Here is a 44,444-nt window from a genome sequence, read left to right as displayed (position 1 = left end):
TCAGGTGCCCTATGACCTGCCCGCCAGTAAGACCCGCAGCGTTTTCAAGACCCTGAGCACACCGGGCGGCGGTGGCTATAACGAGCTGCGCATTGAGGATAAGAAAGGCCAGGAGCAGATCTATGTTCATGCCCAGCGGGATTGGGACGAGAACATCGAACACGACCAGAAGATCCGCGTAGGGCATGAGCGACACGACATTGTCGAGGCCAACAGCTACACGGAATACAAGGCTGAGGAACACCGCACCACGGATGCGGACCGCAAGGTTGAGGTCAAGACCAACGACCACCTCACCGTAGGGCAGAATCAGCATATCAAGATCGGTACGGGTCAGTTCGTCAGTGCGGGGCAGGAAATCCATTTATCCAGTGGTTTGAAAGTTGTCCTGGAAGCTGGCAGTGAACTTACCTTCAAGGCCGGCGGCAGCTTTATCAAGTTGGATGCTAGCGGCATCACTATCGTCGGCCCAACGGTCCGCATCAACTCTGGAGGCAACGCAGGCAACGGAACCGGCGCATCCCCTCTGCTGCCGGGGCCTGTAAGGCCAGCCGACGTAGATAAGGCAGGTGCTCTGCTAACACCCGCACAGATCAATACCTTCAAGCGCAATTCGCCATTCTGCGAAGAATGCGAAAAGTGCAAGGAGGGGCTCTGTGCGCTCTGATAATTTGCTTACCCTTCAGGAGTGGTTGGCTCAACAGTCAACTGATAACTCATCCCTTTATGTCGTGATGAGTAACGCCAGCGATGCCAATCCACTGAAGGCCTATTACGAAGCTCGTGAAGCTTTTGTCCCTTTGCCCATTTGGGAAGGTACCCCCTACGCTAACTGGCAGCCGGTGATGCCCTACTTAGGTAGGCTCAGCCCAAACAGCACATTTTTAAATTGGGCCGCTCAAGAAAAACATAAAGACTGGGGATGGCTAGCCCTATCCACGCATGAGCCAGCGGCTATCGTCGAGCACCTCAAGAGTCTGACCAAAGTCTTTATGCCAGACGGTAGCGAAGTGTTTTTCCGCTTTTGGGATGGCCGGCATCTGATCCCTGTGATTCAGACCCTGAATCAGCAGTTCTCTACCGTATTACCTTGCTTCGATCAGTACTGGGTTAATCAATTCAACGCCAGCATAACCCCAAGTACTTACCAAATCGCTCGAACATACCCTTGGTGGAACGTGCCCCAGACGGTACTTGATGCATTGCATGAAAACGATGCCTCAACGCTGATCGATAACCTGATGCAGCACATTCAAGAAAATCACCCAGACATTTACTTCAAATTCCCAGAAATCAATCTTTTACAAAAGATCAAACGCTTTGTTCAGCGCCAGGAAACAGACATGGACGATACGGCGCAACTTATCGCTCAACTTGAAAAGGATGCTTCGCTATGATTCCTCGGCTCGGCTCGCTCTCGTTTATTGGTTTGGGTGCCGAGTCACCTGATGCAAGCAAAGTAATCTCTGAATTCAAAAGCTGTTTAGGCACCTATAAAGAGCTGGCTGAAAGTTTTTGGACTGGCTGGGCATTGGATGCCGATCAGACATTCAAGATTGGCGATGAGTTAAGCGTTAGCAAGGGCAAGGATTACACCTCCCCTGTTACGAACTACGCAACGTGCCCGCTGAATGGAGAGTTCACGTTAGTTCATGCTTTTGAAGCCGCCCGCTTTGTTCCCATCGGCAATACACCCGTACGACTGGAACCTGTCACGAGAGCCTGGAACGGAGATGAAGTTACAGGACCCGTCATTAATGATGAAATCGGCCCAAGCGGCATAAAAGTCATTTCTGGCTGCAAGCGTGGACAGCTCTATCGCATTACGTTTTTCCCGAATGTAACGAAGGCTCAGGTAGAAGCCCTATATAGCTCTTATCAAGGCGTTATTCAAAAGCTTGCTGCATGGCTTCAAAGCGAATGGACCAATCAATTCCAACCTTTATGGAGCACCTATCAAAACGCTAACTCGGGACAACGTTTAAAACTCCAACTGGAGGCTGCCCTAGAGGGCTTTGAGCATGCACTGCTCTCGCTCTGGGACGACATAAAGTCACTTTTTCAATTGATTGCTCATCCTTATGAGAATGCTAAAAAGCTCGCTAAATACTTGAGTCCAGACGAGCTGAAAAAGCTCTATACCGCCTCCAAGGAATCGCTAAGTACAGCCTTACTGATCGCTAGTGATGAGCCACTGATGTTTATTTACGTGGCGGCAATTGTTAGCTGGGTCAAGCTGTTACCGCCTCAGACATGTGTTGAAGTATTGGCTCAATTTACCGGCGAGCTTTTAATCAATATTGTCGTCGGGATTATTTTGAGCGGCGGTGCGGGGCTCGCAATCCGCGTTGGCACCAAAGCTTTGGAAACACTCAAGTCTGGTCAGGCGACGGCTTTAATCAGCAAGCTTGCCGATACGTTAATCAACGCAAGTCAATCCCATGCACTGTCTGTACATGCAGACACCTTAAAGCCTTTAGCGGCCCATGGTGAAATCAGCGAGACGAATACAGCCCGTAAAATCAACGCCAAGGTAGCGCCTGCAAGCGAAAGACCTATCCCAGCCGATACGCCGAGCCAAACGATAGAAAATGCCTCAACGGCAAGCCGAAATAAGACGCGGCGTCAAACGCGTCTATCTCGCGAAGAAAAGGTTGATGACGTCTCCAAGCCGGCTAAGGATCCTAACGACAAACCTTCGCAGGAATGCGCCAAAACCTGCACTAACGGCTGTCCGGTTTCCATGGTTACAGGTGAGGAATTGCTTACCCTGACCGATGGAGAGCTGGATAGGGTGCTCGCCTTTCCCTGGTCTCGCCTCTATCGCACCAGTGCTGTCGAGCACAATGTTGGCTTGGGCTATGGATGGAGCCATAGTCTGGCCCATAGGTTGGAAATTCTGGGCGACACGGTTATCTGGACAGACCATGAGAATCGCCGCACCGAGTTTCCGCTACCAAGCCAGCAACGTCCTGCCATTACGAACCGGCTTTCCGCTGCAGCGATTTATCTTGGTGAGGACCCAAGCGAGCTGGTTCTTGCGCAAGCGGGTACAACGCCTCGTTTTTATCACTTCCGCCGGATAGGTCAAAGCGCCCGCCTGATCGCCATCAGCGACGCCTATAGCAATACCTTAAGCATTTCTCGGGATGCCCGAGACCGTATTGTCCGCCTGAGAAATAACACCGGTCGTGCGCTGCGTTTCACATATGAGCACGCTCATATCGTAGCGGTTGATTATCAGGTCTACCGCCCTGCTGATAATGAAGAAGCGAGTTGGCATACCGTCCAGACCCTGGCCACCTATAGATATAACGCCCAAGGCCAACTTCTGTCTGCTACCAATGCGGCAGGTGAAAGCGAGCATTATCGCTACAACGATCAACACGTTATCCAGGAGCGCCAACTGGCGGGCGGAGCGACGTTCTTCTGGGAATGGGAAGGCGAAGGAAAACAGTCCCGTTGCGTCCATCACTGGGCCAATTTTGCCCAAATGGATACGCGTTACGTCTGGGAAGACAACGGTACCGTTACCGTTTATAACTCAGACGGCAGCCAGCAGGTCTACCAACATGATGAAAATGCTCGCCTCGTCCAACAGATAGACCCGGACGGCGCCAAGCATCACAAGGTATACGATGAAAAAGGCCAGCTGATTGCCGAGAAAGATCCGCTAGGCGCTATCATTGAATACCAGCATGACGAGGCGGGTCATCTCATTGCTGTCATTCCGCCTGAAGATGAGCCTACCTATTACGAATACCATAAAGGCTTCGTACGCACGGTTAGCCGGGGCAAGGCTGTTTGGAAATATCGGCGTAATGCCCAAGGTGACATTACCGCTCAGACGGATCCGGACGGCAACACAACTCACTACCACTACAGCAGCCGGGGCAACCTTCTCAGTATTCAACATCCTGATGGTAGCCGTCATGAACTCACCTGGAGTTCCCAAGGCCAGCTGATAGAAGAGTTGCTGCCTGACGGTGGCCAGCGCCGTTATCGGTATGATGCTCTTGGCCGCCAAATCACTCGACAGGACGAATCAGGCGCTGTTACTCAGTATCAATGGGACGCCGTTGGCCGACTCAGTCAGGTTACGCTGCCGGGCGGTGGGACGCGCGCGTTTACCTACAATGCATACGGCAAAATAACAGCCGAGCGGGATGAGTTGGGACGCGTTACCCGCTACGAATACGCGGACAACCTGCACCTCGTTAGTCGCCGGATCAACCCTGATGGTAGCCAGCTGCGCTATCGCTACGACAATGCTCGCCTGTTATTGACAGAGATCGAGAACGAGCGCGGTGAGCACTACCAACTTGATTACTATCCCAACGGCCTGATACGAGAAGAAACAGGCTTTGATGGCCGTACAACAGCCTATGCCTACGACCTTAACGGCCATCTGATAGAAAAAACGGAATTTGGCGAAGACGGTAGCCAGCTGGTTACCTGCTACCAGCGTGACTCGGCTGGACGGTTACTCGTTAAAACCCTCCCTGACCACCAGAAAATCCATTACGCCTACGATGCCCTTGGCCGGCTGGTCAGTGTAGATGACGGCCAATGGCCGCTCGCCTATGAGTACGATCTTCAGGATCGCCTTATTACCGAGCATCAAGGTTGGACAACGTTCCGTTATCAATATGATGCTCTTGGGCAGCTCAGCCATTGCCGCCTGCCGGATGGCAGCCTGCTTGATTACCGCTATCGTAATGGCGGCCTGCTAAGCGCTATTGACCTGAATGGTCAGCCACTAACGGCCCACCAATACCTACCGGGCGGACGTGAACAATACCGCCAGCAAGGCGCACTGCTCAGTCATTATCACTATGACGAGCAAGGCCGCCTCCAAGCCCACCGCATTAGCCAACAAGAGCGCAGCGTTTATCAACGTCGCTATGCCTACGATGCCAACGGCAATCTCGCTGCGATCGAAGACTCCCGCAAGGGCAACAAGCACTTCCATTACGACCCGCTGGATCGACTGATAGCTGTTCGGGGCGATTTGCCCGAGAGCTTTGCCCACGATCCCGCCGGTAACCTGCTTAGCCAGACGGGGCAGGAAGGTGCACGCCTCGCTAACGTCAAAGGCAACCGTCTGTTGATGCAAGGCGATAGCCACTACGATTACGACGCCTATGGCAATCTGACTCGTGAACGACGCGGCGCAGGTCAACGACTGGTCACTGAATACCGCTATGACAGCCAGCACCGCCTGATTGCAGCGACACTCCCTGACGGGCGAATCGCCGAGTACCGTTACGACGCCTTCGGCCGACGCATCGCCAAAACTGTTGATGGCCAAACTACCGAGTTTCTCTGGCAAGGCGAACGGCTAATCGCCGAAAGCGGGAAAAACCATTACCGTAGCTATATCTACGAGCCCGGCACGTTCCGCCCCTTGGCAATGCTGCACGGTGAAGGGCAAGCAGCCGAACCTTATTACTACCAGCTCGACCACCTCGGCACACCACAGGAGATAACCAGTACGGCAGGCTCTATCGTCTGGTCTGCCAAGTATCGCGCCTACGGTAATGTGGCAAAACTGGAAGTCGCCGAACTGGAAAACCCTCTGCGCTTCCAGGGGCAGTATTTTGACCAGGAAACCGGCCTGCACTACAACCGGCACCGCTACTACAATCCTAATACGGGCTGCTTTCTGACGCCTGACCCGATCAAGCTAGCGGGTGGTTTGAATAATTATCAGTACGTGCCCAATCCGACGGGATGGGTGGATCCTCTCGGTTTAACTAACTGCCCAAACACAAACAGCTGTACGCCGGGCATAGTAGAGAGCCCAGAAAACATAGGAGTCGATGAAAAATCTCCTTCTGCTCCAAAAAGCTATGATTCTTACACAGGTCCATTACCAAAGGGGATGCAAGAAAAGATCTTATATGGGACAAGAAATTCTAATACCAATAAACCTATTGGTGGGCATTCTCCAAAAGTATTAAGCTCACCAAACTATAGTATGGACGTAATACAAATAAACCCTGATGGTACATTTAAAGCAATAAATTTCAAGATGATATTAGTACGTAAAGATGGCACCACTGGCTGGTCATCACAAAAGTCCCCAAATAAACATACTATTGCTCCTAAAAATTGGACAGATGATAAAATTTTATGGGTTACGGACGAAGTAGCGGCATCTCCAGGTACCGTCCTACGAGAAGTGGATGGCGTTACAACCACTCTACATACAAAGAATATTGATGGAGTAACATGGCAGGTCATAAAGGATAATAATGTTGTTACATCTTCATTTCCTGCTGGCGATTCGCCCATGATCCCTCAATAGGAATATATAAATGAATAATATATCTCTTATAGAATTAGAACATTGGATCGGAGCATCTGAGGAGGCCAACTGGAATGAATATATAACTGAGCATGTAGCCAAAGGCGTAATACCGAAACTAAGCATTGAAGATTGGAAATTTCTTAAGTCTATAACTTTATCTAAGCCTAACTATTGGCAGCAGCGTCTTGCAGTATCCTTAGGTGAGAATGGGTCGAAAAATGCTATAGACTTATTAAAAAGACTGCTTTATTCAAATTTTGTAGAAGTGCAAATTATGGCAGCCTGCGAATTGGCTTGGGCCGAAACACCGATAGAGAAAGATTTAAAGCCTAGAATAATAGAAATAATAAATGAAGTTAAAAAAATAGAGGGAGACAACTTTTACGAGAATTATTCAGAAATTCTTGAGCTTCTGGAGAAATAAAATATTAATTTTATAGATCAGCTCAGTTCCAGATGAAACTACAGAAGATTTTATGGAAATCATGGAATCACCTTTGAGCTTATCAACCAAGCTCTTACCGTAAGTAAAGGATTGACTGCAAGGTTAAACAGAGTACTTTAAGGAAAAAATTAAAACTGAGAAAAATATAATCCAAGGTTATTGTAAATTTAAAATTACTTATCCAATCCATGCTATTATTGAAGTTTTAATATACGATTATCAAATCGAACAATATGCCTAATGCTTAAACATCCTTTTTTAGAAAAACCCTATGTACCAGACCTAAACTATTTTTTAGGAGGCATCGAAATATATGACAGAGAGGAAACCTTAGGAGAAGAATTATGGAAATATGATCCAAACAAAATTACCGATAGAGAAGAAATAATAAAATTATATATTATCCCTAGTTTAAATAATCATTCCTACAGACATAAATTTTTGCTTTTCAAGGAACTAGAAAAGCTATTATCTACTAAAGATCACGATTTCAGTGCTTATTTTGAATATTTGGAGGAAGAATATATAGCACTTCCCTGGTATGCAGATGAAATCGTCGATGCGAGAGGTTTCTTCTCAAAGATCTATGAAATTGCTAAAATAGAGTGGAAGGAAGATCTTATAAAGGCTGAGTCCGAAGATCGCTCCGCATGGTAGTTAATGTGTCACAACCCAATCAAGGAAGATAAAAGATGCTTTTAATATGGCAAGGTTTTGGTTTTTTAGTCGTTATTATTCCCCTGTTTGTGGCCTTGATTGGCTCCTTACTAGGTGGCCTTTTAGGTGCAACTAACCTCATCATTTTCCCGCTAACGCTACTTGCATCCGCGATGGCCGTTTTCTATTTCGGTAAGCGGCTGAATAGCCGTCCGGGAAAGATCCTGATTGACCCAGAAACCCAGCAAACCGTTAAGCTGCGTAAGCGCCACACCCTGTTCTGGATTCCAATGCAATATTGGGCGTTTCCGTTGGGGGTACTGGGATTTGCAATGCTGCTGGGCAATTTAGTCGCCTAATCGCATTCAAGTAAGGGTTCGCCAAGCGTTAGCGAATCCTTGCTACGAACAGCATCCCTAGGTTTATAGACCTGGATCAATACCGTCCACAGTCTGCTCTCATAAGCTCATGGTTTTGAAGTCGCTATTCCATGAGCATAACGCCTTTATTCAAACCCGAACTCCTCTCCCCTGCCGGTACGCTCAAATCCATGCGTTACGCCTTTGCTTATGGCGCAGATGCCGTTTATGCAGGGCAGCCACGGTATAGCCTCCGGGTCAGAAATAATGAATTCGACCATGAGCACCTCGCGCTGGGTATTAATGAGGCACATGCGCAAGGCAAACGATTTTATGTGGTGGTGAACATTGCGCCGCATAACGCCAAGCTGAAGACGTTTCTGAAGGATATCGAGCCCGTCATTGCGATGGGCCCGGATGCGTTGATCATGTCAGACCCTGGCTTGATCATGCTGGTGCGTCAGGCATTTCCCCAGATGCCGATTCATCTGTCAGTACAAGCCAATGCGGTGAATTGGGCGAGCGTGAAGTTTTGGGAGAGCCAAGGCCTGTCGCGTGTGATTCTGTCCCGAGAACTGTCGCTGGAGGAGATTGAAGAAATCCGCCAACAGGTGCCGGGAATGGAGCTGGAAGTGTTCGTTCACGGTGCGCTGTGCATGGCTTATTCCGGACGCTGTCTGCTGTCCGGCTATATCAACCGGCGCGACCCTAATCAGGGCACCTGCACCAACGCCTGTCGCTGGGAGTACAAGGCTCATCCAGGGAAAGAGGATGCATTAGGCGCTATCGTGCAGCATCATGACCCTATTGTACTCAACGTACCGGAACCAACACTAGGCTCTGGTACGCCTACAGATGAGGTTTTCCTGCTGGAAGAAGCGGGCCGACCGGGTGAGTTGATGGAGGCCTATGAAGATGAGCACGGTACTTACATCATGAACTCCAAGGATTTGCGAGCCGTGCACCATGTTGAGCGGTTGGCGAAGATGGGAGTGCACTCACTCAAGATCGAAGGCCGGACCAAGTCTCATTACTACGTGGCACGTACGGCGCAGGTCTATCGCAAGGCTATCGATGATGCAGCGGCGGGTCGCCCTTTCGATAAATCCTTGATGGATACCCTGGAGTCATTGGCTCATCGCGGTTACACCGAGGGTTTTTTGCGCCGCCATGTGCACGACGAATATCAGAACTATAACCAGGGCTATTCGGTATCCGAGCGCCAGCAGTTCGTGGGTGAGTTGACCGGTGAACGTCGCAACGGACTGGCTGAAGTAATCGTAAAGAATCGCTTCGACTTGGGCGACTCCATCGAGGTCATGACGCCTAACGGCAATCTGAACCTTTCAGTCGAGGCGATGGAAAACGTGCGCGGTATCCACCTGGAAACCGCTCCGGGCAGTAGCCATACCGTCTACTTGGCGATTCCGGAAGGCATTGATCTCAGCTATGGATTGTTGATGCGCAATCTGGAGGCGGGTACGACCACTCGAAACCCGCAATTTCGGTAAAAAAGCGGCCGGTTCGCGCATGAAGCTGACCAGCCGCCCATGCAGTTCAGCGCGCGAGTCGTTACAATGTGCTCATGCATGATGACCTCTCTCTCCTCCTGAATTCCCTGAATGCCGCCCAGCGTGAAGCGGTGGCGGCGCCTCTTGGCCGACAGTTAGTGCTTGCGGGTGCCGGTTCCGGCAAAACCCGGGTGCTGGTGCACCGCATCGCCTGGTTGATCCAGGTCGAGCATGCGTCGCCCCACTCGCTCCTGGCGGTGACCTTTACCAACAAGGCCGCTGCCGAAATGCGCCACCGGATCGAGCAGCTCCTGAACATGAATCCGCAAGGCATGTGGGTCGGCACGTTCCACGGGCTTGCCCATCGTCTGCTCAGAGCTCATTGGCAGGAAGCCAAGTTGTCCCAGAACTTTCAGATTCTGGACAGCGACGATCAGCAGCGCCTGGTCAAGCGGGTCATTCGGGATCTGGGGCTGGATGAGCAGCGCTGGCCGGCACGGCAGGCGCAGTGGTTCATCAACGGCCAGAAAGACGAAGGCCTACGTCCACAGCATATCCAGGCCAGTGGCGATCTGTTCCTGGCCACCATGCGCAGCATCTACGAAGCGTATGAAGCGGCATGTGCTCGCGCCGGCGTTATCGACTTTTCCGAGCTGCTGCTCCGCGCCTTGGAGCTGTGGCGCGATAATCCAGACCTGCTTGCCCATTACCAGCGCCGTTTCCGCCATGTGCTGGTAGATGAATTCCAGGATACCAATGCCGTGCAGTACGCATGGCTCAAGCTGCTCGCCCAGGGCGGCGAAAGCCTGATGGTAGTAGGTGATGACGACCAGTCCATCTACGGTTGGCGTGGCGCGCGTATCGAGAATATCCAGCAGTTCAACCAGGACTTCTCTGCCGCCATCATTCGTCTGGAGCAGAATTATCGCTCCACCAGCACGATTTTGCAGGCAGCCAATGGCCTGATCGCCAATAACAGCGATCGGCTCGGCAAAGAGCTGTGGACGGATACGGGTGAAGGCGAAGCCATTACCCTGTACGCCGGCTTCAATGAGCACGATGAAGCCCGCTATATCGTCGAAACTATCGAAAGCGAATCGAAGAAGGGTCTCTCGCTAAGCGAAATGGCCATTCTGTATCGCTCCAACGCCCAGTCACGGGTATTGGAAGAAGCGTTGCTAAGGGAAAAGATTCCCTATCGCATCTATGGCGGCCAACGCTTCTTTGAACGCGCCGAAATCAAGAATGCGATGGCGTATCTACGCTTGATCTGTCATCGCCATGACGATGCAGCGCTGGAGCGTGTCATCAATGTCCCGCCCCGCGGCATTGGTGAAAAGACGGTCGAGATCCTGCGTAACACTGCACGCACAAACGGCTACTCCATGTGGCAAGCACTGCATGATGCGGTCGGCACCAAGTCGGTATCCGGTCGGGCGGCATCCAGTCTGAATGCCTTTGTCGAGTTGATCGATGAACTGGGGCTCAGGTCTGAAGATGTCCCGCTGCATACGCTGACTCAGATCGTGATCGAGCAGACAGGGCTTGTGGCCTATCACAAGGCTGAAAAGGGCGAGAAAGGTCAGGCCCGGGTCGAAAACCTTGAGGAATTGATCAGCGCCGCGAAGTCCTTTGATTTCAGTGGTGACGATGATCGTTCTCCCTTGGCTAACTTCCTTGACCATGCGGCCTTGGAATCTGGGGATAATCAGGCAGACAGCCATGAAGACTGTGTACAGCTCATGACGCTGCACAGTGCGAAGGGTCTGGAGTTTCCGCTGGTCTTCCTGGCTGGTATGGAAGAAGGCCTGTTCCCTCACAAGATGAGCCTGGAAGAGTCCGGCCGCTTGGAGGAGGAACGCCGCTTGGCCTATGTGGGAATTACCCGGGCCATGAAACGTCTGGTGATGACCTATGCGGAAACGCGCCGGCTTCATGGAACCGAGACCTATAACAAGCTCTCGCGCTTTATCCGCGAAGTGCCACCAAACCTGATTCAGGAAGTCCGCCTGTCCAATTCGGTCAAGCAGCCGTTTGGCGTAGGTCGACCTAATCCGTTTGCAGGTGCCGCCATTCCAGACACGACGTTTACATTGGGCCAACGAGTCAATCACGCCTTGTTTGGCGAAGGGGTCATTCTGAATTACGAGGGCTCCGGTCCACATGCACGTGTTCAGGTGAATTTCGACGCCGAAGGCAGCAAGTGGTTAATGGTGAGTTACGCCAAGCTGGAGCCGGTTTAACGTATACTCCAGGGCGGCCAAGGTCGCCCTGCCTGTTTGAAGAAGGACATTGCGTGGCGTCTTCCTGCCTCTTCTGGGCATTGCTGTCAGCCGTTTTCGCGGCGCTCACAGCCATTTTTGGCAAAATTGGCGTTGCCCAGGTCAATTCGGACTTTGCTACCTTGTTGCGGACTGGAGTAGTGTTCCTGTCGCTTGTGCTGATTGTTTATGCGACCCGCCAGTATCAGCCCTTAAGCTCGATCTCGCCAAAGAGCTATCTCTTTCTTGTGTTATCTGGATTGGCTACCGGCGCCTCCTGGATCTGTTATTTCCGAGCCTTGAAGATGGGTAACGCCTCGCTGGTAGCGCCAGTAGACAAGCTGAGCGTAGTGCTCGTGGCCCTATTCGGTGTGCTGCTGCTAGGCGAAAAGCTGACGCTGCGCCAATGGTGCGGCATTGGCGCAATAGGTTTTGGCGTGGTGCTGTTGGCGCTGAAACCCTAGGGTTGAAGGCGCAAGGAAAGGCTTGTCAAACGGTGGGAGATTGCCGAAGCATGCAAGACAAGCCTATTCCCTGCATAGAGGTGCTCAGGCGCCCTACCCACCGAGCCCCGCCACGACTGCTTCTGTCAGGCATTTACAGGCCGGTATCCTTGTAAAGCGATAGCTACCATCCCTTGCATCACAACACTCCACTCCCGTAGCCCAAGATGCAAATGGTTTGGACAGCATACCGTCTCAAGGTAGTAATGAAATGATAGCGCTCAGCCATCAATTTCAGATCTGTGCTTTTAGCCACAGCCGATGTTTAGAAAACACCCTAATTGAGTACGCGCTAACGCTTTTTTGGAGCTGACCAGTGGTTTGAAATATTGCGCATAAAGCAACAGTCCAACAGCAAACGATAAGCCTTGAGTAAACCATGCAAAAAGCCGAAACAATTAGCGCTAGCCCTTACGCAATGTCCGGCGCAAGATGGACATCAACGTAGTTCACGATAAGAGATCTTACGATGCAACGCATAATGAGTTTTTTCATGATCATCTGCCTGGGCCTGACCCTGAGCCTTGATGCCAATGCCAAGCGCATGGGTGGAGGCAAGTCGGCTGGTGCAGCTCCCATTCACCAGACACGCCAGGCGGCACCGCCTCAACAGCAACCGGGCGCAGCGGCAGCCGCACCGGGTCGTCAGGCGCCAGCCGCTAGCGGTGCTTCTCGCTGGCTGGGTCCGTTAGCCGGTCTTGCCGCTGGTGGCTTATTGGCTTCCATGTTCATGGGCGACGGTTTCGAAGGCTTCCAGTTCTTCGACTTCCTGATCATGGCCCTGATAGCGTTTGTTCTGTTCAAGCTATTCACGCGCCGCCGTCAGCAGCAACAACAGCATCAGCCCGCTCCGGCAGGCCACGCACCGATGTACCGTGAAGCGCCTGTACAGCAGCCTGGCGGATTCGGTCAGGGTGGTGCCGCGCCAGTCATGAATGCGCCTGCCTGGTTTGATGCAGAGCGTTTCGTTGCAGCTGGCCGTGAGCACTTCATGTCTCTGCAGCAGCACTGGGATGCCAACGAGATGGACAAGATCGCCGAGTTCGTGACGCCTCAGATGCTCCAGTGGCTGAAAGATGAGCGTGCCAGCTTGGGTGAAGGCTTCCAGTCCACCTACATCGAGAACTTGCAGGCTGAACTGGATGGCGTGGAAGAGCTGGAAGGCAAGACCATCGCTACCATCACGTTCTCTGGCTTGTCGAAAGAGTCTCGCTTCGACCAGGGTCAGAATTTCAGCGAAAGCTGGCGTATGGAGCGCCTGGCAGGTAGCAACCAGCCCTGGCTGCTGGCCGGTATCCGTCAGAACGCTTGATCGCTCTGTGTTTCAGAAAAGCCCGGCCATGCCGGGCTTTTTCATTTCTACCGTTTGTCGCGCTGTTCATACAGGTAGCACTTTCTCGATGGCACCTTTTCCATCTTTTATATTCTTGACTAGGGTATAACACGCACCCCTGCATTAGAGGATGTATTGATGGAAGACGTGATTGAAAGGCTGCGCGAAGAGAACGAACCTGTTCCGGTACCGCTCGAGCTGCCCGATGAGGACCTGTTGGTCGAAATCGAAGAAGAACTGTTGATCAGCCTTCCGCCCGAGTTTCGCGAGTTTCTTCTCACCGTCAGCGATGTGGTATACGGCAAGCTCGAGCCCGTAACGGTGACCGATCCGCAGTCCCATACCTACCTCCCAGAAGTGGCCGCTACAGCCTGGTCGGAAGGTCTACCTCGCGATCTGATACCCATTTGTGAGGACGGTGACGGCTACTACGCCGTAAGTCAGGAAGGCGAGGTTCTGCTCTGGACGGATGGTGAGCTGGACGATGACACCTGGGATTCCGTCTGGATCTGGGCACGAGATGTCTGGCTGGAAAGCTGATCATTGATCAGCTCTATAGCGTTAGCCTGCCGTTATTGGCAGGCTTTACGAGACGCTTGTAGCGGATTGCACGAGAATGGCAGGCCAGACGCTGAACGTAAGCGGCTGCGCAAGGTCTGGATATAGCTATCTTTTCCGCTAGAAGGTAATCCCTGGATGAGCACTCCTGTCGTTCTGATCACTGGTGCCGCTGGCGGGCTCGGTCGAGCACTGGCCCAGCGTTTTTCACAGAGTCACTGGCGCGTTGCAGCGGCAGATCTGGACAAGGATGGCCTGCATGATCTCAATGGCAATGTTCCCCTGGATTCGAGCGTCGTAGCTGATCTACGGACGGCCGAAGGCTGTCGTAACCTCATTAGCAAGGTGATGGCGCGTACCGGCCGCCTCGATGCTTTGATCAATGCGGCAGGTGTCTGGCGCGAAGGCCCTGTCGAGACGTTCAGCGAAGAGGATTATGACCTCGTCATGTCGGTCAACCTCAAGTCGACCTTCTTCATGTGCTCCGCTGCCATCCCGTTTCTCAAGGAAACCCGCGGAACGATCATCAATATTTCGAGCGGTGCGGGTCGCCAACCTGTCTCGGGTGCTGCCGCCTATGGCGCTGCTAAAGCCGCTATTCGTTTCTTCAGCCAGAACCTCGCCATTGAGCTGGCCAAGGACGGTGTGCGGGTCAATGCTGTCTCCCCAGGCGATATCGATACGCCCATGCTGGATTTTCAGGCGGCCCATTATGGCCAGGGCGATCCTACCGGCTACCGGCGCAACTTGCTCAATCGGTATCCGCAAGGTGATCAGGCCCGCTTTATCCAGCCTGAAGAAGTCGCTGAACTGGTGTACTTCCTATGCCAGCCGCAGGCCTCTGCTATCTCGGGGGCAGACATGCCTATCGATAGGGGGTTGTCGGCGGGTCGCTCATAAGACGGATATAGCTAACGCACGAATCCTATGGCAAATCGCCATAACATTGCATACTGACGCCGCCGGAATTACCGGTGATTTGAGGATATGACGAGGCCTATATGGAAGCCGGTAATCACCAGCTCAGTATGACCATTCTGATGACGCCCGATTTGGCGAACTTCTCTGGCAAGGTGCATGGTGGCGCCTTGCTTAAACACCTGGATGAAGTGGCCTATGCCTGCGCCAGCCGTTATGCAGGCCGTTATGTGGTAACACTGTCGGTCGATCAGGTGATCTTTCGCGAACCGGTCAACGTAGGTGAATTGGTTACGTTTTTGGCATCGGTGAACTACACCGGAACGACGTCTATGGAGGTCGGTGTAAAGGTCATTACGGAAAACATTCAACAGCGCTCGGTACGCCATACCAACAGCTGCTTCTTCACAATGGTTGCATTGGGTGATGACGGCAAGCCCTGCCCCGTTCCTCAACTGGAACCCAAGACGTTCGACGAGAAACGCCGCTGCATACAGGCACAGCAACGCCGGCAAATTCGCCGAGAGTTGCAAGAGCGGTATCAGGCGATCAAGGAAGACGTACTTCCTTCATCCGGCTGATCAGGGCCTAAACAAAAACGCCGCGATTATCCGCGGCGTTTTTATTGGAGCCTGTCGGCCGTTAGCGGCGTTGCAGCTTGAAGATAAATACCTTGGTAGCCTTGCGCGGTACGATTTGTCCACCTGATACACGAGGAGCAAAGCGCCAGCTGCTCAACGCATCGAGCACGGAGCGCTCGAACATTTTGTTGGACGACTCCAGTACTTCCACATCAGTAATACGGCCATCTGCGGTTACGGTAAATAACACTTTGACCTCCCCGCTTAATCCGCGACGACGCAGCACATCAGGATATTTGGGCTGATCCATCTTCAAAGGACGGATATCGCTGTCGTCGATGCTCCCAGTAGGGAGGCCTGCAGGACCTGCAGAAGCGGCGGTCTTGGCGCCAGGCGTGGCCACGGGTGCCTGAACAGGTGCGCTTGGTGCAGCCGCAGGCGTAGGAGCACTTGCTGCCGGTGCAGCAGGCGCAGGGGCTGGCTCAGGCTCTGCTTTGGGCTCAGGCTTCTTTTTGACCGGTAGCGGTTTTTGCTGGGTGTGCTCAACCGGCTTGGGTTTCGGCTTTGGCTTGGGCTTTTCGACTACCGGTTTGGGTGGTTCGACGGGCTTGGGCGGTTCAACCGGCTTAGGAGGCTCCGGCTTAGGCGGTTCGGGCTCTGGTGGGGCCGGAGGTGTAGGCGCTGCTGCCGGAGGCTCTGGGGCAGGCTCCTTTTTGGGCAGCTGGATAAAGCTGACCTTTAGCTCGCTTGGGCTATCACCCTTGCTGATTTTGAGTTCGGGCGGAGTCTGTACGACAAAAAACAATGCAGCCGCCAGCGCCGCGTGCATAACAAAGGAAGTCCCCGAGGCCAGCCACCAACGACGAGGAGGCGTTGTTTCGGTTGTCGGCTCGGCATTGCCGACGTTCTCCTCCAGCGGAGGCACCTCATCGCTTCGTGAATACCCTTGCAGCGAAATGATCTCTGCGCCTGGATCCGTACGACTGGCATTTACACCAGCAACAGGCTCAACCTCACTGCGCACGACATACAGACGTACTCCTTCAGCCGATTCAGCAGGGTGCTCAGGCTGCAGCGAAGGGTCTTGCTCAGGCGATTTTGATCTCGCCGGCAACGTCAACGACATAGGAATGATCCACAAAGGCGGTCAGATTTAATAATCATTATCATTAAGATAACGAATTTATCAACTTTTAGCGACAACAGGATTCCTATTGCATGTAATTCATCAAATCTGACTCTAGGGCGGCTGCATCTACGACCGTTTCGAAGATCAATTCGACCCGGCTATCCTTGCGCCACTCACTGATCCGCCATTCACCCTGTCCACTGGCTTGATTGAAGCTCCACCACTGCCCATCTGCATGCAGAATGGCTTTTGCCCTGAGCAGTGCAGGTAATGCGCCCAGCCATGTCTGAACTGCTTGGCGGTTAAATTGGCTGCTATGGTGAAACCGCCACCCTATGGCGAAGCGCCCTTCAGCCTCATGAATTTGCCTTAAGGGCTGTCCAGGTAACAGCAGCGAAGGTAATGGTCCCCGCTGACCAGGGGGAGGCACTGGGAGTGAATCGAGAGCACGTTGGCCAGCTACACAAGCGCTTCCGGGCAAAAGGTTAAAAGGCAGCCTTCCCTGCAGGGTCCATTGCCACTGGATGTCGGGCAAGGAGGCTAGAAGCGCCTGTCGGCTTCTGTCATTCAACAACTCAGACTTGTTGAGTACCAACAGCCCAACCCCGGGTAACGCCTCACGTTGAGCATCAGGTAGCCGTTCCCCGGTCGCCAGGCGGTGAGCATCAACCACCATGACTGCCGGCTGAATCGCCAGTACGCCCTGCCAGGTACCTTTGGCGAGCTGCTTGAGCAATGTAGCCGGATGCCCCAGCCCTGACGGCTCAATGAAAAGGCGCTGGGGCTGAGCCCTGCGCAACAACTGCACCAGGGCTACCTGCAATGGCGCACCGTTGACGCAGCACAGGCATCCTCCCGGCAATTCAGTCAATGAGATACCGGCATCCGTGGTATGCAACAACGCAGCATCAAGCCCTATCTGACCGAACTCGTTAACCAGTACTGCCCACCGCTCGTGTTGAGGACGCTGCGTCAGCAAATGCCGGATGAGGCTGGTCTTGCCTGCCCCCAAAGGTCCTGTTATCACGTGGGTAGGTATATGCTTGAGCATGTTTATGTCTCGATTCGGTCAGTGGTAGAGTCGCCGATTTAAGCCGGTTACCTCTATGTATCGCCTATTTGCCTGCCTAGCCTTCCTCGCTCCGCTCTATGTGCAGGCCGAAGCGTGCCTGGTCCACAGCAAGGGTAAAGGCGTCGATGTGAAAGTCTGCCAGCAGAATCGCTCGATTCCAGCGAATCTATTTCATGATGGATTTTGTAAGCCTCAACTGGCAGAGCAGAACGTTGAGGTTACCTTTGTTGAACAATGCCCTACCGGCGGATTCGGTATCTGCCAGAACGCCCAGGTACAAGGCATGCCGTACAGACAGGACATCCATTATTACGGTATTGCTACGGATGCACGCTTTTTGAAGCCGTTCTGTGAACAGCAGAGCCAGGGCACGTGGTTGGACACATCCAAGCGGACTGAATGATGACAGGCTCTGATGCCTCTATGGATCATCCTACTGATGGCAAAGGCTACTGGCACAAGGCAAATAGGTTATAAGATAACAACCTAATCTGTTTGATGGTTTTCTATCTTATGAAAAGACCACCAGCCTGGTCTCTACTACTTGCCCCTTCCTTGCTGTGCTCATCTTTTGCATTTGCCGATGGCTTACCTGTGAATTGTATGAGTACGGTGCAAATAGTCAGCTGCGAAGACCTTGCAGGCAGTCACTATCATGTATCGGTTGTGGATAAACATATTTTTATCCAAGGATACGATGCTGCAACCCAGCGCACCTGGACGCAAACCCAGGCACACTATGGTCGAATCAGTTTCTTGATGGGTTACGCCTCGGATGGCGAGATCTGGTCCGGCTTTACACGGGCCATTGGTTGGACTTCACGTGGACGCGTCTCCAGCTCGTCTGCAGGTCGACAAACACTTTTATGCGGCCGTATTGGTGGCTGCACGTCCAACCCATAAAAAAAGCCCCGTTTAACGGGGCTTTGCTGAATACATTATTCAACCGTTACCGACTTGGCTAGATTGCGAGGCTGATCTACATCAGTCCCTTTCAATATAGCGACGTGATAAGACAGCAATTGCAGCGGTATGGTATAGAGGATTGGCGCCAGCACATCATGAATGCTGGGCATCCCGATCAGGTGGGTGCCTTCCCCGTTGGTAAGACCAGCTTCTGCATCCGCGAAGACAACCAGCTGACCGCCTCGAGCGCGTACCTCCTGAAGGTTGGATTTCAGCTTTTCCAACAACTCATTATTAGGCGCTACCGTAACTACAGGCATATCGGTGTCCACCAGCGCTAGCGGGCCGTGCTTGAGCTCACCCGCCGGATAAGCCTCGGCATGAATATAGGAAATTTCCTTGAGCTTGAGCGCGCCTTCCATGGCCACCGGATACTGAGCACCTCGGCCGAGGAACAAGGTATGGTGCTTCTCTGCAAATAGCTCGGAAATCTTCTCTACACGCTTATCCATGGCAAGCGCTTCATCAAGACGCGCGGGTAAACGGCGAAGCTCTTCCACCAATTCAGCCTCAACGCCAGCCTCAAGACGGTTCTGAACACGGCCCAACGACAGCGTAAGCAGCAGCAGTGCAACCAGCTGAGTCGTGAACGCCTTGGTAGAAGCAACCCCGATCTCAGGACCCGCCTGTGTCAGCAAGGTCAGGTCCGACTCACGTACCAGCGAGCTGGTCGCGACGTTACAAATTGCAAGACTGCCCAAATAGCCCAGCGGCTTGGCATTTCTAAGCGCAGCCAAGGTATCCGCTGTCTCCCCTGATTGGGAGATGGTCACAAACAGCGTGTCAGCCTGTACCGCTACGCGCCGATAGCGGAACTCACTTGCCACCTCTACCTGGCAAGGGATACCCGTAAGACCTTCCAGCCAATAGCGCGCCACCATACCGGCATGAAAACTTGTGCCGCAGGCAACGATCTGAATATTCCTAACACGCCCAAACAGGTCTGTTGCCTGAGGACCGAATGCCTCGGTCACCACATGATCAAGACCCAACCGCCCTTCCAGGGTGCGTTGAACCACAGCAGGCTGCTCATGAATCTCTTTGAGCATGAAGTGGCGGAACGAACCTTTGTCAGCGGCTTCGGCCCCTTCGGTAAACTGAACAACTTCACGTGTTACCGGTTCACCGTCCACCGACCACAGCGAGACGCCATTCAGACGAATCTCTGCAATGTCGCCTTCTTCCAAGTAGATAAAGCGATCCGTTACCTGCCGGAGCGCCAGTTGGTCCGACGCCAGGTAGTTTTCCCCAATCCCCAGACCGATCACCAAGGGGCTGCCGCTTCTGGCAGCGACCAGACGATCAGGCTGGTCGATATTCATGACCGCTACACCGTAGGCACCATGCAGCTCTTTCACCGCTGCCTTCAGCGCATGCGTGATATCACCGGTTTCCTTCAGCTTGTGATGCAGAAGATGAACGATGACTTCGGTATCGGTCTGGGAGGTAAAGACATAACCGAGCTCCTTTAACCACTCGCGCAGAGGTTCATGGTTTTCAATGATCCCATTGTGGACCACTGCAATCTGACCATGAGAGAAATGAGGATGAGCATTTGCTTCAGTTGGCGCACCATGTGTGGCCCAGCGGGTATGGGCAATACCGAGGCGACCTGTCAGGCCTTCACTGTTAAGCGCGCTAGCCAGCTCGCTGACCTTGCCGGGGCGACGAATGCGCTCAAGGGTCTGCTGCGCCGTCAGTACGGCAAGACCTGCGCTGTCATACCCTCGGTATTCAAGGCGCTTGAGCCCTTCAACGAGGATAGCGGTGATATTACGCTCAGCAATGGCGCCTACGATGCCACACATGGAAAACTCCTAAACAAGCGATGCATATGAATGCTTCGTTCAAATTTTAAAGAGTGGCTGTGGATATTTGATGGAGATCATTTATCCACAGCCACACAAATGACAGTAATGCCCCGTTGTTCCAGTTGGTGTCTGGCTTCATCAGGGAAACGCCCATCAGTCACAAGCGTGTGAATGTTCGACCAGGGCAGTTCCAGGTTGGGAATACGTCGACCAACCTTGTCCCCTTCTGCCATAACGATGACTTCTCGGGCCACTTCAGCCATTACACGCGACAAGCCCAATAATTCATTGAACGTTGTCGTGCCCCGTTCAAGATCCAATCCATCAGCACCAATGAATAGCTGATCGAAGTCGTAAGAGCGCAAGACCTGCTCAGCCACTTGCCCTTGAAAGGATTCCGAATGAGGGTCCCAGGTCCCGCCAGTCATTAACAAAACCGGCTCATGCTCAAGTTCACGCAAGGCATTGGCGATATGAAGCGAGTTGGTCATCACAACCAGACCTGCTTTGTTTTCCAATTCGGGAATAAGCGCAGCGGTCGTGCTGCCACTATCAATAATGACCCGGGCATGTTCGCGGATACGTGAAGAGGCAGCCCGCGCAATGGCCTGCTTATACGGTGATGGCGCTTGAGCAAGATCGCTCAGAAGCTCATGGGGGATCGAAACGGCGCCACCGTATCGGCGTAGTAAGAGACCATTCTTTTCGAGCGCAGCCAAATCTTTTCGAATCGTAACTTCTGAGGTGGCAAACAGTTTGGTCAACTCATCAACTGTCACCTCACCCTGTTCATTCAAACGGGCAAGGATGTCATGGCGACGTTGTGGAGTGTTGCGCTTGGCCATAAGTTTCGATTCGAAATTTATATACTTCGAATCAAAACCCTTAACGGAAAAAAAGTCAACCCAGAATGAAAAAGGCTGTGAGTATTTCACAGCCTTTTGGGTTACTTCTTCTTGATAGGACGTTGCCAATCAGGCTTGTTAACCTGTCTTGCCCTACCCAGTGCCAGCGTCTGTGCAGGCACGTTTTCCGTAATGGTAGAACCTGCAGCCGTGGTTGCTCCATCGCCTAACGTGACTGGTGCTACCAACGAACTGTTGGAGCCAATGAAGACGTCATCGCCAATCTCGGTTCTATACTTGTTGGCACCATCATAGTTGCAGGTAATGGTGCCGGCGCCTACGTTACAGTTCTTTCCTAGGACAGCATCACCCAGATAAGACAGATGCCCCGCCTTGCTGCCTTCATTAAGATGAGCGTTTTTCAACTCGACGAAATTGCCCACATGAACCCTGGCTTCCAGAACAGAACCGGGACGTAGCCGAGCAAAGGGACCTACATCGGCACCCTCACCCACTACTGCGCCATCCAGATGACTGTTGGCCTTGATAACTGCCCCGCGTTTCAACGTGCTGTTGTGGATAACACAGTTGGGCCCAATTTCGACGTTGTCTTCGATAACCACCGTGCCACTCAGAATAACATTGATATCAATAGTGACATCACGGCCAGTCTGGACCTGCCCACGCAGATCAAAGCGTGTCGGATCCAGTAGTGTTACACCTTGCGTCATGAGCGCTTGCGCAGCGCGCCATTGATAGTGTCGCTCAAGATCAGCCAACTGCTTTCTGTCATTGGCTCCCTGAACCTCCATGGCATCGTCTGGCTGAGCCGTTGCAACGCGCAAGCCATCGGATACGGCCATTGCGATGACATCCGTCAGGTAATACTCCCCTTGTGCATTGCTGTTGGAAAGTCTACCGAGCCACTCTCCCAATCGCTCGCCCGGAACGGCCAGAATACCGGTATTACCTTCGCGGATTGCCTTTTGCGTTGCATCGGCATCCTTATGCTCAACAATTGCATACACCTCACCGCGGTTATCCCGAAGGATACGTCCATAACCCGTGGGATCTGCCAGTTCTACAGTCAACAATGCCAGCTGCTGAGCGCTAACCTGCTCTAGCAGACGCTCAAGCGTAGACGTCTCAATCAGCGGAACATCGCCATATAGGATCAGTACCCGCTCCGCCGACAGATGGGGAAGCGCCTGGGCGACAGCATGGCCTGTACCCAACTGCTCCTGCTGGACGACGAAGTTGAGGTCATCTGCTGCCAGACGCTGTTTGACGGTTTCGGCACCATGGCCGATCACCACATGGATCTTTTGCGGAGTCAGTTCGCGGGCGCGATCGATCACGTGTCCCAGCATGGCCTTCCCGGCAATCGGATGAAGAACCTTGGGCAGAGCGGAGCGCATACGGGTGCCTTGCCCCGCAGCAAGAATGACAATTTCAAGGGACATGTTTACGCCTCGATAGGGCCGTTAAGCCGTTAGACACGGATAAAGAGTCTCAGAAGAGAAACGGGCTCAGCAAGTGATCACGGCCAGAAATGAAAAGGGGTAGCCGAAGCTACCCCTTTCATATACCCGAAGCGTATTGCTTCAGCGCTTGGCCTTGTTGCGTAGCTGCTGAATGGTACGCAGCTGAGCTGCGGCTTCAGCCAACTGTGCAGAGGCAGCGCTGTAATCGAAGTTCGAGCCTTTCTCGCTCAGCGTCTTCTCAGCCAGCTTCATGGCTTCCTGAGCAGCCGCTTCATCAAGATCGCTCGCCCGGCTGGCAATATCTGCCAACACTTCGACGACATTCGGCTGGACTTCGAGGAAACCACCAGAGATATAAAACACCTCTTCCTCGCCGCCCTGCTTGATCAGGCGAATCGGGCCAGGCATGAGATCAGTCAACAGCGGAGCATGGCCGGGAGAAATACCCAGATCCCCCAGGTTACCGTGGGCGATCACCATCTCCACCGCTCCGGAGAAGATGGCTCCTTCCGCGCTGACGATATCGCATTGGACTGTCTTGGCCATATGCATGCCTCGTAAGGCGCCCGTTTCCGGGCGCACGGATTACAGTTTCTTCGCTTTTTCGATAGCTTCGTCGATGCTGCCAACCATGTAGAATGCCTGCTCAGGCAAATGGTCGTAGTCACCTTTCAGAATGCCGCCGAAACCAGCAATGGTGTCCTTGAGCGAAACGTATTTACCTGGCGCACCGGTAAATACTTCTGCAACGAAGAACGGCTGGGACAGGAAGCGCTGGATCTTACGAGCACGGGATACCAACTGCTTGTCCGCTTCGGACAGTTCGTCCATACCCAGAATCGCAATGATGTCCTTCAGCTCCTTGTAGCGCTGCAGAACATACTGAACGCCGCGAGCAACGTCATAGTGCTCCTGACCGATCACCAGCGGATCAAGCTGGCGAGAAGTAGAGTCCAGCGGATCCACAGCTGGGTAGATACCCAGGGAAGCGATGTCACGTGACAGTACGACGGTTGCGTCCAGGTGAGCGAACGTGGTCGCAGGGGACGGGTCAGTCAAGTCATCCGCAGGTACGTATACAGCCTGGATGGATGTAATCGAACCGGTTCTGGTGGAGGTAATACGCTCCTGAAGAACGCCCATCTCCTCAGCCAGCGTCGGCTGATAACCTACTGCGGAAGGCATACGGCCCAGCAGAGCGGATACTTCCGTACCGGCCAGGGTGTAACGATAGATGTTGTCGATGAACAACAGCACGTCACGTCCTTCGTCACGGAACTTTTCGGCCATGGTCAGGCCAGTCAGGGCCACGCGCAGACGGTTGCCCGGCGGCTCGTTCATCTGACCGTAAACCAGGGCTACCTTGTCCAGAACGTTGGAATCCTTCATCTCGTGGTAGAAGTCGTTACCCTCACGAGTACGCTCACCCACGCCTGCGAACACGGAATAACCGCTGTGCTCGATGGCGATGTTACGGATCAGTTCCATCATGTTAACGGTCTTGCCTACACCGGCACCACCGAACAGACCAACCTTACCACCCTTCGCGAACGGGCAAACCAGGTCAATAACCTTGATGCCTGTCTCCAGCAGCTCGTTGCTACCGGACTGATCAGCGTAGGACGGTGCCTTGCGGTGGATTTCCCAACGCTCTTCTTCACCGATGGGGCCCGCCTCGTCGATCGGGTTACCCAGAACGTCCATGATACGGCCCAGCGTCTTCACGCCTACCGGTACCTTGATCGCTTCACCAGTGTTGTTAACGTCCAGACCACGCTTCAGACCCTCGGTAGAGCCCATCGCGATGGAACGAACAATGCCGTCGCCCAGCTGCTGCTGAACTTCCAGCGTAGTTTCCACGCCCTGCACTTTCAGAGCGTCATAAACTTTCGGTACGGAATCGCGTGGGAATTCCACGTCGATTACGGCGCCGATGATTTGTACGATACGTCCGCTACTCATTTCGCGTTCCTCGAAGAATTAGAACCAGTCCGTCAAACCGCAGCGGCGCCGCCGACGATTTCCGAAATTTCCTGCGTAATCGCTGCCTGGCGTGCCTTGTTGTAGATCAGCTGCAGTTCGCTGATGATCTCGCCCGCGTTATCCGTAGCGTTCTTCATCGCGATCATCCGCGCCGCTTGTTCACAAGCGCTGTTTTCTACAACTGCCTGATACACCTGGGATTCCACGTAACGCACCAAGAGGCCGTCCAGCAACGTCTTGGCATCTGGTTCGTAGAGGTAGTCCCAATGCTTTTGCAGGCTGGTGTTCTGCTCAGCCACCAACGGAACCAGCTGCTCGATTGTCGGCTTCTGGACCATGGTGTTGACGAACTTGTTGGACACTACGTACAGGCGATCAATACGGCCATTCAGGTAAGCGTCGAGCATGACCTTGATACTACCGATCAGGTCGTTGATCGAAGGCTCTTCACCCAAATGGCTGATGGCTGCGACTACATTACCGCCGTAGCTGCGGAAGAAGGACGCACCCTTGCTGCCAATCACACCGAGATCGACTTCAGCATTGCGATCGCGTTGCTCTGCCATGTCGCGAATCAGCGTCTTGAACAGGTTGATGTTCAAGCCGCCCGCCAGACCACGGTCGGAGCTGACCACGATATAGCCCACGCGCTTTACCGGACGCTCCACCATAAACGGATGGCGATATTCCGGGTTCGCATTGGCCAAGTGGCCGATCACAGCACGAATACGCTCAGCGTAAGGCTTGCTGGCAGCCATGCGCGTCTGAGCTTTGCGCATCTTGCTGACAGCTACCTTTTCCATGGCGCTGGTGATCTTCTGTGTGCTTTTGATGCTCGCGATTTTGCCGCGAATCTCTTTTGCGCCTGCCATGTAACACCTATCGGGTTAGCAAGCGGGAGCGCTTGACGCTCCCGCCTGGGCTTACCAGGTTTGAGTGGCCTTGAACTTCTCGAGACCGGCCTTGATGCCAGAATCGATTTCGTCGTTGAAGTCGCCCTTCTCGTTGATCTTGGCCATCAGTGCGGCGTGATCACGGTTGAAGTACGAAATCAGGGCCTGCTCGAAGCTGCCAATCTTGTCCAGCGGGATATCCGACAGGAAGCCACGCTCGGCGGCGTACAGCGACAGAGCCATCTCGGCGATGGACATCGGTGCATACTGCTTCTGCTTCATCAGCTCGGTAACACGCTGACCATGCTCAAGCTGCTTACGTGTTGCTTCGTCCAGGTCAGAAGCAAACTGGGCAAATGCTGCCAGTTCACGGTACTGAGCCAGTGCGGTACGGATACCACCGGACAGCTTCTTGATAATCTTGGTCTGAGCGGCACCACCCACACGAGATACGGAGATACCCGCGTTAACCGCAGGACGAATACCCGAGTTGAACAGACTGGTTTCCAGGAAGATCTGGCCGTCGGTAATCGAAATTACGTTGGTCGGAACGAACGCGGAAACGTCACCTGCCTGAGTCTCGATCAGCGGCAGAGCAGTCAAGGAACCTGTCTTACCGGTAACGGCGCCCTTGGTGAACTGTTCTACATACTCCTCGGATACGCGAGAAGCACGCTCCAGCAAACGGCTGTGTAGATAGAACACGTCGCCTGGGTACGCTTCACGGCCCGGCGGACGACGCAGCAGCAGGGAAATCTGGCGGTAAGCCACAGCCTGCTTGGACAGATCGTCATAAACGATCAGTGCATCTTCACCGCGGTCACGGAAGTATTCACCCATGGTGCAGCCGGCATAGGGAGCCAGGAACTGCAGGGCTGCGGACTCAGAGGCACTGGCAGCTACCACGATGGTGTTCTGCAGTGCGCCGTGCTCTTCCAGCTTGCGTACGACGTTGGCAATGGTCGACTGCTTCTGACCGATAGCAACATAGACGCAACGAATGCCACTGTTGCGCTGGTTGATGATCGCATCCACCGCCATGGCAGTTTTACCTACCTGACGGTCACCGATGATCAGCTCACGCTGGCCACGGCCAACGGGGATCATGGCGTCAACAGCCTTGTAACCAGTCTGTACAGGCTGGTCTACCGACTTACGCCAGATTACGCCCGGAGCGACTTTTTCAACCGCGTCGGTTTCTTTGGCGTTGATCGGGCCTTTGCCATCGATCGGATTACCCAGGGCATCAACAACGCGACCCAGAAGCTCCGGACCAACCGGTACTTCAAGGATACGGCCGGTGCACTTGGCACTCATGCCTTCAGCCAGGCCCAGGTAATTACCCAGAACCACGGCACCTACGGAGTCCTGCTCCAGGTTCAGTGCCATGCCGTAGACGCCGCCCGGGAACTCAATCATTTCCCCGTACATAACGTCGGCCAGACCAAAGATGCGCACGATACCGTCAGAAACACTGACGATAGTACCTTCGTTGCGCGGTTGCGAAGAGACATCGAGTTTCTCGATGCGGCTCTTGATGATTTCACTAATTTCGGAAGGATTGAGTTGCTGCATGCTACTGCCCCTTCAAACTCAAGGTTTCAACGCTTCGGCCAGTTGCGCGAGCTTGCCGCGAACGGAGCCATCGATTACCAAGTCGCCGGCGCGAATTACCACACCACCGATCAGGCTTGCATCCTCGGATGCATGAAGTCGCACATCGCGACCGAGCCTTGCGCTGAGAGCCTTGGCGAGTTTGTCTTGCTGTTCGTCGCTCAAAGCGAAAGCACTGGTGACTTCCGCCTCGATGGATCTTTCCTGCTCGGCCTTGAACTCTTCGTAGAGTTCAGCAATGGTCGGCATCAGGTCGATCCGGTTGTTTTCTGCCACGGTCCGAACAAAGTTCTGGGCCTGCACATCCAGCTGATCGCCGCACACGTCAATGAGCAGCTTGGCCTTGGCGTCCGCGGTCAACTGCGGTTGCTGAAGCAGCTGGCGCACGGTCCCATCCAGAGTTACCGCGGCGAGCAGTCTCAGCTCCTCGGACCATTTGGCCAGATTCTGCTGAGACTGTGCGAACTCGAAAGCTGCCTTGGCATATGGCCGGGCCAGCGTGTTCAGTTCTGCCATGATGGCCTCGCTTAGATTTCCGCAGCCAGTCGGTCGACCAACTGTGCGTGGGCTTGGGGATCAATCGTTTTGCCCAGGATCTTCTCTGCACCAGCGACAGCCAGAAGGCCAACCTGTGCACGCAGAGCTTCCTTGGCGCTATTGATTTCCCGGTCGATTTCAGCCTGAGCCTGCTCTTTCAGACGATCGCCTTCAGCACGGGCCTTGACCTGCGCTTCTTCGATGATCTGAGTAGCACGCTTGTTAGCTTGCTCGATGATTTCAGCTGCCTGACCTTTCGCTTCGCTCAGTTTCTGGGTGGCTTGTTCCTGAGCCAATTCCAGGTCACGAGCCGCGCGGTTGGCAGCGTCCAGGCCGTCAGCAATCTTCTTTTCACGCTCACGCAAAGCCGCGATGACCGGAGGCCACACGAACTTCATGCAGAACAGCACGAAGATAAAGAAGGCAACGGACTGGCCAATCAGGGTTGCATTAATGTTCACGCCAACACCTCGCTCGTTCGTTGTCTGTCAATCATACGAATCATCGATTCGGATGATTAACCAGCGATCTGACCAACGAAGGGGTTAGCGAAGGTGAAGAACAGGGCGATACCAACACCGATCATGGTTACGGCGTCGAGCAGACCCGCTACGATGAACATTTTCACCTGCAGCATCGGAACAAGTTCCGGCTGACGGGCAGCGCCTTCCAGGAACTTGCCGCCCAACAGGCCGAAGCCAATGGCAGTACCCAGTGCGCCTAGACCAATCAGCAGTGCTACGGCGATAGCGGTCAGTCCAACTACAGTTTCCATTTTTCCTCCCGACTTTTAAGTCGTCTTGGTTAAGGTTGAAGCAAAAAATTGTTATTCCCCATTGCCCTCGCGGGCATCCTCCCCTTTCGGAGAGGATCATCAAGTGCTCTAGCTCTTAATGACTTTCTTCATGCGCCATCGACATATAGACGATGGTCAGCATCATGAAGATGAAGGCCTGCAAGGTAATGATCAGGATGTGGAAGACCGCCCACGCCCACTGCAGGACAATACCTAGACCACCCAGCGCCAGACCGTTGGCGAACATCATGGCGATCAGGATAAAGATCAGCTCACCGGCATACATGTTGCCGAAGAGTCGCAAGGCCAAGGAAACGGGACGCGCCACCAGCGTTACGAACTCGAGCAGGAAGTTGATCGGAATCAGGATGATCTGAACCAGCATGTTCTTGCTATGGAACGGATGCAGAGTCAGCTCGCCCAGGAAACCACCAATTCCTTTTACCTTGATGCTATAGAAGATCAACAGGGCAAATACGGACAAGGCCATACCAATAGTGGCATTCGGGTCGGTAGTCGGAACCACACGGAAATATGTGTGCTCACCACCTATCAGGCCAGCCAGGGACGGCAACCAGTCAACCGGCACCAAGTCCATGAGGTTCATCAGGAAGATCCAGACGAAAATCGTCAGTGCCAGAGGCGCGATCAGCGGATTACGGCCATGGAAGGTGTCACGGACACTGCTGTCGACGAACTCGATAATGACTTCGACGAAATTTTGCAATTTACCGGGCTGGCCACTGGTGGCCTTGACCGCTACGGCACGGAAAATGCAAATAAAAATCAGGCCTAGAACGACCGACCAACCCAGAGTATCCAGGTGGAAGGCCCAAAAGCCCATTTCTTTCGCTTCTTGAGGGGTGTGGGCGAAACTCCAACCATTTGCCGGATGCAGACCATAGGTCAGATTCTGCAAGTGGTGCTGGATGTAACCCGAAGCGGATTCTGCTGCCATGTTTGCCTCGAACGCTTTAAGGTCTAGAAGATCGTTTGACAAGTAGGGGAGCGCATCCATTGACAAAAAGCGTCAATAGATAGACACCAAACAACGCCAGTGGCATGAGTGGCTTTATCCCCGCAAACGCCACTGTAAAAAGCAGTGCCGTCAAAATTAGTTTTCCTGCCTCTCCCGCATAGAATGATCGAACTATGTCGCGAGCAGCTCGGGCGCCCGAATAACGGAACGCTTTATAAGAGAAATATGTATTAGGCAACCAGGCGATTAAACCACCCATCAAACCAGAATAAGCAGCGACCCTACCAACGAAGCAAAACAAAAATAACGCTGCACATATCGTGACGGCCAGTTGGACGAGCAGCAGGTTAAATGCTGGCTGACGGTGAAAAGGCAGGCGTTTGGGCGTGCGATCAACCATCGCGCTCGAAGTCCTCTGGCGTCGGCTTATTATTTAAGCCTTGGCATACTTTGTGCCGACGTAAAGCGCGCAGAGTATAGGAGTCTGCACGCGCCCATTCAAGCCATGCGGTAGTCTTTACGACTATTCGCTACCATTAGAATATTAGCGAATGTGAGCAAGAACGCCCTGCAGCTCATCAAGTGAGCTGTAACGAATCACCAGCTGCCCCTTTCCCTTCTGCCCATGGCGGATCTGTACGGGAGCCCCCAGACGCTCAGCCAGCCGTTGCTCCAGGCGCATAATATCAGGATCAGCCTTCTCTGGAGGCTCAACCGCTTCTTTCTTATTCAACCACTGCCTTACTAAGGCTTCTGTCTGACGCACGGTCAATCCACGTGCGACAACATGACGCGCCCCCTCGGCCTGTTTTGAGGCTGGCAAGCCCAACAATGCCCTGGCATGGCCCATTTCCAGATCGCCATGCGCCAGCATGGTCTTGATCTCTTCTGGCAACGCTATCAGTCGAAGCAGGTTAGCCACACTGACGCGTGATTTGCCCACTGCATCGGCCACCTGCTGCTGCGTCAGCTGAAATTCCTGCTGCAGCCGCTGAAGGGCCATGGCCTCTTCTATCGGACTTAGGTTTTCACGCTGGATATTCTCGATTAGCGCCATCGCAATGGCGGCTTCGTCAGGAATATTTCTGACTAGTGCTGGGATACGCTCAAGCCCTGCCTGCTGGCTGGCACGCCAGCGACGCTCCCCGGCAATGATCTCATAGCGATTGTCAGCAATGGGGCGTACCACGATCGGCTGCATCAAGCCTTGGGCGCGAATCGACCTGGCAAGCTCTTCGAGCGCGACCGGGTCCATGTCACGCCGTGGTTGGTACTTGCCGCGCTGGACAATGTCCAACGGCAGATGCTGCAACTCACGCTGGTCGGCCTTGACTGCTTCTTCCTGCAGTACGCTAGCCGTAGCCCCGCTCAGCAGCGCATCCAGACCGCGGCCCAGTCCCCTTTTCTTGACAGCCATGTGTATTCCTTAAGCGATTGCTTTTGCAGCCTTGCGCTGCCGACGAGCCAGTTCGTTTGCCAAGGCCAGGTAGGCTGCAGCCCCTGTTGATGCCTTGTCGTAAGTCAACGCGGGCATACCATGACTGGGTGCCTCGGCAAGACGCACGTTACGCGGAATAACCGTATCGTACAGCGTATCGCCAAAATGCGCCTTGAGCTGGGCCGCTACGTCGTTCGCCAGATTGATACGCGGGTCATACATCGTGCGCAGCACACCTTCGATCTTCAGGCCTGGATTCAGAGCCTGTCCGATGCGCTGGATGCTACCGATCAGGTCAGTCAGCCCTTCAAGTGCGAAATATTCGCACTGCATGGGAATGATGACCCCATCTGAAGCGACAAGCCCATTGATGGTCAGCATCGATAATGACGGTGGGCAGTCAATCAGTACGTAATCGTAATTTTCCCGAATGGGCGCCAGCGCTTCACGCAAGCGGCTCTCGCGCTTGCTCATGTCCAGAAGCTCAATTTCGGCAGCCGTCACATCACGGTTTGACGGTAGCAACTGGTAACCACCATGCTCGGAAAACTGCATGGCTTCGATGAGATCACACTGTCCGATCAGCACATCCAGAACCGAATGTTCCAGATTGTGCTTATCCACACCGCTTCCCATGGTCGCGTTGCCTTGTGGATCGAGATCGATCAACAGTACCCGACGTCGGGTAGCAACGAGCGAAGCAGCCAGATTGATGCAGGTCGTAGTTTTCCCCACCCCGCCTTTCTGGTTGGCTATCGCAAAAACCTTGGCCATGAGCCGCTTTACCCCTCTTCAACAATGCGGCGCAGTATCAATAGATGCCGCTGCCCTTGGCAACCTGGAACCTGCAAGGCGTGTTCTGCTTCAACCTTAAAATCCGTTGGCAACGCTGCAAGCTCATCCACAGGATGCAATCCTTTCATGGCGAGCCATTGTGTCAATGAATCGCCCAGATGTCGTGTCCAGTTTGTGAAATCAGCGAGCGAGCTGAACGCTCGCGACACAATCCCGGTGAAACGATAGTCAGGCTTAAATTCTTCTACACGACTGTGGATAACCTGAAGGTTATCCAAGCCGAGCTCAATTTTTGCCTGTGTGAGAAAGCGTGTTTTCTTACCGTTGCTGTCCAGAACGGTAAAAGCGCTATCCGGGAACAGGATGGCTAGCGGGACTCCCGGCATACCACCACCACTGCCCACATCGAGCCATCGACCAGCCCTGATATGGGGGACAACGCTCAAACTATCAAGCAGGTGACGTGAAACCATTTCATCTGGATCACGGACTGCCGTCAGGTTATAGGCTTTATTCCACTTTTGCAGCAAGCCCATGTAGGCCAGCAATTTTTCAACCTGTTCATCAGACAGCTCGACACCTAGAGACTTAGCTCCTGAGCGAAGCTCCTCGCTGTAACGAATCATTCCTTCCAACATCAAGCCATCTGCTCCAACTGGCGTCCGGCCGAACGCTTTTTCAGGTGAATCATCAACAGGGAAATGGCTGCAGGCGTTACACCGGGAATCCGCGAAGCCTGCCCAAGTGTTTCCGGGCGGCCCTGGCTCAGCTTGTGCTGAATTTCCTTCGACAAACCGGATATGGCGGTGTAATCCAGATCCGCCGGTAGACGAATGCTTTCACTGCTGCGCAGCCGCTCGATTTCGTCCTGCTGACGCTCGATGTAACCTGCGTATTTGGTCTTGATCTCTACCTGCTCGGCAACCTGCGCGTCTTCGATGACACCGCCGGTTACCTCCATCAAGCCGACATAGTCGATTTCCGGACGGCTCAGAAGACTTTGCAGATTGTACTCATGGGTCAGCGGTGTACCAAAGCGCTCAGCAATGGCATCACCTTGTACAGTCCCTGGACGCACCCATGTACTCTTCAAGCGCTGCTCTTCAAGGGTAATGCGCTCACGCTTCAGGCAGAACGCCTCCCAACGAGCATCGTCTACCAAACCGAGCTGCCGACCTTGTTCGGTCAGTCGCAGATCCGCATTGTCTTCACGCAGAATCAGTCGATATTCCGCACGGGAGGTAAACATCCGATACGGTTCCTGCGTACCCAGCGTGATCAAATCATCGACCAATACACCCAGGTAAGCTTCGTCACGACGTGGACACCAGCTGTCCTTGCCCTGTGCACGCAAGGCTGCGTTGGCACCTGCCAGTAGCCCCTGGGCGCCAGCTTCCTCGTATCCTGTCGTTCCGTTGATCTGACCTGCAAAGAAGAGTCCACCAATGACCTTGGTTTCCAGGCTGTATTTCAGATCACGCGGGTCGAAAAAGTCATATTCGATGGCATAACCGGGACGCAGGATGTGGGCATTTTCCATACCCCGCATCGACCGCACCAACTCCAGCTGAACATCGAAGGGCAAGGATGTGGAAATCCCGTTGGGATACAACTCGTGAGTTGTCAGTCCTTCAGGCTCCAGGAAAACCTGATGGCTGTCCTTGTCCGCGAAACGGTGGATCTTGTCTTCGATCGATGGACAGTAGCGTGGGCCGATCCCTTCGATAACGCCTGAATACATCGGCGAGCGATCAAGATTGTTGCGGATGATGTCATGGGTCCGACTGTTGGTATGAGTTATCCAACAGCTAACCTGCTGAGGATGCTCATCCACTGATCCCATGAATGACATTACGGGCAGAGGTTTATCCCCAGGCTGCTCCGTCATGACAGAGAAATCCACTGTACGACCGTCAATGCGTGGAGGTGTACCGGTTTTCAACCGTGATACACGCAGTGGCTGCTCACGAAGCCGTGTGGACAAGGCATTGGCAGGTGGATCTCCTGCCCGGCCGCCTGAGTAATTCTGCAGGCCTATGTGGATAAGCCCACTCAGAAAGGTGCCTGTGGTCAACACAACGTTATCCCCAAGGAAACGCAGTCCCATCTGGGTAACGACGCCTCTGACCTGATCCTGTTCAACAATCAAGTCGTCACAGGCCTGCTGAAATATCCACAGGCTGGGCTGATTTTCCAGCATATAGCGGATTGCAGCCTTGTAGAGGACGCGATCGGCTTGAGCGCGCGTTGCACGCACCGCAGGGCCTTTACGGCTATTGAGTATCCGGAACTGGATGCCTGCTTTGTCAGTAGCCGAAGCCATAGCACCGCCCAAGGCATCGATCTCCTTGACTAGATGGCTCTTGCCGATACCACCAATAGCCGGGTTGCAGCTCATCTGCCCCAATGTTTCAACATTGTGGGTCAGCAATAAAGTTTTGACACCCATGCGTGCAGCAGCAAGTGCAGCTTCGGTGCCGGCATGGCCGCCGCCGACCACTATGACGTCAAAACGGGAAGGGAAATCCACCACGCACCTCGTGCCTGTTTGGTTAGGGGATTAGGGAAGGCGCAGAAGTATAAGGGCTCCTCTGCTCTCTATGAAGTCCTTTTGAACAAAAAATGATCAACTGCAGACTTGGTGGCATCAGGTAATAGAAACAATAAGGAAGAAATATATAAAAGCTTGTTAATGCGATTATAGATGGTGAGCCTATTTTCTGTGGATAACATGCGCTTGCCTTTACCCACAGGGCATTACAGCCAATGATAAGTCAGAGGAGAACCTGTCACTCTCCTTATCGAAAGCTCGTGAGTAGCTGTGGATAATTAGGGAGGTTACCAACAGACCCTTTTCAGAACAGCTTAAGCCCTGACTTCTGCCCAGACCTCAGCTAGGGTTATCAACAGGCAAAAAAAAGCCCCAGCGGGTAATCCCGTGGGGCTTCCTGAATCGATGAAACGCGGCTATTTGCCGATGCAAAAGCTGGAGAAGATCCTGCCCAGCAGATCATCGGAACTGAACGCTCCTGTAATCTCGCCCAATGCCTGCTGCGCCACTCTTAGGTCTTCCGCCAAGAGCTCCCCAGAGCCATTCACTACGAGTTGCTGGTGCCCGTGCTCCAGATAATGACGGGCTATGTGTAACGCTTCGAGATGACGTTGGCGTGCGCTAAAACTGCTTTCGGCAGTCTGCTCAAATCCAACGCAGGTTTTGAGGTGCTCTCGAAGATGCTCGATGCCCTCACCCGTCATTGCACTAAGGCTTAAGGTATGAATACCTTCTGAGGTTTCCTGAAGCACGATAGGTTCACCCGACAGATCAGCTTTGTTTCGGATAACTGTTACTTTGTTTTGATCAGGTCGCTGTGACAGAAACTCTGGCCAAAGTGCATCGGGATTCCGAGCCTCGGGTGCCGTGGAATCTACCACCAGCAGTATCCGGTCGGCGCTCTCAATAGCACTCAGGGCGCGCTGTACGCCGATCTGCTCAACCCGATCGGTAGTGTCCCGTAATCCCGCCGTGTCGATGACATGTAATGGCATACCGTCGATATGGATGTGCTCGCGTAAGACATCGCGGGTCGTGCCTGCAATGTCCGTCACGATGGCAGCTTCATGGCCTGCCAGCGCGTTGAGAAGACTCGACTTTCCTGCGTTGGGTCGTCCAGCAATCACCACCGTCATGCCATCGCGTAACAGTGCGCCACGACCGGCTTCTTTTTCTACCTGCGCCAGTTCCTGGCGCACACCGTTGAGCAGGCCCAGCACATGGCCATCCGCCAGGAAGTCGATTTCCTCTTCGGGAAAGTCGATGGCTGCCTCCACGTAAATCCGCAACTGGATCAGTTGTTCCGTCAGGCTTTCTACTCGCTTGGAGAATGCCCCTTGCAATGAACGTAGCGCATTACGGGCAGCTTGCTCGGAACTCGCCTCGATGAGGTCGGCGATAGCTTCTGCCTGGGCAAGGTCCAGCTTATCGTTGAGAAAGGCACGTTCGCTGAACTCTCCCGGACGGGCTGAACGCGCACCTACCGCAATGACAGCCTTGAGCAGTAAATCCAGAACGACTGGACCGCCATGGCCTTGGAGCTCGAGAACGTCCTCGCCTGTAAAAGAGTGGGGTCCTGGGAAGAACAAGGCGATTCCCTCATCAAGGGTAAGACCAGCGCTATCCCTGAAGGGACCATAATGAGCATGGCGAGGTGTTAACGAGCCACCACAGATTGTTTCTGCGATGGTTCTTACCGCAGGTCCGGAAACTCTGACAATACCTACCCCACCTCGGCCTGTGGCTGTAGCGATGGCAGCAATGGTGTCTTGAATCGGATTCATTTTTCATTCTCCAGAATGCACAACGCCCCTCGAAAGGGGCGCTGTGTAAAGCGTAAGGCTATCAGGCCGGTTTGGCAGTGCCATTGATCCGACGATTGATATACCACTGTTGCGCGATCGACAGGCAGTTGTTCACGATCCAGTACAGCACCAAGCCAGACGGGAACCACAGGAAGAAGAAGGTAAAGATAATGGGCATCATCTTCATCATCTTGGCCTGCATGGGGTCCGGAGGCGTGGGGTTCAACATTTGCTGAACCAGCATGGTACCGCCCATAAGGATCGGCAGGATGAAGAAAGGATCCTTGGACGAAAGGTCAGTGATCCAGAACATCCAGGGGGACTGGCGCATTTCCACACTCTCCAGCAGAACCCAGTACAAGGCCAGGAATACCGGCATCTGTACGAGGATCGGCAGGCAGCCACCCAGCGGATTGATCTTCTCCTTGCGGTACAGCTCCATCATCGCCTGGGACATCTTCTGGCGATCATCACCATACTGTTCCTTCAACGCCTGAAGACGCGGAGAAACTGCACGCATGCGAGCCATGGAACGGTAGCTGGCTGCAGAAAGCGGGAAGAAAATAGCCTTGATGATGATAGTCAACACGATGATCGACCATCCCCAGTTTCCAAGGATGCTGTGGATATGTTGCAGCAGCCAGAAGATCGGCTGGGCAATGAACCACAAGAAACCATAGTCGACGGTCAATTCAAGACCTGGGGACAACTCTTTCAGATATTCCTGCAGCTTCGGACCGGCATAAAGGGTTGCCGATGTTTCTACCTGGGTACCCGGTGCTACGCTAAGCTGCGGACCGGTAAAGCCCACCAGATAATTGCCCTGGCTGTCCTTGCGACCCTGGATCTGGTGCTGCTCATCCTTGTTGGGCACCCAAGCCGTCACGAAGTAGTGCTGCAACCAGGCGACCCAACCGCCCTTGGCCGTTTCCTGCAGAGCCTGCTTGTCGATATCTTTCATCGACACCTTGCGATATTGCTCCTCCGGCGTTCCGACAGCAGCGCCCAGGTAAGTCGAAACCCCTGTGGCTGTTGTGGAAGATGGATCACCACTGGAGTCACGCTTCAGCTGTGCATAGAAAATACCATTCCAGTTCTGGCTGCTCTGGTTGTCGATGACATAGCTGACCTGCACCTGATAGGCATTGGGGTTGATGCAGGAAATTTTCTTCTGTGCCTTTTCGGTATCCGAGCAATCAAGCTTCAGGCCGCGATGGAAGGTAAAGCGCTTGACATAGTTGACGCCGTTTTCAGCAAAGTTCAGATCGACAGTCAGTTGATCCTGACCGTCTGCCAATACGTAGTTCTGCTGTGCACTCTGATAAACAGGGCGGCCTGTCTGACGTGCGTCCGGACCGTTGGATCCAGTTAAACCACTTTGCGCCAGATACAAACGTTCGTTGCCATTATCAAACAGGGTGAAGGGTACATCCGGATGATCCTGGCGACGTGGATACTGGACAAGTCCCAATTTGACGATGTCACCACCACGGGGATCAATCGTGACATCCATGACATCCGTACGGACATGAATGGGTTGACCATTGCCACTTACAGTCTGCGGAGCCGTTCCGTTCGTCGAGCTTTCGCCTGCAACGGTTGGAACATCGGCCGCAGCAGTATTGCCTGTTGGCGTGTCAGTCGGCAGCGCCGCAGCGGAGGATTGTGCTGAAGAAGGCGTTTCGGGCTGGCCGTAATCCTTATTCCATTGCAACACCGCTGTGTAAGACACAATCGCTAGAGCGGCGATGAGAAACGTGCGCTTTATATCCATGATTACTCGGCCATCTAAGAGGTCGGTGCTTGGGATGGGTCTGCTGGTACCGGATCATATCCATCAGCGAGCCTGAAATGGCAAAGACGCCATTGGCGCATTGCCATCCAGCCATCGTGCAAGAAATTGCACAGCGCAATCACTTGGGACGTATGGTTTGAACAACTGGGATAGAAACGGCAATGAGATGCCATCATCGGTGTGATGACATAACGGTAGAAGCGGATAAGCAGCAGAGCCGGCTTACGCATAAGAACCGTTTGCCTGTTTCGAATGTTCGGAAGGATCGGTCTTTTGTAGCTGTTTACGTGCCAGACGATTCCAGAGTTTGCCCAAGTGCTGATGCAAGTCGGGATTCTCAATATCACCGAAGCCTTTACGTGCAATCACAACGATATCCAGACCTTCAAGCATATGCTGATGGTGACGAAAGGAATCTCGAAGGACACGCTTGAGCCGGTTACGCTCGACTGACAGCTTGACGCTCTTCTTACCTATCACCAGCCCGAGGCGGGCATGCGACAAGCCATTCTGACGTACAAGCAGAAGAACACTATTACCAGGAACCTTGATAGTGGGAGAGTCGAAGACATTTTGAAACTGTCTTGAAGTCAGAAGCCGTTTTTCGCGGCTGAAGTCTCGACTCACCACCTGTACCGGGACTATCAGACTGCCAGACGCTTACGGCCTTTGGCACGGCGACGGGACAGAACCTGACGGCCATTCTTGGTAGCCATACGAGCACGGAAACCGTGAGTACGGGCGCGCTTCAGAGTACTGGGTTGGAAAGTGCGTTTCATGGTCATTTACCTAGGTGTGAACGAAGCGAGGCGAAATCACCCCGTTTAAATAGACCGGCGATTCTAGAGAAAGCCAGTGAATAGGTCAATTTCCATACAGCACCGGTTGTCAATAAAAATTCAGCAAAAAACAACAAAAGAACGAATTAAAAAGAAGATAGATGCAGTGTTAATGTATATAGAAGGCCTTTCCTGTGGATAAGAGCGTGAAGGCTCCATTCCTGCTCACGTCTGTCATTGTATAACTATGCGGTAAAGCCGTCGAACTGCTGTGCTGCGCCTGGATACTGACTGTGGATATCTAAGGCACTTAGCCACAGCTGAGTTATCAACAAGCAGTTACCCTACGAACAAACCGCTTTCGAACTGCGCTTATCCACAGCAAAGATTTTTTGATTTTTCGCGCTCTATTTAACTGATTGAATGGTTGATGTGGATAAGTGACAGGGGCGACGTTACAATGTCGTGCTGCATTCACCTTTGCCTGAACACGTTGCTTCTTTATATACAGAGGCAATAACAGGGTGACTTTCTTTCTGGAGTGACTGTGTCAGTTGAACTTTGGCAGCGCTGTGTCGATGTACTGCGCGATGAGCTGCCTTCTCAGCAATTCAATACTTGGATTCGCCCTCTGCAAATAGAAGCAGAAGGAGCCGAGCTACGCGTTTATGCGCCGAATCGGTTCGTACTGGATTGGGTAAATGAAAAGTACGTTAGCCGGTTGCTTGAGCTGCTTGAGGAGCAATCCGATGATGGGTTGGTACCCGAGCTGACTCTGCTGATTGGAAGTCGCAAGAGCAGCAAACCTACGCGAGCGCCTTCCATGACGGCGCCGCCTGCTCCTGTCGCATCCACTACACCTTCATTACCTGAGTCTACGGGTCGAGATTCGGTTGCCGAGCCTGAAACATCAGTGCAGCAGATCGAGATGCCGATCGCTGATGATGCCGATCCGCAGCCAGCGCCTCTGGTCGCCAACAAGACCGAGCGCAACGTTCAGGTAGAAGGGGCGCTCAAGCATACGAGCTACCTCAATCGTACTTTTACTTTCGAGAATTTTGTCGAGGGTAAGTCCAACCAGCTGGCTCGTGCTGCAGCCTGGCAGGTTGCGGACAACCCCAAGCATGGATACAACCCTCTCTTCCTTTATGGAGGGGTTGGCTTGGGCAAGACGCACCTCATGCATGCAGTGGGAAACCATCTGCTCAAGCGTAATCCCAATGCCAAGATTGTGTATCTGCATTCGGAGCGTTTCGTGGCTGACATGGTGAAAGCCCTGCAGTTGAACGCCATCAATGAATTCAAGCGTTTTTATCGCTCCGTTGATGCCCTGCTGATCGACGATATCCAGTTCTTCGCACGCAAGGAGCGTTCACAGGAAGAATTCTTCCATACGTTCAACGCCCTGCTTGAAGGCGGACAGCAGGTTATTCTGACAAGTGATCGTTACCCCAAGGAAATCGATGGGCTTGAAGAACGCCTCAAGTCCCGTTTCGGCTGGGGGCTGACAGTGGCTGTCGAACCGCCTGAGCTGGAAACGCGAGTGGCCATTCTCATGAAGAAGGCAGACCAGGCGAAGGTAGACCTTCCCCATGACGCTGCCTTCTTTATCGCCCAGCGGATTCGCTCGAACGTTCGAGAGCTTGAGGGTGCACTCAAGCGTGTCATCGCCCATGCTCATTTCATGGGGCGAGAAATTACGATCGAGCTGATTCGCGAGTCGCTCAAGGATCTGCTGGCGCTTCAGGACAAACTGGTCAGCATTGAAAATATCCAGCGAACGGCTGCTGAATATTACAAGATCAAGATCGCCGATCTGTTGTCGAAGCGACGTTCTCGTTCCGTTGCTCGTCCTCGCCAAGTGGCGATGGCCCTGTCGAAGGAATTGACCAATCACAGCCTGCCAGAAATAGGTGATGCCTTTGGCGGGCGCGATCACACGACAGTGCTGCACGCTTGTCGTAAGATTGCCGAACTCAGAGAGTCCGACGCTGATATTCGCGAGGACTACAAAAATCTATTGCGCACACTGACGACCTGATCAGAAGCACTTGGCAAGGGACAAGACCATGCATTTCACTATTCAACGCGAAGCCTTGTTGAAACCATTGCAGCTCGTGGCTGGTGTCGTGGAGCGTCGGCAGACATTACCGGTGCTGTCCAACGTGCTGCTGGTGGTCCAGGGCCAGGAACTGTCCTTGACAGGTACTGACCTTGAGGTTGAGCTGATCGGCCGTGTAACGCTCGAAGACAAAGCTGAGCCTGGCGAGATTACCGTACCGGCTCGCAAACTCATGGATATTTGCAAGAGTTTGCCAAGCGATGCCCTGATCGATATCCGGACCGATGAGCAGAAGCTGCTCGTCAAAGCTGGCCGCAGTCGCTTTACATTATCCACATTGCCGGCCAATGACTTCCCTACCGTTGAGGAAGGTCCCGGATCAATGAGCTTCAGCCTGCCGCAAAGCAAGTTGCGCCGTCTTATCGACCGCACTGGATTTGCCATGGCTCAGCAGGATGTCCGTTACTATCTGAACGGTATGCTGCTTGAGGTCAGCGAAGGCCATTTGCGCGCAGTTGCGACCGATGGGCACCGTCTTGCCATGTGCGTACAGGAAGCGGGAATCCAGTACGAAGGTCGTCATCAGGTAATTGTGCCGCGTAAAGGTATCCTGGAGTTGTCACGGTTGCTGCTCGAGCCTGAGGAGCCGGTCAATGTTACGTTGGGCCAGCACCACATTCGAGCGACGACCGCTGACTTTACCTTTACTTCAAAGCTAGTCGATGGGAAATTCCCTGACTACGAGCGTGTACTGCCACGCAACGGTGACAAGGTTCTGACTGGTGAGCGTCAGCTGTTAAGGGAGGCGTTCAGCCGTACGGCTATCCTTTCTAATGAAAAGTACCGTGGTATTCGCCTCCAGCTGGTAACCGATCAGCTGAAGATCCAGGCTAACAACCCTGAACAGGAAGAAGCTGAAGAAGAGTTGCAGGTGGATTATGCTGGTGCCGATCTGGAAATCGGATTCAACGTAAGCTATTTGCTCGACGTACTGGGCGTCATGACGACGGACCAGGTACGCATCACCCTTTCCGATTCCAATAGCAGTGCGTTGGTTCAGGAAGCCGGCAATGACGAGTCCTCTTACGTCATCATGCCGATGCGTCTGTAATCTCGAGGCGCGATGTCCCTTATCCGCTTGACCGTCACCGCTGTGCGTAACCTGCACACGGTGACGCTGACGCCTTCCCCGCGGATCAATATCCTCTACGGCGACAACGGTAGCGGCAAGACCAGTGTATTGGAGAGTATCCATCTGCTAGGACTTGCTCGCTCGTTTCGTAGCACCCGACTGTCACCCGTTATCCAGAACGAGCAAGCCGCCTGTACGGTCTTTGGCCAGGTCAGCTTGCCTAGTGATGGCGTCAGTAGTCTAGGCGTCCAGCGTGAGCGTAATGGTGATTTCACTATTCGTATCGATGGGCAGAATGCTCGAAGTACAGCCCAACTTGCTGAAACTCTGCCGATTCAGCTGATCAATCCTGACAGTTTTCGATTGCTTGAAGGAAGCCCAAAGATCAGGCGGCAGTTTATAGACTGGGGTGTGTTCCACGTGGAACCGCGTTTTCTACAAGTGTGGCAAAGACTTCAGAAAGCGCTAAGACAGCGGAACTCATGGCTGCGACATGGTAAAATGGATCCTGCCTCGCAACAGGCGTGGGACAGAGAACTGACGCAAGCCAGCAACGAAATCGATGCGTTTCGGCGAGCCTATATTACAGAGCTCAAACCTGAGTTTCAGGCTGCTCTGGAAGAGCTGGTCGATATTGAAAACCTGACGTTCAGTTATTACCGCGGCTGGGACAAAGACCGCGAGCTGCAGGATGTGTTGACGGCGTCCTTGACCCGAGACATGCAGCTTGGACATACGCAGGCCGGTCCGCAGAGAGCCGATCTACGAATTAGGCTAGGTAGCCACAACGCGGCAGATATCCTGTCGCGTGGCCAGCAAAAACTGGTGGTCTGTGCATTGAGAATTGCACAGGGAAGATTAATCAATCGAGTCAAGCGCGGCCAGTGTGTCTATCTGGTAGATGATTTGCCTTCCGAATTGGATGAACAGCACCGCAAGGCATTATGCCGTTTGCTGGAAGGCCTTAACTGCCAGATCTTCATCACGTGTGTCGAGAAAGAATCATTGGAATCCAACTGGCAAGACGACACGCCAGTGGCCCTGTTCCATGTTGAACAGGGATCCATTACGCAGACCCCAAGCGTTGGGAGTAAAGCATGAGCGAGAACCAGACTTACGATTCCTCCAGTATTAAGGTACTGAAGGGACTGGATGCAGTTCGCAAGCGTCCGGGAATGTACATCGGCGATACCGATGACGGTACCGGCTTGCATCACATGGTATTCGAAGTTGTCGATAACTCTATCGACGAAGCCCTGGCGGGGCATTGTGATGAAATTACCATTACGATCCACACGGATGAGTCCATAACCGTCCGCGACAATGGACGTGGAATTCCGGTCGATATCCACAAGGAAGAAGGCGTTTCGGCAGCCGAAGTCATCATGACGGTACTGCACGCAGGCGGTAAGTTCGACGATAACACTTACAAAGTATCCGGCGGCTTGCACGGTGTAGGTGTGTCCGTTGTAAACGCTTTGTCTGAAGAGCTGCGCCTGACGATCCGTCGACTCGGTCAGGTTTGGGAACAGGTCTATGTCCACGGCGTTCCGCAGGAGCCTCTTAAGGCGATTGGTGAAACGGACGGGACCGGCACTCAAATCCATTTCAAGCCGTCAGCCGAGACCTTCAGTAACATCCATTTCAGCTGGGATATTCTGGCCAAGCGATTGCGCGAACTGTCCTTTCTGAACTCGGGCGTGGGCATTCTGCTGCGAGACGAGCGCTCGGGCAAGGAGGAGATGTTCAAGTACGAAGGCGGACTGCGCGCATTCGTTGATTATCTCAACACTAACAAAACGCCTGTCAATCAGGTGTTCCACTTCAACGTAGGTGACCGCGAAGACGGTATCGGCGTGGAAGTGGCGTTGCAGTGGAATGACAGTTTCAACGAAAACATTCTCTGCTTTACCAACAACATTCCTCAGCGTGATGGCGGTACTCACCTTGCCGGTTTCCGTTCAGCGCTGACCCGTAACCTGAACACCTATATCGAGGCGGAAGGACTGGCCAAGAAGTTCAAGGTTGCGACTACAGGTGACGATGCGCGTGAAGGCTTGACGGCAATTATTTCCGTTAAGGTTCCGGATCCCAAGTTCTCTTCCCAGACGAAGGATAAATTGGTTTCTTCTGAAGTGAAGACTGCAGTAGAACAGGAAATGGGTAAGCAATTCGCTGATTTCCTGCTCGAAAATCCCGGTGAAGCCAAAGCGGTTGTCGGCAAGATGATCGATGCGGCACGCGCTCGTGAAGCGGCGCGCAAGGCACGCGAAATGACCCGCCGTAAGGGCGCTCTGGATATCGCAGGTCTGCCCGGTAAGCTGGCAGACTGTCAGGAAAAGGACCCTGCCCTGTCAGAACTGTACATCGTGGAGGGTGACTCCGCAGGCGGTTCGGCGAAGCAAGGCCGTAACCGCCGTACGCAAGCCATTCTTCCACTAAAGGGCAAGATCCTGAACGTGGAGAAGGCGCGCTTTGACAAGATGCTGTCTTCTGCTGAAGTCGGTACGCTGATTACAGCGCTGGGCTGCGGCATTGG

At 53.4% G+C, this 44,444-nt stretch carries 42 protein-coding genes (1 of these 42 cut by a window edge); 19 read left to right on the top strand and 23 right to left on the bottom strand.

Annotation, left to right across the window (positions count from 1 at the left end):
* The 13 genes from B3729_RS05770 to B3729_RS05700 form a co-directional block, all read left to right on the top strand.
* Nucleotides 1–667, top strand: a 667-nt coding sequence (locus tag B3729_RS05770; protein WP_414704020.1) for a bacteriophage T4 gp5 trimerisation domain-containing protein, incomplete at its 5' end; no start/stop codon positions are given.
* The gene (locus tag B3729_RS05765) at nt 657–1,397 is read left to right on the top strand and encodes a DUF4123 domain-containing protein (RefSeq protein ID WP_286787350.1); all 741 of its coding nucleotides are present in this window, start codon (nt 657–659) and stop codon (nt 1,395–1,397) included. The genes B3729_RS05770 and B3729_RS05765, both read left to right, overlap by 11 nt.
* Nucleotides 1,394–6,310, top strand: coding sequence for an RHS repeat-associated core domain-containing protein (locus B3729_RS24625; protein WP_313595329.1), 4,917 nt, complete (start codon nt 1,394–1,396; stop codon nt 6,308–6,310). Before B3729_RS05765 ends, B3729_RS24625 begins: the two co-directional genes overlap by 4 nt.
* A gap of 10 nt (nt 6,311–6,320) precedes the next feature.
* Nucleotides 6,321–6,737 carry a HEAT repeat domain-containing protein gene (locus tag B3729_RS05745; protein ID WP_286787349.1) on the top strand — a complete coding sequence of 139 codons (417 nt, stop codon included), beginning with the start codon at nt 6,321–6,323 and terminating at the stop codon, nt 6,735–6,737.
* A gap of 261 nt (nt 6,738–6,998) precedes the next feature.
* Nucleotides 6,999–7,415, top strand: a complete 417-nt coding sequence (locus tag B3729_RS05740; protein ID WP_286787348.1) for a hypothetical protein — start codon at nt 6,999–7,001, stop codon at nt 7,413–7,415.
* 35 nt (nt 7,416–7,450) lie between these two features.
* On the top strand, nt 7,451–7,774 hold the full coding sequence (locus tag B3729_RS05735) for a hypothetical protein (RefSeq protein WP_286787347.1): 324 nt from the start codon (nt 7,451–7,453) through the stop codon (nt 7,772–7,774).
* A 131-nt stretch (nt 7,775–7,905) separates the two neighbouring features.
* A complete protein-coding gene (gene yegQ, locus B3729_RS05730) occupies nt 7,906–9,285 on the top strand; it encodes a tRNA 5-hydroxyuridine modification protein YegQ (protein ID WP_286787346.1) in 1,380 nt (459 codons plus the stop codon).
* Between the two features lie 74 nt (nt 9,286–9,359).
* A complete protein-coding gene (gene uvrD, locus B3729_RS05725) occupies nt 9,360–11,528 on the top strand; it encodes a DNA helicase II (RefSeq protein WP_286787365.1) in 2,169 nt (722 codons plus the stop codon).
* 53 nt (nt 11,529–11,581) lie between these two features.
* A complete protein-coding gene (locus B3729_RS05720; protein ID WP_286787345.1) occupies nt 11,582–12,010 on the top strand; it encodes an EamA family transporter in 429 nt (142 codons plus the stop codon).
* 508 nt (nt 12,011–12,518) lie between these two features.
* Nucleotides 12,519–13,361 (top strand): Tim44 domain-containing protein, encoded by an 843-nt coding sequence (locus tag B3729_RS05715; protein WP_286787344.1) that lies wholly within the window; start codon nt 12,519–12,521, stop codon nt 13,359–13,361.
* A gap of 159 nt (nt 13,362–13,520) precedes the next feature.
* A complete protein-coding gene (locus B3729_RS05710; RefSeq protein ID WP_010796318.1) occupies nt 13,521–13,922 on the top strand; it encodes an SMI1/KNR4 family protein in 402 nt (133 codons plus the stop codon).
* Between the two features lie 156 nt (nt 13,923–14,078).
* On the top strand, nt 14,079–14,840 hold the full coding sequence (locus tag B3729_RS05705) for an SDR family NAD(P)-dependent oxidoreductase (protein ID WP_010796319.1): 762 nt from the start codon (nt 14,079–14,081) through the stop codon (nt 14,838–14,840).
* 101 nt (nt 14,841–14,941) lie between these two features.
* Nucleotides 14,942–15,439, top strand: a complete 498-nt coding sequence (locus B3729_RS05700; protein WP_010796320.1) for an acyl-CoA thioesterase — start codon at nt 14,942–14,944, stop codon at nt 15,437–15,439.
* A gap of 61 nt (nt 15,440–15,500) precedes the next feature.
* Here the strand turns inward: B3729_RS05700 and B3729_RS05695 are convergent, their stop codons facing one another.
* Nucleotides 15,501–16,565, bottom strand: coding sequence for an energy transducer TonB (locus tag B3729_RS05695; RefSeq protein WP_286787343.1), 1,065 nt, complete (start codon nt 16,563–16,565; stop codon nt 15,501–15,503).
* An 85-nt stretch (nt 16,566–16,650) separates the two neighbouring features.
* Nucleotides 16,651–17,619 (bottom strand): CobW family GTP-binding protein, encoded by a 969-nt coding sequence (locus tag B3729_RS05690; RefSeq protein ID WP_286787342.1) that lies wholly within the window; start codon nt 17,617–17,619, stop codon nt 16,651–16,653.
* A gap of 55 nt (nt 17,620–17,674) precedes the next feature.
* On the opposite strand from B3729_RS05690, the gene B3729_RS05685 reads away from it, so the two are divergent.
* Nucleotides 17,675–18,043: an NADH:ubiquinone oxidoreductase gene (locus tag B3729_RS05685; protein ID WP_286787341.1), complete on the top strand. Its 369-nt coding sequence runs from the start codon at nt 17,675–17,677 to the stop codon at nt 18,041–18,043.
* A 200-nt stretch (nt 18,044–18,243) separates the two neighbouring features.
* Nucleotides 18,244–18,543, top strand: coding sequence for a glutamine synthetase (locus tag B3729_RS05680; RefSeq protein ID WP_286787340.1), 300 nt, complete (start codon nt 18,244–18,246; stop codon nt 18,541–18,543).
* A 35-nt stretch (nt 18,544–18,578) separates the two neighbouring features.
* Here the strand turns inward: B3729_RS05680 and glmS are convergent, their stop codons facing one another.
* From glmS to rpmH, 21 genes are all read right to left on the bottom strand, one after another.
* Complete coding sequence (gene glmS, locus B3729_RS05675) at nt 18,579–20,414, bottom strand: glutamine--fructose-6-phosphate transaminase (isomerizing) (RefSeq protein ID WP_286787339.1); 1,836 nt, start codon at nt 20,412–20,414, stop codon at nt 18,579–18,581.
* A 77-nt stretch (nt 20,415–20,491) separates the two neighbouring features.
* Nucleotides 20,492–21,262 (bottom strand): DeoR/GlpR family DNA-binding transcription regulator, encoded by a 771-nt coding sequence (locus B3729_RS05670; RefSeq protein ID WP_010796325.1) that lies wholly within the window; start codon nt 21,260–21,262, stop codon nt 20,492–20,494.
* 101 nt (nt 21,263–21,363) lie between these two features.
* On the bottom strand, nt 21,364–22,725 hold the full coding sequence (gene glmU / locus B3729_RS05665; protein ID WP_286787338.1) for a bifunctional UDP-N-acetylglucosamine diphosphorylase/glucosamine-1-phosphate N-acetyltransferase GlmU: 1,362 nt from the start codon (nt 22,723–22,725) through the stop codon (nt 21,364–21,366).
* A 141-nt stretch (nt 22,726–22,866) separates the two neighbouring features.
* Nucleotides 22,867–23,292, bottom strand: coding sequence for a F0F1 ATP synthase subunit epsilon (locus B3729_RS05660; RefSeq protein ID WP_010796327.1), 426 nt, complete (start codon nt 23,290–23,292; stop codon nt 22,867–22,869).
* A 39-nt stretch (nt 23,293–23,331) separates the two neighbouring features.
* Nucleotides 23,332–24,708: a F0F1 ATP synthase subunit beta gene (gene atpD / locus B3729_RS05655; protein WP_010796328.1), complete on the bottom strand. Its 1,377-nt coding sequence runs from the start codon at nt 24,706–24,708 to the stop codon at nt 23,332–23,334.
* A gap of 32 nt (nt 24,709–24,740) precedes the next feature.
* Nucleotides 24,741–25,601: a F0F1 ATP synthase subunit gamma gene (atpG, locus tag B3729_RS05650; RefSeq protein WP_010796329.1), complete on the bottom strand. Its 861-nt coding sequence runs from the start codon at nt 25,599–25,601 to the stop codon at nt 24,741–24,743.
* A gap of 51 nt (nt 25,602–25,652) precedes the next feature.
* Nucleotides 25,653–27,197 carry a F0F1 ATP synthase subunit alpha gene (atpA, locus tag B3729_RS05645; protein ID WP_010796330.1) on the bottom strand — a complete coding sequence of 515 codons (1,545 nt, stop codon included), beginning with the start codon at nt 27,195–27,197 and terminating at the stop codon, nt 25,653–25,655.
* A gap of 18 nt (nt 27,198–27,215) precedes the next feature.
* Nucleotides 27,216–27,752: a F0F1 ATP synthase subunit delta gene (locus B3729_RS05640; protein WP_010796331.1), complete on the bottom strand. Its 537-nt coding sequence runs from the start codon at nt 27,750–27,752 to the stop codon at nt 27,216–27,218.
* An 11-nt stretch (nt 27,753–27,763) separates the two neighbouring features.
* Entirely contained in the window at nt 27,764–28,234 is a 471-nt protein-coding gene (locus tag B3729_RS05635; RefSeq protein ID WP_010796332.1) for a F0F1 ATP synthase subunit B, read from the bottom strand.
* Between the two features lie 56 nt (nt 28,235–28,290).
* The gene (gene atpE / locus B3729_RS05630; protein WP_010796333.1) at nt 28,291–28,548 is read right to left on the bottom strand and encodes a F0F1 ATP synthase subunit C; all 258 of its coding nucleotides are present in this window, start codon (nt 28,546–28,548) and stop codon (nt 28,291–28,293) included.
* Between the two features lie 115 nt (nt 28,549–28,663).
* On the bottom strand, nt 28,664–29,527 hold the full coding sequence (gene atpB / locus B3729_RS05625; RefSeq protein ID WP_010796334.1) for a F0F1 ATP synthase subunit A: 864 nt from the start codon (nt 29,525–29,527) through the stop codon (nt 28,664–28,666).
* Nucleotides 29,528–29,543: 16 nt separating this feature from the next.
* Nucleotides 29,544–29,948 carry a F0F1 ATP synthase subunit I gene (locus B3729_RS05620; protein WP_010796335.1) on the bottom strand — a complete coding sequence of 135 codons (405 nt, stop codon included), beginning with the start codon at nt 29,946–29,948 and terminating at the stop codon, nt 29,544–29,546.
* Between the two features lie 144 nt (nt 29,949–30,092).
* Nucleotides 30,093–30,965, bottom strand: a complete 873-nt coding sequence (locus B3729_RS05615; protein WP_286787337.1) for a ParB/RepB/Spo0J family partition protein — start codon at nt 30,963–30,965, stop codon at nt 30,093–30,095.
* A 9-nt stretch (nt 30,966–30,974) separates the two neighbouring features.
* On the bottom strand, nt 30,975–31,760 hold the full coding sequence (locus B3729_RS05610) for a ParA family protein (RefSeq protein WP_010796337.1): 786 nt from the start codon (nt 31,758–31,760) through the stop codon (nt 30,975–30,977).
* Between the two features lie 8 nt (nt 31,761–31,768).
* Nucleotides 31,769–32,419, bottom strand: a complete 651-nt coding sequence (gene rsmG / locus B3729_RS05605) for a 16S rRNA (guanine(527)-N(7))-methyltransferase RsmG (RefSeq protein WP_409438596.1) — start codon at nt 32,417–32,419, stop codon at nt 31,769–31,771.
* Nucleotides 32,419–34,311 carry a tRNA uridine-5-carboxymethylaminomethyl(34) synthesis enzyme MnmG gene (mnmG, locus tag B3729_RS05600; protein WP_286787336.1) on the bottom strand — a complete coding sequence of 631 codons (1,893 nt, stop codon included), beginning with the start codon at nt 34,309–34,311 and terminating at the stop codon, nt 32,419–32,421. Before mnmG ends, rsmG begins: the two co-directional genes overlap by 1 nt.
* 437 nt (nt 34,312–34,748) lie before the next feature.
* Entirely contained in the window at nt 34,749–36,116 is a 1,368-nt protein-coding gene (gene mnmE / locus B3729_RS05595) for a tRNA uridine-5-carboxymethylaminomethyl(34) synthesis GTPase MnmE (RefSeq protein WP_286787335.1), read from the bottom strand.
* Nucleotides 36,117–36,177: 61 nt separating this feature from the next.
* Nucleotides 36,178–37,911, bottom strand: coding sequence for a membrane protein insertase YidC (gene yidC, locus B3729_RS05590; protein WP_286787334.1), 1,734 nt, complete (start codon nt 37,909–37,911; stop codon nt 36,178–36,180).
* Nucleotides 37,912–37,925: 14 nt separating this feature from the next.
* Nucleotides 37,926–38,105, bottom strand: a complete 180-nt coding sequence (yidD, locus tag B3729_RS05585; RefSeq protein ID WP_376748362.1) for a membrane protein insertion efficiency factor YidD — start codon at nt 38,103–38,105, stop codon at nt 37,926–37,928.
* A 49-nt stretch (nt 38,106–38,154) separates the two neighbouring features.
* Nucleotides 38,155–38,562, bottom strand: a complete 408-nt coding sequence (gene rnpA, locus B3729_RS05580; RefSeq protein WP_010796342.1) for a ribonuclease P protein component — start codon at nt 38,560–38,562, stop codon at nt 38,155–38,157.
* A 14-nt stretch (nt 38,563–38,576) separates the two neighbouring features.
* The gene (gene rpmH, locus B3729_RS05575; protein ID WP_010796343.1) at nt 38,577–38,711 is read right to left on the bottom strand and encodes a 50S ribosomal protein L34; all 135 of its coding nucleotides are present in this window, start codon (nt 38,709–38,711) and stop codon (nt 38,577–38,579) included.
* Nucleotides 38,712–39,258: 547 nt separating this feature from the next.
* On the opposite strand from rpmH, the gene dnaA reads away from it, so the two are divergent.
* The 4 genes in view from dnaA to gyrB are tightly spaced (at most 28 nt apart) and all read left to right on the top strand, a layout consistent with a single transcriptional unit that may run on beyond the window.
* Nucleotides 39,259–40,752, top strand: a complete 1,494-nt coding sequence (gene dnaA, locus B3729_RS05570) for a chromosomal replication initiator protein DnaA (protein WP_074820935.1) — start codon at nt 39,259–39,261, stop codon at nt 40,750–40,752.
* A gap of 28 nt (nt 40,753–40,780) precedes the next feature.
* A complete protein-coding gene (gene dnaN / locus B3729_RS05565; protein WP_010796345.1) occupies nt 40,781–41,884 on the top strand; it encodes a DNA polymerase III subunit beta in 1,104 nt (367 codons plus the stop codon).
* Nucleotides 41,885–41,896: 12 nt separating this feature from the next.
* Nucleotides 41,897–43,006 (top strand): DNA replication/repair protein RecF, encoded by a 1,110-nt coding sequence (recF, locus tag B3729_RS05560; protein WP_019366478.1) that lies wholly within the window; start codon nt 41,897–41,899, stop codon nt 43,004–43,006.
* Nucleotides 43,003–44,444, top strand: the 5' portion of a protein-coding gene (gyrB, locus tag B3729_RS05555; protein WP_010796347.1) for a DNA topoisomerase (ATP-hydrolyzing) subunit B. Its footprint extends 979 nt past the window's final position; 1,442 of the gene's 2,421 nt are visible here — the first part of the coding sequence; it begins with the start codon at nt 43,003–43,005; its stop codon lies off the right edge, out of view. The genes recF and gyrB overlap by 4 nt, the downstream gene beginning before the upstream one ends.

This window comes from Pseudomonas sp. UBA3149 (assembly GCF_002364655.1).
Classification (GTDB): domain Bacteria; phylum Pseudomonadota; class Gammaproteobacteria; order Pseudomonadales; family Pseudomonadaceae; genus Chryseomonas; species Chryseomonas luteola.
This window is presented reverse-complemented; position numbering and strand designations above follow the sequence as displayed.

Excerpts from the sequence above, each read along its gene's own strand:
- B3729_RS24625 (WP_313595329.1), top strand. The coding sequence starts at position 1,394 with ATGATTCCTCGGCTCGGCTCGCTCTCGTTTATTGGTTTGGGTGCCGAG.
- B3729_RS05745 (WP_286787349.1), top strand. The coding sequence starts at position 6,321 with ATGAATAATATATCTCTTATAGAATTAGAACATTGGATCGGAGCATCT.
- B3729_RS05740 (WP_286787348.1), top strand. The coding sequence starts at position 6,999 with ATGCTTAAACATCCTTTTTTAGAAAAACCCTATGTACCAGACCTAAAC.
- B3729_RS05735 (WP_286787347.1), top strand. The coding sequence starts at position 7,451 with ATGCTTTTAATATGGCAAGGTTTTGGTTTTTTAGTCGTTATTATTCCC.
- yegQ (WP_286787346.1), top strand. The coding sequence starts at position 7,906 with ATGAGCATAACGCCTTTATTCAAACCCGAACTCCTCTCCCCTGCCGGT.
- uvrD (WP_286787365.1), top strand. The coding sequence starts at position 9,360 with ATGCATGATGACCTCTCTCTCCTCCTGAATTCCCTGAATGCCGCCCAG.
- B3729_RS05715 (WP_286787344.1), top strand. The coding sequence starts at position 12,519 with ATGCAACGCATAATGAGTTTTTTCATGATCATCTGCCTGGGCCTGACC.
- B3729_RS05710 (WP_010796318.1), top strand. The coding sequence starts at position 13,521 with ATGGAAGACGTGATTGAAAGGCTGCGCGAAGAGAACGAACCTGTTCCG.
- B3729_RS05705 (WP_010796319.1), top strand. The coding sequence starts at position 14,079 with ATGAGCACTCCTGTCGTTCTGATCACTGGTGCCGCTGGCGGGCTCGGT.
- B3729_RS05700 (WP_010796320.1), top strand. The coding sequence starts at position 14,942 with ATGGAAGCCGGTAATCACCAGCTCAGTATGACCATTCTGATGACGCCC.
- B3729_RS05695 (WP_286787343.1), bottom strand. The coding sequence starts at position 16,565 with ATGTCGTTGACGTTGCCGGCGAGATCAAAATCGCCTGAGCAAGACCCT.
- B3729_RS05690 (WP_286787342.1), bottom strand. The coding sequence starts at position 17,619 with ATGCTCAAGCATATACCTACCCACGTGATAACAGGACCTTTGGGGGCA.
- B3729_RS05685 (WP_286787341.1), top strand. The coding sequence starts at position 17,675 with ATGTATCGCCTATTTGCCTGCCTAGCCTTCCTCGCTCCGCTCTATGTG.
- B3729_RS05680 (WP_286787340.1), top strand. The coding sequence starts at position 18,244 with ATGAGTACGGTGCAAATAGTCAGCTGCGAAGACCTTGCAGGCAGTCAC.
- glmS (WP_286787339.1), bottom strand. The coding sequence starts at position 20,414 with ATGTGTGGCATCGTAGGCGCCATTGCTGAGCGTAATATCACCGCTATC.
- B3729_RS05670 (WP_010796325.1), bottom strand. The coding sequence starts at position 21,262 with ATGGCCAAGCGCAACACTCCACAACGTCGCCATGACATCCTTGCCCGT.
- glmU (WP_286787338.1), bottom strand. The coding sequence starts at position 22,725 with ATGTCCCTTGAAATTGTCATTCTTGCTGCGGGGCAAGGCACCCGTATG.
- B3729_RS05660 (WP_010796327.1), bottom strand. The coding sequence starts at position 23,292 with ATGGCCAAGACAGTCCAATGCGATATCGTCAGCGCGGAAGGAGCCATC.
- atpD (WP_010796328.1), bottom strand. The coding sequence starts at position 24,708 with ATGAGTAGCGGACGTATCGTACAAATCATCGGCGCCGTAATCGACGTG.
- atpG (WP_010796329.1), bottom strand. The coding sequence starts at position 25,601 with ATGGCAGGCGCAAAAGAGATTCGCGGCAAAATCGCGAGCATCAAAAGC.
- atpA (WP_010796330.1), bottom strand. The coding sequence starts at position 27,197 with ATGCAGCAACTCAATCCTTCCGAAATTAGTGAAATCATCAAGAGCCGC.
- B3729_RS05640 (WP_010796331.1), bottom strand. The coding sequence starts at position 27,752 with ATGGCAGAACTGAACACGCTGGCCCGGCCATATGCCAAGGCAGCTTTC.
- atpE (WP_010796333.1), bottom strand. The coding sequence starts at position 28,548 with ATGGAAACTGTAGTTGGACTGACCGCTATCGCCGTAGCACTGCTGATT.
- atpB (WP_010796334.1), bottom strand. The coding sequence starts at position 29,527 with ATGGCAGCAGAATCCGCTTCGGGTTACATCCAGCACCACTTGCAGAAT.
- B3729_RS05620 (WP_010796335.1), bottom strand. The coding sequence starts at position 29,948 with ATGGTTGATCGCACGCCCAAACGCCTGCCTTTTCACCGTCAGCCAGCA.
- B3729_RS05615 (WP_286787337.1), bottom strand. The coding sequence starts at position 30,965 with ATGGCTGTCAAGAAAAGGGGACTGGGCCGCGGTCTGGATGCGCTGCTG.
- B3729_RS05610 (WP_010796337.1), bottom strand. The coding sequence starts at position 31,760 with ATGGCCAAGGTTTTTGCGATAGCCAACCAGAAAGGCGGGGTGGGGAAA.
- rsmG (WP_409438596.1), bottom strand. The coding sequence starts at position 32,419 with ATGTTGGAAGGAATGATTCGTTACAGCGAGGAGCTTCGCTCAGGAGCT.
- mnmE (WP_286787335.1), bottom strand. The coding sequence starts at position 36,116 with ATGAATCCGATTCAAGACACCATTGCTGCCATCGCTACAGCCACAGGC.
- yidC (WP_286787334.1), bottom strand. The coding sequence starts at position 37,911 with ATGGATATAAAGCGCACGTTTCTCATCGCCGCTCTAGCGATTGTGTCT.
- yidD (WP_376748362.1), bottom strand. The coding sequence starts at position 38,105 with ATGGCATCTCATTGCCGTTTCTATCCCAGTTGTTCAAACCATACGTCC.
- rpmH (WP_010796343.1), bottom strand. The coding sequence starts at position 38,711 with ATGAAACGCACTTTCCAACCCAGTACTCTGAAGCGCGCCCGTACTCAC.
- dnaN (WP_010796345.1), top strand. The coding sequence starts at position 40,781 with ATGCATTTCACTATTCAACGCGAAGCCTTGTTGAAACCATTGCAGCTC.
- recF (WP_019366478.1), top strand. The coding sequence starts at position 41,897 with ATGTCCCTTATCCGCTTGACCGTCACCGCTGTGCGTAACCTGCACACG.